Origin of the sequence: Streptomyces sp. NPDC059166, assembly GCF_042755185.1 — a bacterium.
In the GTDB taxonomy this organism is placed as follows: Bacteria; Actinomycetota; Actinomycetes; order Streptomycetales; family Streptomycetaceae; genus Streptomyces.
On the sequence record NZ_JBHZCI010000004.1, the window covers coordinates 1 to 56644 of the forward strand.

Consider the following 56644-nt stretch of genomic DNA (forward strand, 5'->3'; position numbering starts at 1 on the left):
TTACCGTGGGCCTCACCGCTACCAGCGTTCCGGCCGCCCGCCGTCCACACGTGACAGGGATCAGGGTCGGTGCCCTCCGGGAGACGGTTGCTCACCGGCGACTTCCCGGCCTGAGCGGTTGACCCGACACGCGACAGCACCGTTCACACGCGACAGCGGGGCCGGCTCCAGGGGAGCCGGCCCGGCCTCTGCGCATCTTGCCGTGAGGGTCACATGATGCGGTAGCTGTCGTAGTAGCCGCCGACCTGGGCGTGGTAGCCCGGGTCGCCCGCATGCTTGTGCTTGTCGAACTCCGGGGAGTCCTTGATCTGGGCCTTCGTCAGATCGACGTGCACCGTGTGGCTCTCCAGGTCGATCGCCTTGACGGTGCCGGCCGGCAGCAGGACGTCCTTGCCGAAGATCCACACTCCGGTGTCGACGACGAGATAGGCGGAGCCCACTTCGTCGGAGTGCTTGTCGACCTTTCCGATGGTTCCGTCCGTCGCCTCGACCGAGTATCCGGTCAGATCGGCGCCCGCGGTGTGACCGCTGGAAGGCTGATAGCCCCACAGGTTGTCACTCATGAAATGGCTCCTTCCTCGACGGGTTCGATCGGTGCGGCTGTTCTCACCTGACCGTTGGTAATGGGTGGTGAGTGCCGCTCGATATTCGCCTGCCCGCGTAATTCCGGTCCATGCGCGGTGATTCGGCATAGTCGCGGAAAACGCGGGTGGGGCGGGACCCGAAGGTCCCGCCCCACCCGCGTCTGCGCTGGCCGTGTCTGTTTACCAGCGGTACCAACGGCCACGCTTGCCGCCACTCGCCGCCGGCCGGACGAAGAATCCGATGAGCCAGACGACCAGCACGATCACTGCGATCCACCACAGTGCCTTGAGTGCGAAACCGGCACCGAAAAGAATCAGGGCGAGCAGAAGAACGAGAAGCAGGGGAACCATAGTCATCAACCTCCGAGGCATCTGGTGCCCTGCGGTTTTCCGATTACACACACCTTCTTCTCGGAGGTGCCCGCGGTGTGTGCCGGTGTGTGCGTCACAGCGTGCGACGCACCCCCGCCTGCCGTTCCAGGTTGCGCAGTTGTACGGAGAGGTCGCCCTCGACGGCGGTGTGGGCGGGGCCGCTGCGGCCGATGGGGAGTACCTCCTCGCTGCGTACGTCCTCCAGCAGCAGGGCGAACGCCGTGTAGGCGGCCACGATCGCCACCAGGATGCCGAGGCCCCCGGAGGTGTACCGAAGCCAGTCGGCTTCGGTCAGCCCTGAGAGCCCGGTGGCCGCCCAGCGCGGCAGCGACGCCACGATCACGAACCACAGTGCGCGCTTGGGCCGGGTGACGGCTGCCATCAGCGCCCCGAAGCACAGGAGGGCCAGGTTGAAGACGCCGAGCACGCGCGTCCCCCCGGCCGACCCGGTGCCGAGGACGAGGGCGTAGGCCAGCCAGCTGCTCGCGAAGGTTCCCATGAGCGTCGCCGCGATCACGTCCCGGGCGCCGAAGGCCAGGAAGCTCACGAGGAGCTGGAGGAAGAAGGCGGGCAGCACGCACAGGGCGACGGCCTCGCGGTCCGCGGCCTCGAAGACGTCGAGCTGCAGGCAGGCCGTCATCACGGAGGCGATCGCCACGGTGAAGAAGCCCAGCGGCATCGGTGAGGCGATGGGACGCAGATTGATGCGGGTCATCGACCGGAGGTCCGCTTCGAAGCGGCGCCCCGGGAGCGGGCCCGTGGAGTGGTCCGGCTCTGTGCCGGCCGAGGTGGTCATACGAGGCTTTCCCTTGGTCAGTGGAGGAAGCAGGGGTCGAGGAAGGGCGGCGGGGTGTCGGGGGTGAGGCCACGCGCGACACGCCACAGCCGGTGTTCGTCGGACTCGGCGACCGCGTCGGCCATCAGGTCGGCCTGGGCCGCCCCGGCGGAGCGGTAGCCCCCGAAGTGCGCCACCGGGCTCCACAGCGGGCTGACCGGCGGGACGGGCTCGTCGAGCCCGTCGTACTCGGCGGCGGCGTGGACGATCCGGCCGCCGACGACGGTGAGCACCGACTCGATGTCGGGGATGACGGCCTCCGGCACGGTCAGGTAGTCGTCCGAGAGGATCGCCAGGTCGCCGTAGAAGCCCTCGCGGAGGATTCCCTTGACGTCCTGCTCGCCGGTCAGCCGGGCGCCGCCGCGGGTGTAGAGGCCGAGGGCGGTCTCCCGGTCGATCAGGTTCTCCGCCGGGTACAGCGCAGTGCCGCCGACGGTGCGGCCGGTCACCAGCCAGTGGAGCGCGACCCACGGGTTGTACGAGGACACCCGGGTCGCGTCCGTCCCCGCGCCGACGGTCAGCCCCCGGTCCAGCATCGCCCGTACCGGCGGGGCCTGGGCGGCGGCCTCGGCCCCGTACCTGTCCAGGAAGGCGGTGCCCTGGAAGGACATGCGGTTCTGCACGGACAGGGCGCCGCCGAGGGCGGCGATCCGGTCCAGGCTGTGCCCCGAAACCGTCTCCGCGTGGTCGAAGAGCCAGCAGTTGCCGTCGGGGAACAGCCCTTCGGCCGCGAGCTTCTCGAAGACGTCCAGGTCGCGGCGGATCGTCTCGTCGTACGTCGCGTGGAGGCGGAAGCCCCAGCCGTTCTCCATCAGCAGGCGTACCGCCTGTTCGAACTCGGCCTCGTAGTCCGGGGCGAGTTCGGGGCGGGGCTCGGAGAAGTTCTCGAAGTCGGCGGCCGCCCAGGTCAGGTTCTCCCCGGCGCCGTTGAGGCGGAGCCACTCGTCGCCGTCGCCGGGACCGACCATCTCGGTCCAGCGCCTGAGGTCGGCGAGTTCCTGCCCGGCGGTCTGCGGGAACAGGTGGTAGGCGATCCGCAGGGTGAGTTCGCCCGACCGGGCCAGGTCGATGACGGTGGCGTAGTTGTCGGGGAAGTTCTGGAAGCCGCCGGCCGCGTCGACCGCCGAGGTCAGCCCGAAGCGGTTGAGCTCGCGGAGGAAGTGCTGGGTGGACGTCCGCTTGTCCGCCTCGTCCAGGGCGGGTGCCTTGGCCAGGGTGGAGTACAGGATCAGGGCGCTCGGAGCCGCGAGGAGGACCCCGGTGGGCTCTCCGTCCCGGCCTCGCACGATCTGCCCGCCGCGCGGGTCGGGGGTGTCCCGGGTGAACCCCGCGGCCTGTACGGCGGCGCGGTTCATCAGCGCGGACTGGTAGAGGTGCAGGACGAAGACCGGGGTGTCGGGTGCGGCGGCGTTCAGCTCGGCGACCGTCGGCATCCGGCGCTCGGCGAACTGCTCGGCCGTCCACCCTCCGACGACCCGTATCCACTGTCCCTTCGGTGTACGGCCTGCCTGCTCGCGCAGCATGGCCAGGGCCTGGCGGAGGCTGCGCACGCCGTCCCAGCGGAGTTCGAGGACGTAGTTCAGACCACCGCGGATGACGTGCAGGTGGGAGTCGTTGAGCCCCGGGATCACCCGCCGTCCGAGCGCGTCGACGACCTCGGTGTGCGGGCCGACGAGAGCGGCCAGGGTGTGGTCGTCGCCGACGCCGGCCACCAGGCCGTCGCGGATCGCGACGGCCCGTGCCTCGGGGCGGGCGGGATCGCCGGTGAACACCTTGGCGTTGCGGACCAGCAGATCCGCGGGCCGGCCGTCCGGGACCGTGGCGGGGACGACCCCCGCCACGGGCATGCTCGCGGGGCCGGTCACGCGAGGGCTCCGCGCAGGGTCCGCGTCGCCAGGCCGATCGCGAGCTCGGCCCCGGGGGTCCCGCGGAGCGCGTTCAGCATCACGAAGTCGTGGATGACCCCCTGCACCCGCAGGGCCGTCACCGGGACGCCCGCCGCGCGCAGCCGGGCCGCGTAGGCCTCGCCCTCGTCGCGCAGGACGTCGGCCTCGGCGGTGATCACCAGGGCCGGCGGGAGGCCGGTCAGCTGGTCGAGGGAGGCGCGCAGCGGCGAGGCGGTGATCTGCGCCCGCTCGCCCTCGTCGGTCGTGTACTGGTCCCAGAACCAGCGCATGGCGTCGCGGCGCAGGAAGTAGCCCTCGGCGAACTGCTCGTAGGACTCGGTGTCGAACGACGCGTCGGTGACCGGGTAGAAGAGCACCTGGTGGGCGATGCGGACGTCGCCGCGCTCCTTGGCCATGAGGGTGAGGGCGGCGCTCATGTTCCCGCCGACCGAGTCACCCGCGACGGCCAGGCGCTGCCCGTCGAGGTCCTTGGTCCGGCCCTCCGCGACGACCCAGCGGGCGACCGTGTAGTTCTGCTCGATGGCGACCGGGTAGCGGGCCTCGGGGGAGAGGTCGTACTCCGGGAAGACCACGGCCGCCCCGGTCCCCACGGCGAGTTCGCGCACCAGACGGTCGTGGGTGTGGGCGTTGCCGAAGACCCAGCCCGCGCCGTGGATGTAGAGGACCACGGGGAGGGGGCCGGTGACGCCGGCGGGGCGGACGATCCGGGTGCGGACGCCACCGGTGGGGCCGCCCGGGACGGTGATCCACTCCTCGTCCACGGCGGGCAGCGGGACACCCTCGCCGCTCTGGACGTCGTCGACGGCCTTGCGGCCGTCCGCCACGGGGATCTGGTACAGGTACGGGGGCTGGGCGGTGGCCTCGGCGAACGCCTGGGCGGCGGCGTCGAGTACGGGCTGGTCGGGCATGAACGGAGCTCCTTCGGAGGTCGTGGGGCAAGGGGTGCGTGGGCGGGTGGACGCCGCCCGGGGCGGGACAGGGTGGTCACCGCTCCCGGACGGCGGGCGGTGGGCTCAGTCCAGGAAGGCGAGCAGCGCGGCGTTGACCTCGTCGGAGTGCGTCCACAGCAGGCCGTGCGGGCCGCCGGGGATCACCTTCAGTTCGGCGCCGGCGATGCTCTTCGAGAGCGGGATCGCGGTGGCTCCGATCGGCAGGGTGCGGTCGGCGTCGCCGTGGACGATCAGCGTGGGGATGTCGAACGCGGGCAGGTCGTCGCGGAAGTCGGTGAGCCAGGCCTGTACGCAGTCGAGCGTCCCCTTGGCGGAGGCGCCGGCGGCGACGTTCCAACTGGCCTGGACGGCCTGGTCGCTGATGCGGTCGCCGCCCAGGACGTCCACGTTGTAGAAGTCGGCGAGGAAGTCCGTCATGAACGCGAAACGGTCCGCGACGATCGCCTCCTCGATGCCCTTGAAGACGCCTGCGTCCACACCGGTCGGGTTGTCGTCGGTCTTCAGCAGGAACGGCGGGACGACGCCGATCATGACGGCCTTCGCGACGCGCGCGGAGCCGTACCTGCCGAGGTAGCGGGTGACCTCGCCCGTACCCATGGAGAAGCCGACGAGGGTGACGTCGTCCAGGTCGAGGGCTTTCAGGACCTCGTTCAGGTCGGAGGCGAAGGTGTCGTAGTCGTAGCCGTCGGCGGGCTGGTCGGAGCGGCCGAAGCCGCGGCGGTCGTAGGTGATGACCCGGTGGCCCGAGGCGAGCAGGGCCGCGGTCTGCCGCTCCCAGGAGGCGCCGTTCAGCGGCCAGCCGTGGATGAGTACGACCGGGCGGCCGATGCCGTGGTCCTCGTAGTAGAGCTCGACGGGGGCGGAGTTGCCTTCGGCGACCTTGATGTAGGGCATGGGTGACTTCCTTGTTCGGGTTGGTGGGTGCGGGGTGCGGGGTGGGGTGGCGCCGGTCAGGCGCGCACCAGGGGGGTGTCCACGAGGTGTTCGGCCAGGAACCACACCTGGGCCTCGCCGGTGCGGACCACCTGGGAGATCAGCAGGTCGTTGCTGCCCTCGTCGCCTTCGGCGGAGAGGCGGGCAGCGGCGTCGCGGGCGTCGGTGAGGATGCGCTCGTGCGCGTCCAGGAGGCGCGACAGCATCACCGGCACCTGCTCGACGCCGTCGGGAGGCCGGGGTATCGAGGTCAGCTCCGCCACGTGGCGGGGGTCGCCGACCGCGACACCGCCCAGGGACTGGACCCGTTCGGCCAGCGCGTCCACGATCGCCAGCTGCTCGTCGGCGTGCTTGTCCAGCATCAGGTGGAGCGAGTAGAAGGTCGCCCCGCGCATCAGCCAGTGGTGCTTCTTGTAGAGGGAGTACAGGATCTGCGTGTCGGCGAGCAGGTGGTTCAGCCGCTGGCAGGCGTACATCCGGGTGTCGTGCCCGAGGCCGATCGGGAGCTGCTTCAGCGTGCCGAACGGCTGGGTCTCCTCGCCGGTCTGGTGCAGGAGGGGCTGTCCGCCGTCCCGGCGGGGTGTGGTCGTGGGCGCTTGCATCGATGACTCCGATTCGGGTGCTGACGGGTGTCCGGCAGCACGGGGTGCGAGAAGTGGTGGCCCGCCCGCGCGGGCAGGGGAGAGCGCCGGGCGGGCGGGCCGGCTCGGTGCGGTCGCTCAGCGCCGTACGGGCTCCGGGGCGCGGTGGAGCACGAGCCGGGCCAGCAGCCCGCTCCCGGCTCCGGCGGCCAGGACCACGGCCGTCCACCACAGCGGGAACGGCGTGAGGCCGATCGCCGCGTCGACGGACCATTCGCCGGGGCCGGTGGCGGCGAGGGCCACAGCGGCTCCGATCAGGACGAGCGGGTACTCGTAACCGTCGTTCTGCACCCAGAGCCCGTTGCCCCACTTCACGGTGGCGGCGACCGTCATCACCCCGACGGTGCCGGTCGCGGCGAGCGGGGTGAGGAGACCGGCGGCGAGCAGCAGACCCGAACCGATCTGGCCGCCGCCCGCCGCGAGGGCGGTGAGGACACCGCCCCGGAAGCCGTCGGAGCGGAACTCCTCGGTCCCGCCGTCGAGCCCGCGCCCGCCCAGGTGGAAGCTCACCTTCTGGACGCCGTGACCGGCGACGAGCAGGCCCACCAGCAGACGCAGGATCAGAATGCCGGTGTCCACGGAGGTCAGCCCGCCGCGTGCTCGCCGATGACGGACTGCGCGTAGACGACGCCCAGCCCGTAGGCGCCGGCGTGCTCCTTGACGATGTCCATCACGGCGCCGTACGTCTCCTGGCGCGCCCAGTCGCGCTGGAGCTCCAGCAGCACCTGCACCCAGGTCACCGGCACGGCGCCGGCGGCGATCATCCGCTGCAGGGCGTGCTCGTGGGCGGCGGGGCTGACACCACCGGAGGCGTCGGAGACGACGTACACCTCGTACCCCTGCTCCAGGGCGGAGAGCGCGGGCAGCACCAGGCAGACCTCGGTCCACAGCCCGGACAGGACGATCTTCCGGCGGCCGGTCGCCTTGACCGCCGCGACGAGGGCCTCGTCCTCCCAGGCGTTCATGGACGTGCGGTCGATGATGTCGGCCTTCGGGAAGACCTCTGCCAGCTGCGGGAGCAGCGGGCCGGAGAACGACTCGGCGGCGACCGTGGTCAGGACGGTGGGCACGTCGAAGGCGCGGGCGGCCTTGGCCAGCCCCACCGTGCTGTTGATGATCGCGGCACGGTCACCGCTGCCGGTGCCGAAGAACATCTGCGGCTGGTGGTCGACGAAGAGCATGACCGCGTTGTCGGGGGTGATCAGGTCGGCGCTGGGGGCGGCCTGCACCTTGGTGATGTCGAACATGGGGTGTCCTCTCGGAACGGTCGGGAGATGCCACCACTGCCGGGGTCGCGCGGCCGGGGCGTCGGACCTGCCGCGTTCTCGCGGCCGGTCACGCACCGAAACTACGAGCGGACGGGGGCGCCGGTGGTTCTCCCCGTGCACGAGTGCTGGCACGTCAGTGCACTCCCGGTCGGCCGCGTGCGGCGCGAGGCTGTGTCCGCGATGTCCATGAGACAGATCTGCATGCCTCCTTTGAAGTCTTTTATGATCATTCTTCTGAAGCGAGGGCTGGGGGCGTGGCCATGCGTGCGGGAGGAGACAGGGTGAGGAATGGGGGCCAAGGGGCTTTCGGCGCGTTGCTCAGGGAGCTGCGACTTGCCAGATCTCTGACGATCGAGGGGCTGTCGGAGGCCTCGGGCATCAGCGTGCGGGGCATCGGTGACCTGGAACGTGACCGGAGGGCCGCACCGCAGCGACGCACGGTCGCCGCACTCGCGGAGGGGCTGGACCTGAGGGAACCGGAACGTGAGCGGTTGCTGGCCGCCGCGCGTGCGGGCAGGAGCTCGTCCTACCGGCCGGTGGGGGTGCGCTCCTTTCCACGCAGCGTGGACGACTTCACCGGCCGGGAAAGGGAGATGGACCTGCTCACCGCTCTGGCGGGGGAGCCGCGTGCCCGACCGGCCGTGGTGGCCGTCTCGGGGACACCCGGTGCGGGGAAGACGACCTTGGCGCTGCACGCCGCGAGACAGGTGGCCGACGAGTTCCCCGACGGTCAACTGATGGTGGACATGAGGGGCACGCACGACTCCCCGCCCGGACCGGCAGAACTCGTCGTCACCGTGCTGAAGGCCTTGGGGGCGTCGGACCGCGAACTGTCGACGGCCGGGCCACAGGGCCACGCGGCGCTCTACCGGCAGGTGCTGGCGGACCGCCGGATGCTGCTGGTCCTGGACAACGCCGAGGACGAGACGCAGGTGCGCCCCCTGCTGCCGGGCTCGGGGGCGACCCTCACCGTGGTGACGAGCCGGCGGATGCTCACCGGGCTGGAGGGCGTCCACAGGCTGTGGCTGGGGCAGCTGACTCCGGAGGACGCCGGGACCCTGCTGGCCTCCATCGCCGGAACGGAGCGGGCGGAGGCCGAACCACGCGCCCTGGCGGAGGTCGCCGAACGTTGCGGATACCTGCCGCTGGCGCTCCGGGTCGCGGGGAACCTGCTGGCCACTCGGACGGGGTGGACCGTGCGGCGGCTGGCGGACCGACTGGCGCAGGAGGACCGGCGGCTCGACGTGCTGTCCGCGGGCGACGTCCGGGTGGACGCGGCCTTCGACCTCTCCTACCGGCAGCTGACCCCGGGGGCGGCACGCATGTTCCGGCTGCTCACCCTGGTGCCGGGCACGGACACCAGCGCCGCCAGCGCCGCCAGGCTCACCGGGCAGGATCTCTACGACGCCGAGGACACGCTGGAGGAGTTGGTCGAGGCCGGGTTGCTCGGCGCGGAGGGCAGCCGATACCGGCTGCACGATCTCCTTCACCTCTATGCCAGGGTCCGGCTGGGCGAGGACGAGCCCGCCGACGCTGTGGACCGGTCGAGGAACGAGCTGTACCGGTGGCTGCTGGAGACGGCGGTGGTGGCCGGGCGCTGGTACGACCCCGACCACGGTGAACCGCCGGACTCCTGGCGCGGGACCGTCGACCTGTCGGATGCGGAACGCGCCAGGGAATGGCTCCAGGCGGAGGCAGCCAACTGGCTCGTGGCGCTCCGCGCTGCCTCGGAGGAGGGCCGTCACGCCGTCGTGGTGGAGGTCGCGGAGGCGATGCACTGGTTCTCCGACCAGTGGATCTTCTGGGGGCACTGGAGGGAGGTGTTCGACCTGGCGGTGTGTTCGGCCGAGGAGCTCGGGAATCCCGTGGCGGAGGCGACCCAGCTGAACTACCTGGCGTGGGCTGTGCTGTTGTGCGAGGCGCGGCCCAGGGACAGCCTGGCCGTCTCGGCCCGCGCCCTCGAGGTGGCCGTACGAGCGGGAGATCTGACGCAGCAGGCCTGGTCCCACCAGTACAGCGGCTGGGCTCACCGGCTGCTGGACGAGATCGAGGAGGCCTTCCGCCATGTGGACGCGGCGATCGGCCTGTTCACCCGCGCCGACGACGTCAACGGGCTGCCACAGGCCCTGTTGCACCGCGCCATCCTCTTCGATCGCGTGGGGCGGGCGGAGGAGTCCATCGACTCCTGTGAGGAGACCCTGGGCGTTCTCGAAAGGATCCAGGGGCGGATCGCTCCGCACCTGCACGTCTTCACCACTATCGGTACCCGGCAGAGCATCGGCACCGCGCTCTGCACCCTGGGGCGTTGGACGGAGGCCGTGGAGCAGTTCGAGATGGGGCTCAGCCTCTCCCGGGAGATGGGGAACGCGGCGCTGGAGAGCCGCGCACTGGTGAAACTCGGCGACGCCCTGCGGTCCGCGGGCCGTCACGAGGAGGCACGTGACTGCTTCGAGCGATGCGTGAGCCTCGGACCGGATGCCGATCCGCAGCGGGTGAGCACGGCGCGCGAGCGGCTCGCGCAGCTCGACTCCGCCGGGTGATGCCGTCTTTCTGCCTCTCTTCTGCCTGGAGTGTCCCGGCGCCCGCTGGTTCGCTGTCCATGGGTGGGGAAGGGCGGCTCCGATGCCGTCGGGCCAGGGCCGCACGGCAGCGCCGCGCGGCATGGGGGGATCCATGCGTGAGCGGGTGACGACGGCGTCACCCGTATCCGCTCCTGACCAGCCGTGCGCACCACGGCACACAGGCCTCAGCCCAGAGCACCGTGTGGAGATGCAGCCGGGTGAGCCAGATTATGACGGAGACGGTTTCCTGCGACGACGGTCGAAGACGGTGGCGCGCCGCCGTCGAAGGGGTGCTGGGCGCGGTGGGTGTCACCACGGGCGGACGGGGGGACGGCAGCGCGCGGTCCCGTACCACCCAGGTGGGATTCGTGCGGGTGAGTGACCTGGAGGCGGATACCGGCGGTGTCCACCGGACGCGGGCGCACATCGCCGAAGACGCCGAAAGCTTCGCCGTCTTCGGCGTCCAGGAACGCGGCACGGCGGTTCTCACCCAGGCCGGCAGGACGGTCACCGCCGGACCGGGGACGCTGTTCCTGTGGGATGCGAGTGCCCCGTACACCCTGGAACACCCGACGGCGTTCGCGACCCGCATCGTGCGTCTGCCACGTCGCGTCCTGGCGGTCGGGGACACCCGTGCGCAGGCGGGCGGAACCGTCGTACCCGCCACGACCGGGCTCGGTCTCGCCCTGAGAGCCCTCCTGGACACGCTGGTCGCGGCCGAAGGTCCGCGCTCCGCGTCGATCGCCGACCTGTCCGCGGAGGGTGTCGCGAACCTGTTCTGCGCCCTCGTCGCCGAACACGAGGGGATGTCCGGGGCCGGTCGGACGGACACCGCAACCGACGATCCCCGCCGGCAGTTGCTGGCCAGGATCCGCGCCCATATCGACGAGCACCTCGCCGATCCGGAACTCTCGCCGGTCACGGTGGCGCAGGCGCACCACATCTCCGTGCGTTACCTGCACCGGCTCTTCGAGGCGGAGGGCGTCACGGTGGCGCGTTTCATCAGGCAGCGACGGCTGGAACGGTGTGCACGCGAGCTGGCTCGCCGGAGCGTGTCGCCTCCGACCGTTTCCTCGATCGCCCAGCGCTGGGGATTCGTCAGTCCGGCTCACTTCAGCCGGATGTTCCGGGCTGTCCACGGTCACTCGCCCGTGGAGTGGCGCGCCCTTCGCACGGCTGCCTCCCTGGACGCCGCCGCCCTCGGGGACGGGCCCAAGGCCTGAGGCAGGGCCGCCCCTCACGGCCCGCCGGAGCCGTCGGCGCGAGGGCGCCGGAGGCCTTGCCCTCCTCGACGCGCTGCTCGAACTCGGGGGCGATCCGGGCGACGGGTGCCCGGCCTGAGGACAACGGCCCTCCGGGGCGCCCACTTTTTATGATCATTCCTCCGGGATGAGCGATTTCCGGGGATGCACCGGTATCAGGATCAGGGGAGGGCGCGCGTGAGCGGGCAGGTGGCGTTCGGGGCGTTGCTGCGGGAGCTGAGAGTGGCCAGGTCGCTGACGATCGAAGGGCTGTCCGCGGCCTCGGGCGTCAGCATCCGTGGCATCGGTGACCTGGAACGCGAGCGGAGGGCCGCGCCGCAGAGGCGTACGGTCGCCGCGCTCGCGGACGGGCTGGCGCTGGAGGCACCGGAACGGGAACGGCTGCTGGCCGCCGCGCGCGACGGCCGCAGTTCGTCCTACCGGTCGGCGGGCGTGAGCTCCTTCCCGCGCGGGGTCGACGACTTCACCGGCCGGGACCGGGAGGCGGCACTGCTCGCCGAGCTCGCGGAGGAGTCCCGGGACCGGCCGGTCGTGGTGTCCGTCTCAGGTGCTCCTGGTGCGGGGAAGACCACCCTGGCGCTGCACGCCGCGAGACGTCTGGCCGACGATTTCCCGGACGGCCAGCTCCTCGTGGACCTCCGGGGCACGTACGACTCCCCTCCAGGTCCGGCCGAACTGATCGTCACCGTGCTGAAGGCACTGGGCACTCCGGACCGCGAGCTGGCCAAGGCCGGAGCGCACGGGCACACGGCGCTGTACCGGCAGGTGCTCGCGGACCGGCGGCTGCTGCTCGTCCTGGACAACGTGCGCGACGAGGCGCAGGTTCGCCCGCTGCTGCCGGCGACGGGCTCGGTCCTGACCGTGATGACGAGCCGGCGGATGCTCACCGAGCTGGACGGTGTCCACCGGCTGTGGCTCGGGCAACTCGCCGCGGAGGACGCGGGGAAGATGCTGGCCTCCATCGCCGGAACGGAGCGGGCGGAGGCCGAGCCGGCCGCTCTGGCGGAGGTCGCCGAACGTTGCGGATACCTGCCGCTGGCGCTTCGGGTCGCGGGGAATTTGCTGGCCACCCGGACGGGGTGGACCGTGCGGCGGCTGGCGGACCGACTGGCGCAGGAGGACCGGCGGCTCGACGTGCTGTCGGCGGGCGACGTCCGGGTGAAGGCGGCGTTCGACCTGTCGTACCGGCAGCTGACACCCGTGGCGGCCCGGATGTTCCGTTCGCTGACACTGATCCCCGGTCCGGACACCGGCGTCGCCTGCGCTGCCGTGCTGACCGGCCAGGATCCTTTTGACACCGAGGACACCCTGGAGGAGCTGGTCGAGGCGGGGCTGCTCGGCGCGGAGGGCAGCCGCTACCGACTGCACGATCTCCTGCACCTCTACGCCCGCGTCAGGCTGGCGGAGGACGAGCCCGCCGAGTCCGCCGACCGGTCGAGGAACGAGCTGTACCGGTGGCTGCTGGAGACGGCGGTGGTGGCCGGGCGCTGGTACGACCCCGACCACGGCGCACCGCCGGACTCCTGGCGCGGGACCGTCGACCTGTCGGATGCGGAACGCGCCAGGGAATGGCTCCAGACGGAGGGGGCCAACTGGCTCGTGGCGCTCCGCGCTGCCTCGGAGGAGGGCCGTCACGCGGTCGTGGTGGAGGTCGCCGAGGCGCTGCACTGGTTCTCCGACCAGTGGATCTTCTGGGGTCACTGGGGCGAGGTGTTCGGTCTGGCGGTGCGTTCGGCCGAGGCGCTCGGGGACCTGCGTGCCGAGGCGACCCAGCTGAACTACCTGGCGTGGGCTGTGCTGTTGTGCGAGGCGCGCCCCAGGGACAGCCTGGACGTCTCGGCCCGTGCCCGCGAGGTGGCCGTACGAGCGGGTGACCTGACGCAGCAGGCATGGTCCCACCAGTACAGCAGCTGGGCTCACCGGCTGCTGGGTGAGACGGACGGGGCCTTCAGCCACGCCGAAGCCGCGCAGGGCCTCTTCGATCGCGCCGGTGATGTGCACGGCATGCTGCAGGCGTCGTTCAACCTTGCGCTGGTCTTCGAGGACGCGGGGCAGGCAGAGGAGGCGATCGCCGCCTTCCGGACCACCTTGGACGCCGTCGAGGCCTACGGGGACGGCATCGAGCCGCATGTCGCGGCGCTGACCAGGTTCGGGGCGCACCAGGGAACCGGCAGCGCGCTGGGCAGACTGGGGCGCTGGCAGGAGGCGGTGGAGCACTTCGTCACGAGTCTCGCGCTCGCCAGGCAGATGAGGAATGCCGCGGTGGAGAGCCGCATCCTGGTGTTCCTCGGTGACGCGCTGCTGGCCACGGGCCGGCCCGAGGAGGCACGCGGGTACTTCGAGTCCTGCTTGCGCCTGGGTCCCGACGCCGACCCGGAGAGGGTGGCCATGTCGCGGGAGCGGATCGCCGCGCTCGACGGCGGACACCACAGCCGGTGCCCGTCCGCACCCTGATGCCCGGGCTCGCGCGTGGGCCCGGAGGACGGCCGGCCCCTGGATGCCCGTCGCCCGCCCGGTGGTGGCACGGGCGAAGCCCCCGGCGGCACGGTCTCCTGACAGGAGAACCGGCCGCCGGGGGCTTCGCGAACCGTACGGGCTTCCGCCCGTGCCTCAGACCTGTGCGGGTTCCTTGGCCGGGGAGTCACCCGAGCCCGTGGCCGAGCCCGGAGCGGCGCCGCCGCCCGAGGCCGCGACCGTCGAGGCGGCCGGCTCCTGGGAGACGTTGAACTCCGCCAGCAGGGACTTGCTGAAGCCGAAGAAGTACGTGGCGACGAAGCCCGCGACATAGCCGACCAGCAGACCGCCCGCGTAGATCGCGATCGTGGAACCCAGGCCGTGGTTGCCGTCGAGCAGCGGGAACAGGGCCCAGCCGGACGGGCCGATGGCCGTGGAGCCGACGGAGTCGCCGAGCTGGTTGAAGAGGCCGACGAAGCCGCCGCCGAAGGCGCCGCCCACACAGGCGGTGATGAACGGGCGGCCCAGCGGGAGCGAGACACCGTAGATCAGGGGCTCGCCGACACCCAGCAGACCTGCGGGCATGGCGGACTTGATGGTCCGGCGGATCGACTCGTTGCGGGGGAGGCGGAGGTAGACGGCCGCCGCCGCACCGACCTGGCCGGCTCCGGCCATCGCGAGGATGGGGAGGAGGACCGTGAAGCCCTGCTGCTCGATCAGGGTGGTGTGGATCGGGATCAGGGCCTGGTGCAGGCCCAGCATCACCAGCGGCAGGAAGAGCCCGCCCAGCAGGAAGCCCGCGCCCGCGCCGCCCGTGGAGAGCAGCCAGTCGGCGAAGGTACCGATGGCGGAGGAGACCTCACCGGCGACGTACATCAGGCCGAAGATCGTGACCAGGCCCGAGATCAGGACCGTGAGGGTCGGGGTGACCAGCACGTCCAGCGCCTCGGGCACCCAGCGGCGGCACCACTTCTCGACGTACACCGCGAGGACCGCCGCGCCGAGCGCGCCGAGGACACCGCCCTGGCCGGGGGAGAGCTTCTGGCCGAACGCCTCGATGTTCGCGACACCCGGGAAGACGATGATCGCCGCGACCGCGCCGCCGAGGATCGGCGTACCGCCGAACTCCTTCGCCGTGTTGAAGCCGACGAACACCGCGATCAGGGCCATGAAGCCCGACGCCATCGCTGCCAGGGCGGGGGTGACCGACGGCAGCCAGCCGAGGTTCACCAGCAGGCCGTTGAGGCCGGCGATGATGCCGCAGCCGATGAGGGCCGGGATCAGCGGGACGAAGATGTTCGCGATCTTGCGCAGGAACAGCTTGAACGGGGTGGCGTTCTTCGCCTTCTGCTGCGCCTTCAGGGCTGCGCCCTTGTCGGCGAGCTCCTCGGCGGTGTGACCGGGGGCCGGAGCGGCCGGCGCGGGGGCGGTGGCCTTGCCCTCCTCGACGAGCTGCTCGAACTCGGGGGTGACCCGGGCGACGGTGCCCGGTCCGAGGACGATCTGGTAGGTGTCGTCCTCGACCACACCCATCACGGCGGGGACCGCCTTCAGGGCCTCGTCGTCGACGAGGGAACGGTCGTGCAGGCCCAGCCGGAGCCGGGTCATGCAGTGGGCGATCGAGCTGACATTCGCAGCGCCACCGACGAGCGGCAGGATCGCGGCGGCAGTGGCGCGGTTCTTGTCTTCAGTAGCCATGGTGCGTGGTGCCTTGCTGTGCGAGGAGTGGTGCGTCAGGTGGTACGGACGGCCGCGAGGGCGGCGCGGAGGTGGCCCTGGGAGTCGGCCAGGAGCGTGGCGGCCGTGGGGCCGTCGACGCCGCCGAGGATGGTGAGGATGGCGTTCTTCACCTCGCCGTCGGTGGCGGCGAGCGCCGCCTCGATCTCCTCGTCGGAGGCGCCGGTGGCGAGAGAGACGATCCGGCGGGAGCGGGCGCGCAGCTTCTCGTTGGAGGCGCGCACGTCGACCATGAGGTTCCCGTACGTCTTGCCGAGCCGGATCATCGTGATCGTCGACAGCATGTTGAGCACGAGCTTCTGGGCCGTGCCCGCCTTGAGGCGGGTGGAGCCGGTGAGCAGTTCGGGGCCGACGACGATCTCGAGGCCGTGCTCGGCGGCGGCGGCGAGCCCGGAGTCCGCGTTGCAGGAGAGGCCGATGGTGAGAGCACCCCCGGCTCGGGCGTGCTCGACGGCCCCGATGGCGTACGGCGTGCGGCCCGAGGCGGAGATCCCGACCACCGTGTCGTCGGCGGTGAGGTTCAGCGCGTCGAGGTCGGCGGCGGCCAGCTCCTTGCTGTCCTCGGCGCCCTCCACCGCCTTGACCATCGCGGAGGGTCCGCCCGCGATGAGGCCGATGACCTCGGACGGGTCGGTGTTGAAGGTGGGCGGGCACTCGCTGGCGTCGAGCACGCCGAGACGGCCCGCCGTGCCGGCGCCGGCGTAGATCAGCCGGCCGCCGCGCGCCATGCGCTCGGCGGTGGCGTCGATCGCGGCGGCGATCTGCGGCAGCTTGTCGGCCACGGCGGCGGGGACGGTGGTGTCCTCGCCGTTCATGATGCGGGCGATCTCCGCCGTCGGCAGCTGGTCGATCTCTGCCAGCTCGGGGCGGAACGCCTCGGTGGTGAGGGTGGCGAGCTGGGCCTGGAGTTCGCCGTAGCCGCCGGGGGTGGCTGCGTCGGCGTTCGCGTCGGTGGTGGAGGTCATGAACTGCGGCTCTGCTTTCTCGGTCTTGAACTCGTGCGGTGCGGGGGAGCGGCTCAGCGGCCGCGCGGGGTGTGGCGGTGGGCGAGCGCCTCGTACGACGCGGACAGCGCGGGAGCGGCCGTCTCGTACGTCCGCTGGGCGACGCCTATGAAGAGGCAGTCGACGACGAGGAGCTGGCTCGTGCGGCTCGACATGGCCGCCGGCCGCAGCTCGCTCTCGCGGGCCGTCGACGTCGTCAGCACATGGTCGGCGTACTGCGAGACCGGGCCGTCGGGGCGGCCGGTGATCGCGATCGTCGTCGCACCGCGGTCGAAGGCGACGCGGAGCGGCTCGATGACGTCACCCGTGGAACCGGAGTGCGTGATCGCGATGGCCACGTCGCCGGAGCGGAGCTGCACCGCGTTGGTCACCGCGAGGTGCGGGTCCATGTGGGCGTGCGCTATCAGCCCGATCCTGAGCAGCTTCTGCGCCAGGTCCTGGCCGACGAGTGAGGACGCGCCGACGCCGTAGACGTCGATGCGGCGTGCGGTCGCGGCGGCGGCGACCGCCGCACCGAGCTGTACGGTGTCGAGCCCGGCGGCCGTGTCGGCGAGGGTCTGCTGCTCGTCGTAGGCGAGCTTCGCGACGACGTCCGCGATGGGGTCGTCGACCGCGATGTCGGCGGTCACCGCGGGCGCCCGGCCTGACTGCTGGTGGGCGGCGAGCCCGGCGAGTGCGAGGCGCAGGTCCCGGTAGCCGGGGTACCCGAGGAGACGGGCCGTGCGGACGACCGTCGCCTCACTCGTGCCGGTGTGCTCGGCGAGACCCGTGACGGTGAGGGCGGCGCAACCGGCGGGGTCCCCCGCCACCGCCTCGGCGACCCGCTGCATGGACCGGGTCATGGACGGCGAGAGCGTCCGCACCTTGGCCGCGAGAGCCGCGGGAGCGGGAGGCGATTCCCGGTTGAAAATTTCCTTCACGTCATTGGTCACCTTTGAAAGTTATTTCCACTCCTTTCGTCCGTCAAGCCCCTCTTTTGTGGGGCCGGTTACAGAACAACGGATGACATGTCCGGATTTGACGGGCGTGATCTTGGAGGTGGTCCGTCGAAACGGCTGCGGGGGACAATGGGGGGATGGAGCTGAACAGGCTGGAACAGCAGCTGCACACCGCGCGTGCGCTGGTGATGGCCGACCTGGTGGCCGGAGACGTGGCCGAGGCCGGGATCGTCTCGATGGTCGAGGACGCGGTGACCCACCGGCGGTGGTGGGTGGAACAGTGGCCCGAGGGTGTGGCGTTCGTCACCGGGCTCGTCGCCCAGGACGTCCAGGACGCGCTTCTGGAACAGTACGGGCGCTGGCCGCTCTGCCCCGTGTGCACGGGGGAGGAGCCGCACGCCCTCGACGTCGAACCGGAGCTCGGCCCCGACCCTCACTGGGTCTGCACCAAGGCGACCGTGTCGGTCGCCCCGGTGGGAGGGCTCGCCGGAGTACTCGGCCGGTGACCCTCTACATCGACCCGCCGACCTGGCCGGGCCACGGGCTCATGTGGTCCCACCTGGTCAGTGACGTGTCCTTCGAGGAACTCCACGCCTTCGCCGCGGGGATCGGCTGCCCGCCCCGCGCCTTCGAGCGGGACCACTACGACGTGCCCGAGGCGCGCTACGCCGACGCGGTGCGCGCCGGGGCGCGCGAGGTCGGGTCGAAGGAGATCGTGCGCCGCCTCACCGAGGCGGGGCTGCGGAGACCGAAGGGGCGGCCCGCTCCGGGCTGACGGCCCCGCCCGCCACCAGCCGGGACGGCGAGCCGTCACGCAGCCGCAGCGAGACCACCACGGCCGCCAGGCCGACGACCAGCATCGCGGCGCCCGCCCAGGCCGTCGAACGGAACCCGAGGCCCGCGTCGATCACCGTGCCGCCCAGCCACGGGCCTGTGGTGTTGCCCAGGTTGAACGCGGCGGTCGTGGTCGCTCCCGCCAGGGTGGGGGCGGCTCCGGCCACGTTGAACATCCGGGCGTTGAGCGCGGGCGCGGTGTAGAAGGCGGAGAGGCCGAGCAGGAAGGCCAGCGCCACCACCACGACCGGGTGCGACGCGAACAGGGCCATCGCCACCAGGAAGACCGTGGAGGCGCTGATCCCGCTGAGCAGCACACCGAAGAGGTGCGCGTCCGCGACCCGGCCACCGATCGTCGTACCGGCCAGCGCGCCCACACCGAACAGCGCCAGCACCCACGGCACCCAGCCGGACTCCAGGCCGGCCACGTCGGTGAGCAGCGGGGCGAGGTAGCTGAACGCGCAGAAGACACCCCCGGCGGCGAGCGCGGTGACGACGATGGACAGCCACACCTGGCGGTCCCGGTAGATCGACACCTCGCGCCGCAGCTGCGGCTTCTCGTCCGGCAGCGGGATGCGCGGGATGCGGGTGACGACGCCGACGAGGGCGACCGCCGACGCGGCGCCCACCGCCCAGAACGCCGACCGCCAGCCCAGGCTCTCCCCGAGGAAGGCGCCCAGCGGCACGCCCAGCACATTGGCGATGGACAGTCCGCCGATCATCACGGCCATCGCCCTGGCGCGCGCGTTCACCGGCACCATGGCGATGGCGACCGCCGCACCGACCGCCCAGAACCCGGCGCACGCCAGCGCGCTCACCACCCGGGAGACGAACAGCACCTCGTACGTCGGTGCCAGCGCCCCCGCGACCTGGCCCAGCCCGAAGACGGAGATCAGCGCGATCAGGGTCGTACGCCGGGGGAGCCGCAGCGTGGCGACGGCCAGCAGCGGGGCACCGACCACCATGCCGATGGCGAAGGCGGATATGAGGAGCCCCGCCTTCGGGATCGACACATCCATGTCGTCGGCGATCGGCGGCAGCAGCCCGGACAGCATGAACTCACTGGTACCGAGGGCGAAGACCGAGAGGCCCAGGATGTAGACGGCCATCGGCATACGGGGACGGCTGGGAGCGGAGTCAGGCATGACAGTGGGCAACAGCGCCCTCCGCCGTGGAATTCCCCTGTCTCAGTGGGTGAGCAGCCCCAGTTCCGTGGTCAGGTTGTGCCGCGCCCTTGCTTCCCATTCCACCGCGCCGTGCGGTGTGCGGAACAGCCGTGGCAGGTCCAGCAGCTGCCGGAGCACGGCGGCGCGCCCCTCGGTGAAGGCGGCGTCCGGGACGAAGCCGTACTCCTCCCGCACCTGCGCCGCGTACGCCGCGTACTCCTCGGGGGGCGAGGCCAGGATCGCGAGGTCGGCGTCGCACAGCACCTCGCCGTTGGTGTCGCCCGGCGCCGGGTCGTGAGTGACGGTGAGCCGGACCAGCCGGGCGACCTCCGCCGTCGCGCGGTCCGGCAGGCCGGCCTCCGGCAGGGCGCGCTCGGCGAGCGCCGCGCTGCGCTCCTCGTTCTCGGAGCGGTCGGGCCGGTAGACCGCGTCGTGGAACCAGACCGCGAGGCGCACGAGATCCGGGTCGGCGGCGTGCCCGGCCAGGGTGTCGACGCGGTCCAGGACCTGGGTGAGGTGCGCGGTGGTGTGGTAGCGCCGCTGGGGTTCCGCCCACCGCGCGATGAGGGCGTCGGCGTACGGGGCGGGGTCGGGTCCGGAGTCCGCCCCGCCGCGCGCGGCGAGCAGGGCGGCGCGCCAGCGGTCGCGGAGAGGTGCGCCGGGGTGCGGGGCTTCGGTGATGTCGCCGCCGGGGGTGCCTGGTGCGCTGTCGCTCATGTGCCGAGGGTAGGGCGTACGCCCCGTGCGCGTGCCCGCCGCCCGGTTTTCGTAGGCGGCGGGCACGAGTACGGGACGGGACGCGGCGCGCCTCAGTGGCCTGGGGTGGTGTCCAGGGCCAGCACCGCGTAGGTCGCCAGCCAGTGGTCCGAGGAGAAGTCCCCGGACGAAACCGTCGGCAGGCCGCGCGTGAGGTGGGCGTCGGCCGAGGCGAGGAGCGCGGAGCGGGCCGGGCCGTCCGGGAGCGCCCCGGCGATCGAACGCAGCGCCGCCGCCCGGCTCAGGGTGAGGCCGAGCAGATGGCCGATCTGCGGGTCGGTGTGGTCGGAGACCACCGGCGGTTCGAGGAGCGACGAGTCGGGCGCGTCGGAGACCAGCGCGGGCAGGAACCCGGCGAGCCACGTACGGAACTCCGCGGCCGGCAGCACCCGGCGCATCGCGTCCGCCTCGGCCAAGGCGGGGGACAGGAAGTCCTGGCCGGAGGGCTCCCAGTGCGCGGGGGCGTCATGGTCGTCGGTGAACCAGGACCGCAGCCGGCCGGCCGCGGAGTCGAGCACCGGCTCCGGCAGCCCGGCCGTCCTGCCGGCGTCGAGGATCAGACCGAGGCCGAAGGCGCTGTTGTTGTGGACGCCGTGGCGCACCGGGTAGGTGGCCTTGGGCAGCCAGGCGGCCAGCAGGTCGCCGACGGCCGCGACCCCGGGGGCCAGGGCGTCGGCCCAGCGGTCGCCGTCGGGGGTGGCGAGCGCCCGGCACTCCGCCGCGAGGGCGATCAGCCAGGCCCAGCCGTAGGGGCGCTCGAAGTGCGGCCGGCCGCGCAGGTAGTCCGCCTCGACCTCGATGTTCTCGCGGGTCAGATGGGTGTCGAGGACCTCGCGGATCCGGGTGGTGAGCGTGGCCGGGAGGTCGCCGGTGGTGGAGAAGCGGCGCATCAGGCGGACGAGCAGCCAGTGCATGTGCACCGTGGAGTGCCAGTCGTAGCCCCCGTAGAACGCGGGGTGCAGCGTGCGCGGCGGCACGAGTTCCTCGGGCCCGGCGTAGAGGTGCGCGGGTGCGTTGGGGTACTCGCGTACGACGTTGGCGAGGGCCAGTTCGGCGAAGGGGACGGCGTGCGCGGCGGGGAGCGCGGGGGACATCGGGAGACTCCAGAGGGGTGGGGCGCGGGACAGGCGGTGGGGGCCGACGGGCCCGGTCCGGGCGGCGCGGATCAGAAGGCGAAGAGGGCCATGATCGCGGCGTTGCAGACCAGCAGGGCGGCGGCCGTGGGCAGCTGGGCCTTGATCGGGCCGTACGGGTCCTTGAGTTCGAGGAGCGCCGCCGGGACCAGGTTGAAGTTGGCGGCCATCGGCGTGACGAGGGTCCCGCAGAAGCCGCAGAGCATGCCGATCGCGAGGACTGCGGGCGCGTTGCCGTTCATCTGCTCGATGAGCACGGGCCAGCCGATCGCCGCCGTCATCACGGGGAACGCGGCGAAGGCGTTGCCCATGACGATGGTGAACAGCGCCATGCCGCCGCAGTAGACGGCCACGGCCAGGAGCCTCTGCCCGTCCGGCAGTACGGCCTCGGTGATCCTTCCGACCTGCTCCCCGACGCCCGCGGACTGGAAGATCGAGCCGAGCACGGAGAGGAGCTGCGGCAGGATCAGCGCCCAGCCCATCGACTCCAGCATGTTGCGCCCGGCGTGCAGCGGTACGGAGATCCTCCGCTCGCGCAGCAGCACCATGCCCACGACCAGCGCGGCGATGGCGCCGACCCCGAGGCCGAGGATGGTCTCGTAACCGGGCTCCAGGACCGGTTCGCCGCCGATCTTCCAGTTCTTCACCAGCGTCGCGCAGATCATCGCCACGACGGGGATGGTGAGCGCGGGGAGGAACAGCTTGCTGCCGAGGCGGGCGGCCGAGGCTGCCCGCTTCTCGCGGGGAGGGGTGTGCGACTCGCCCTTGCCGGTGAGGCCGAATCCGCCCAGGACGATCAGGACCAGTACGGCCACGCCCAGGGGTTCGGCGGGGAGGGACTTGTCGACGACCCCGGTGGAGTAGAAGAACGCGGAGCCCAGCAGTCCCCAGAAGCCGGCGGAGCCGAAGCGCTTGGGGTTGGTGCGGTCCACGGCCATCTGCCCGGCCATGACGAGGAACACCGCGCCGACCAGCCAGAAGAAGTACTCGGACGTGATCACTTGGCGTCCTCCGTCCGGATCCCGGCGTGTGCCGTGAGGTCGTTCTCCGCGGCGGCGACGGCGAGTTCGCGCTCCAGCTGCCGGTCGAGGTTGAGCAGGCGTGCCCCGTGGATCAGGAAGGCGCAGATCGCGGAGGGGATCGCCCAGAGAGCGAGGTGCAGGGGTTCGAGGTGCTGGTCGTACGTGGAGTTCACGAAACCGGTGATCAGCAGGATCGACCCGATGGCGATGAAGCAGTCCTCACCGAAGAACACCCCGATGGTGTCGGCTCCGGACGCGTGCGAGCGGACCTTCTCGCGCACCTTCTGCGGCAGCGGCCGGCCCGCCTTGGCCTCGGCGGCCGCCTCGGCCATCGGCGCGATCAGGGGCCGCACGCTCTGCGCGGGACCGCCGATGCTGGTGAGCCCGACGGAGGCGGTGAGCTGGCGTATCAGCAGGTAGATCGTCAGGAACCGGCCGGTGGTCAGCTTGCCCAGCTTGCCGATGAGGGTGCGGGCCTGCTCCTGGAGCCCGTAGCGCTCCAGCAGCCCGATGACGGGCAGTGTGATGACGAAGACCGTCACCGAGCGGGCGGAGGCGAAGCTGCTGCCGAAGGAGGCCAGCACCTCCTGGGGCGAGAGCTTGCCGAGCAGTCCCGTGATGATGCCTGCGGCACCCACCACGAGGAGGGGGTTGCGGCGGGTGGCGAATCCGAGGATCACCACGAGCACGCCGAGGAGAACGATCACGCGTCGGCCTTCTTCCGCGCAGGGACGTGGCGGTGCACGGTCCTGGTCAGACGGGGGTGTCAGCCGAGACCCTAGGGTCTTGTTCAACAATCCCACAAGGGTGTGAGCTACATCGATCGTGATCCGCGGCGGCCAGAGGGCGGGTAATGAGTGAACTGTCCGCATAAGGCGGTATTTGCAGTGGAGTCCGGGCGTGCGGGGTCTGCGGATGGGGGCCGGTGATCGTGGAACAAGCTGGGCCGGGGGTGGCGTCCTACCGCTCGGTGAGCCGCTGCGCGTACGCCTCGGCCACCTGGCGCCGGGAGTCCTCCAGGTAGAAGGCGAGCGCCCGCTCCGCACCGGCCGCGTCCCCCGCGGTGAGCCGGTCCGTGATGTCGCGGTTGCGGGTCAGATAGGGCTCGTGGAAGCGGCGGGGGTCGGCCATCACGTGGAACGCGAGCCGCAGCTCGGCGAGTACGTTGCGCATCAGCTCGTCGGTGCGGGGGCTGCCGGCCAGCCCGGCCAGTGCCTGGTGGAACCGGATGTTGGCGGTGGAGCAGGCCGGCCAGTCGTCCCGGAGCGCGGCCTCCTCGCCCGCGGACACCGCCGCCTCGACGGCCGTCAGTCCGTACGGCGGCTCGTCGAGTGTGTGCAGGGCCGCGCACTCGACGAGGAGCCGCACCCGGTAGATGTCGACCACGTCGTCCACCGCCAGGACCCGGACGAAGACGCCGCGGTTGAGCCGGTGTTCCAGCAGGCGTTCATGCGAGAGCAGGCGGAACGCCTCGCGCAGGGTGTTGCGCGACACCGCCAGGGCGCCGCTGATGCTCTCCTCGGAGAGCCGGCTCCCCGGCGGGAAGTAGCCCTCGGTGATCCGGTCCCGCAGGACGGCGGCGACCCGCTCGGCCGTGCCGGACCGCTCCAGGGAGGTGCTGTGCGCGGCCAGTTCGGAGAGGTCCGGTGTGCCACCGGCCGTCCAGCCGCTCTTCGTGCCCGCCATGCCCCGTCCCCTGTCCGTCGTGCCCGCGCGCCGGTCGCGCGGTCGTGCCCGCTGTGCCTGCTGTTGCCGGGGGCAGGGCGTGCCTGGTGTCCCGTCAGGTGTGCGCAGTGCACAGTGAACCGTACGAGTGTCCCAGGTGGTGAGCGGGTCCTTGTCAGATTGTTGAACAATCGCTAGCGTGAGTGTGTGACGGATCTGACGAGTGTGACGCCCCCGGCGCGGCCGATGGACCTCAACGCGGACCTGGGCGAAGGGTTCGGCCGCTGGACCCTCACGGACGACGAGGCGCTGCTGGAGTGTGTCACCAGCGCCAACGTCGCCTGCGGCTTCCACGCGGGGGACGCCTCCACGATGCGGCGGGTCTGCGACGTCGCCGCCTCGCGTGACGTGCGCATCGGGGCCCAGGTCTCCTACCGGGACCTGGCCGGCTTCGGACGGCGCTCCATGGACGTACCCGCCGCCGAGCTGACCGCGGAGATCGCCTACCAGATCGGTGCCCTGCGGGTCTTCGCCGAGTCGGCCGGTTCGGTCGTGTCCTACGTCAAACCGCACGGCGCCCTCTACAACCGGGTGGTCCGGGACGACGACCAAGCGGCGGCCGTCGTCGCCGGGGTACTGCTCGCGGGCGGTCGCCCGGCGGTCCTCGGGCTGCCCGGTTCGAGACTGCTCGCCCACGCGGAGGCGGCGGGGCTGCCCGCCGTCGAGGAGGCCTTCGCCGACCGCGCCTACACCCCACAGGGCACGCTGGTCCCCCGCAGCGAGCCGGGCGCCGTGGTCCACGACGCCGACGAGGTCGTACGCCGCAGTGTCGGCATGGCCGTCGACGGGGCGGTGGACTCGATCGACGGCGGCAGGATCGCCGTGGCGGCCCGTTCCCTGTGCGTCCACGGAGACACCCCGGGCGCCTCGGCCATCGCCCGGAGGGTCAGGTCGGCACTGGAGGAAGCCGGCGTGCACGTAAGGGCGTTCGCGTGAGCGGCGTCAGGGTGCGCACGGCGGGACCGCACGCGCTCCTCGTCGAACTCGGCTCCGGGCAGGAGGCGGAGGCCTTCCACGCCGAACTGCTGCGCCGACGCGACGCCGGCGACCTCCCCGCCGTACGCGAGATCGTCCCCGGCGCGCGCACCGTGCTGCTGGACGGGGTGGAGGACCGTGCGCTCGCCGGGCGGATGCGGTCGTGGGCCGTGCCGCCGCTGAGCAGGGAGGACGGCGACGCCGTCGAGATCCCCGTCGTCTACGACGGCCCGGACCTCACCGATGTCGCCGAGGCGTGGGGGGTCGGCGCCGATGAGGTGCCGCGCATCCACGCGCGTACGGAATTCCGGGTGGCCTTCTGCGGGTTCGCCCCCGGCTTCGGGTATCTCACGGGACTGCCGGAGGACTTGGGCGTGCCGCGCCGTGCCACCCCCAGGACCCGGGTGCCCGCCGGGGCCGTCGCCCTCGCGGGGCCGTACACCGGCGTCTATCCGCGCCCCTCGCCCGGCGGCTGGCAGCTCATCGGCCGGACGCCCGATCCGGGGATCCTCTGGGACCCGGCACGGGAACCGGCCGCGCTGCTGAGCCCCGGGGTCCGGGTGCGGTTCGTACCGGTGGGGGTGGCGGGATGAGCGCGGCCGTCGAAGTGGTGCGGGCCGGCGCGCTCACCACCGTCCAGGACGAGGGCCGCACGGGCTGGGCCCATCTCGGCGTGCCCCGGGCGGGCGCGCTGGACCGTCCCGCGATGCGGCTGGCCAACCGGCTCGTCGGCAACGCCCCCGACGCGGCGGTGCTGGAGACCACGGTCACCGGGGTCGCGGTCCGGGTGACCGGGGACCGGCCGGTGCTCGCGGTCGTCGGCGGGGCCGGGTGCCGGGTCACGGTCGACGGACGTCCGGCCCCCTGGGGCGCGCCCGTGCGCGTACCGGCGGGCGCGGTCCTGGAGGCCGGGCCCGCCCTCCAGGGGCTGCGCGGATACCTGGCGTTCGCCGGTGGCCTGGTGCCCGAGCCGGTGCTCGGCAGCCGGTCCGCCGACCTGCTCTCCGGGCTCGGCCCGCCGGTCCTGCGCACCGGCGACGTGCTGAGGCTCGGCACGCCCGGCGGAGCCCCGTACGCGGACACCGTGCCCTGGCCGGGCGCCCCCGAGGAGCTGGTGCTGCCCCTGCACCTGGGGCCCCGCGACGACTGGTTCACCGAGGCGGCACTGCGCACGCTGACCAGTGCGGTGTACACCGTCTCGGAGCGCAGCAACCGCATCGGTCTGCGCGTCGACGGCCCCGCCCTGGCACGTGCCCGGGAGGGCGAACTGCCCAGCGAGGGCATGGTGCTGGGCGCGGTGCAGGTGCCACCGGACGGACTGCCCGTGGTCTTCCTCAACGACCATCCCACGACGGGGGGTTACCCGGTCGTCGGCGTCGTCGCCGAAGCCGCCCTGGCGGGGGCGGCCCAGGCGGCCCCGGGGGTGCCGGTGAGATTCGTACGGGCGTGACGGGAACCGGGGGGCGGGCATCGGCCAACAGGAGGTGACCGTGCCCGCCTCCCCGAGGGAAGCCGATGATCCCGAGAGCCGACCAGTGACCGCCCCGCCGTGGTGCGGAGCGCTGGAAGTCACCCCCGGCGCGTACGAGTACGCCGAGTCCGACGCGTCGGTCGTGCGGCGCTCCCTGGAGGACCCCGACGCCTTCGCCGCGCTGTTCGACCGGTATGCCGACGACATCCACGGGTACGCCGCCAGGCGCCTCGGCACGGAGGCGGCCGACGACCTGATGGCCGAGACCTTCGTGATCGCCTTCCAGCGGCGGCGCGGCTACGACCTGTCCAAGCCGCACGCACGCCCCTGGCTCTACGGCATCGTCACCAACCTGGTCCGGGGGCACCGGCGCGCCGAGGCCCGGCGGCTGCGGGCGATGGCACGCGCGGCGTACACCTCGCCGGGCGAAGGGGAGCCGCTCGCGGACCGGGTCTCGGCCAGGGTCAGCGCCGAGGGCATCCGAGCCGAACTGGCCGGGGCTCTCGCCGCGTTGCCCGCCCGCTACCGGGACGTGCTGCTGGTGGTGGCCTGGGGTGACCTGGACTACGCGGAGGCGTCGGTAGCGCTGGGCGTACCGGTGGGGACCGTGCGTTCGCGGCTGCACAGGGCGCGGAAGCGGCTCCGCGAGGCACTCGGCGGTGCGGACCCCGCCCGACTTCACGACGACTCCGAGGAGCCAGGTCATGGATGAACTCACTGCGCTGCGCGAACTGGAGCCGGAGGTTTCGTCGCTGACGGATGAGGCACGGGCCGCCGCCCGCTCCCGGCTGGCCGTAGCCATGGCGCGGGAGCGCACGGGCAGCCGTGGTCCGTCGCGGAGGCTGGTGCTGCGTACCGCCTTCACCGCGACGGTGGCCGCGGCGGTGACGGGGGTCGTCGTCGCCACCAAGGACGGGCGGGGCGGTGGCGGGCCGCGCACCCTGAACGCGGCGCAGGTGCTGCACCGGGCGGCGGAACGCACGCGCGCCGAGGACGCGGACATCACGGTGCCGCGCGGCGACCAGTACCTCTACTCGCGGGAGGTCTACACGCGGACCATGATCGTCAGCGGGAGGCGTACGACGCACACGGACGAGTTCTGGATCTCCGAGAACGGCTCCCGGACCTCGCGCTATCTGTACGACGGGCGGATCAAGGACGAGCCCCCGTTGACCGAGCACGAGGTGGCATGGCCGCCGACGGCGTACGCGAAGCTGCGTGAGATGCCCGCAGACCCGGACGGCCTCCTCGTGGCGCTCGGGCACGCCGAGTACCGCCGCACGGAGGATGAGGCGCAGAGCGCGTACATGGACCTCCTGCTGTTGATGCGGGGGCCGCGTGTGCTGCCCCCGGGGCTGCGGGCGGCCGCGTTCGAGGCGTTCGCGAAGCTGCCGGGCATCGTGATCCAGGACGGCGAGGTGGACGCGCTGGGCCGGCGAGGGATCGGGGTCACGCTCGGCGGGCAGTCGTTCGGCCTCGTCTTCGAGCGCGGTACGTGTGCCTACCTGGGGCTCCGTCAGGAGGGCGTACGAGGTGCGCGGCCGGTAGGGAAGGAACTGCGGGGCGGCGAGAAGTACCTGGAGGTGAGAGCCCTCGTGGCGTCCGGAGTCGTTGACGAGATCGGGCAGCGGCCCCGGTAGGCGGGTGGGGCACGCCGGTCGGGGGGCGGGCGTGCCCCGTCCCGTCTTTCCGGCACACCGTCCAGCACGTTACCGAAGCGTAACTTACCGACGAGTTACTTCAGGTAACCCCGCGATGCTAGCTTGCGCTCACCTTCATCGGAGCAGAGCGAGGAGTGAGCCGTGAGTCCGCGCAAGACCACCCGTTCGAGCTCGACCGTGAACACCACCCACCCCCTGGAACCCCGTCGGCCGGGACGCCGTGCGGGGCGCCTGCTGACCCTGTCGGTGGCGTCCGTCGCCGCGGCGGCCTGCCTCGGTGCGGCGGCCGTGCCGGCCTCCGCCGCCGGGGACGCCGGATCGGAGCCGGTGGCGTCCCGGGGGGTCACCATCCCCGCCTTCTACAACCCGCCGGCGCAGCTGCCCTCCGCCGACGGGACCCTCGTGCGCACGGAACCGCTGCCCCTCGGACTGAGCCTCCCGGGGCTCGACGGGCGGCAGATGCCCGGTACGGCGACCCGGCTGATGTACAAGTCCACCGACGCCAACGGGGCGCCCGTCGCCGTCACCGGTGCCTACATCGAGCCGTCGGCCGCCTGGAAGGGCGGCGGCGAACGCCCGCTGGTCGCGCTCGCCTCGGGGACGATGGGGCAGGGGGACCAGTGCGCCCCCTCGCTGTCCCTCCAGCGTCCGCTGGCCATCGGTGAGGGCACGGTCTCCATCGGCTACGACAACATCGCGGTCTACCGCCTCCTCGCCGCCGGTGCGGCCGTCGTCGTCACCGACTACGCCGGCCTCGGGACCACCGACCGGCTCCACACCTACGTCAACCGCCTCGACGAGGGTCACGCCCTGCTGGACGCGGCCCGTGCCGCGCGCTCCGTCGAGGGCGCCTCCGTCACCGCCGCGTCGCGGGTCGGCCTCTACGGCTACAGCCAGGGCGGCGGTGCCAGTGCGTCGGCCGCCGAACTGCAGCCCACGTACGCCCCCGACGTCAACCTGGTGGGCACCTACGCCGGTGCCCCGCCCGCCGACCTCACCGAGGTCATGAAGGGCATCGACGGCAGCGCCCTGGCCGGCGCGCTGGGCTGGTCGATCAACGGGTTCGCCCAGACCGACCCCGAACTGAAGGCCATCGTCGACGCCCACACCAACGACACCGGCAAGGCCGCCCTCAAGGGCACCTCCACCATGTGCGTCGGCGACGCGCTCCTCGGCTACGGCTTCACCAGCAGCAGGAAGTGGACGTCCGACGGCCGCTCCCTCGCCGAGATCATCGCCGACGAGCCGAAGCTGCAGGCGATCCTCGCGAAGCAGCGCATCGGCAACCTCAAGCCGACGACGCCCGTGCGGCTGGTGACCGGCGTGCACGACGACATCGTCGGGCACGGGCAGGCCCGTCAGCTCGCCGTCGACTGGTGCCGCAAGGGCGGCAACGTGACCTACGAGGCCGTCCGGCTCCCCAACCTCGGCGACAAGATCCTCACCAACCACCTCGCCCCCTACCTCACCGACCAGGGCAGCGCCATCTCCTGGATGACCGACCGCCTGTCCGGCAAGAAGGCGTCCTCCAACTGCTGGTCGATGCCGATCCAGCCCTGACGACCGTCCCTCCGCGACCTCCGGGGCCGCGGCACACCCCTCCCGGGCGTGCCGCGGCTCTCGTGCATCCACCCGTACGCGTTCGTGGGGGAGGCTGCGCCCCGGGTGGCCGACCCGTAGTCTGGTTATTGGACTAGACCTGTAGGTCCGTAGCCGCTCCGAGGGAATGGAACACCATGAGCAACCGTGCAGTCCTGGAGGTGATCGCTCTCGACGCGGAGGACGCGGTCGCGGCGCAGGCGGGCGGTGCGGACCGCCTCGAACTGGTCACCGACATGGCGGCCGACGGCCTGACGCCCCCGCTGGCGGTCTTCGAGGAGATCCGCGACGCCGTCGGCATCCCGCTGCGGGTCATGATCAGGGTGGCGGACGGGTTCGCCGCCGGTGACATCGACGTACTCGTGGAGAAGGTCCGGACGCTGCGGGACGCGGGGGCGCGGGAATTCGTGCTCGGCTTCCTCGACGAGGGAGGCCACGCCGACCTGGTCGCCGTGGAGCGGCTCGTCGCGGAGTTCGAGGGCTGCCCGTGGACCTTCCACCGCGCCATCGACCGGGCGTCCGACCGTGACGTCCTGCGCAAGCACCTCGCCGACCTGCCGGGCCTCGACACCTACCTCACGGCCGGCTCCCCGGACGGCGTCGACGCCGGCATGGAGACGCTGCTCGCCGAGGCCTCCCGCTCGGACCAGCCGGGCTACGAGCCGCAGATCATGGTCGGCGGCGGTCTGCGCCTGGAACACCTGCCGCGCCTCCTCGCGGCGGGCGTCGACGCCTTCCACATCGGCGGCGCCGCCAGGCCGGACGGCTGGAGCGGCCCGGTGGACGCGGCTGCGGTACGGGAGTGGCGCGAGGCGCTCGACGGCTGAGCGCCGGGGTGACCGGCAGCGAGGAGCGGAACGGGAGCGTTCGTCACCCGTTCCGCCGCTCCGGCGTGCCCCGGCCGGACGACCGGCCTTGAATGCGGAGTGTCCCAGGTGTCCGGTCCAGCCCCGGAGTTCCCATGTCACGACTGCGGCCACCCAGCCACTCCCGGACGGCCGCGCCACGGGCGGGGGTGCTGCACCGGACCGGATCGTGGTGCGCACGGCACTTCGTCGTCGTCCTCGTGCTGTGGCTCGCCGCGCTCGCCGCACTCCAGGTCCTGCACCACGCGTACGGCGGCGACTACTCCGACGACTTCTCCATCTCCGGCACCCAGTCGCAGGACGGCCTGGACGTGCTGAAGGCCCATTCCCCCTCGGCGGGCGGCTACAGCAGCCAGGTGGTGGTGCACGACGCGGACAAGTCGCTCAGCGGGCTGAGCAGCCAGATGTCCACCGCCGTGGCGGACCTCCAGAAGCTGCCCGAGGTGCTGTCCGTCCAGAACCCGCTCACGGCGCAGAGCGGCAGCAGCGGCGGCGGGCAGAACGTGGGGCCGCTGTCCACCGACGGCCGGACGGCCTACATCACCGTCCGGTTCAGCGTGCAGCCCTCCACCCTCGGCGCCGGTTACCTCGACGGCGTGGACTCGGCGGTGAAGCCGCTGCGCTCGGCGGGCGCCGAGGTGGAGTACGGCGGCCCGCTCGGCGAACTCGCGCGGCCCGCGGCGAACGACCGGGTCAGCGAGGCCATCGGCTTCGGGGTGGCCGTCGTCGTCCTGCTGCTCGGCTTCGGCAGTCTGCTGGCCGCGCTGCTGCCCCTGGTCACCGCGCTGATCTGCGTCGTCTGCGGGCTCGCCCTCCTCGGGCTGCTGGCCGCCGCGACGACCTTCGCCACCGTGTCCCCGACCCTGGCCACGATGATCGGGCTCGGTGTCGGCATCGACTACGCGCTCTTCCTGGTCACCCGGCACCGCCAGAACCTCATGGACGGCCGCGATCCGGTGGCCGCGGCCGGGGCGGCCACGGCCACCAGCGGACGGGCGGTGCTGCTGTCCGGGTGCACGGTGATCATCGCGCTGTGCGGGCTCTGGGTCTCCGGCATCGGCTTCATCGGCAAGCTGGGACTTGCCGCGGCGGTCACCGTGGTCACTGCCGTGCTCGGGGCCCTCACCCTGGTGCCGGCCGTGCTCGGGCTGATCGGGCGGCACATCGACCGGATCCACGTCCGCAGGCCGATCGCCGAGGTCGAGGCCGCCGGGCCGGCCCCGGACGCGGGGGCGGGCGGTCCGGCGGGTGAGGGGCAGGGGGCCGGTGCGCGGAGCCCCCGGAAGGACGGCCAAGAGTCGGCCGGTGACGGCCAGGAGACCGGGCAGGGCACCTGGCACCGGTACGCGCGCCGGGTGGAGCGCCGGCCGTGGTGGTTCCTGACCGGCGGCGTCGTCGCGCTGGCGGTGCTCGCCTTCCCGCTGTTCTTCATCCAGCTCGGGCACATCGGGGACGGCGCCGACCCCAAGTCCTTCACCGACCGGCGGGCGTACGACCTCATGTCCTCGGCGTTCGGCCCCGGCTCGAACGGTCCGCTGACCCTCGTCATCGACCAGACCGAGGTCCCGCAGAGCGACCGTTCGGATCTGGAGAACCAGGCGAAGCAGGTCTTGGCCAAGGTGCCGGACGCCGCTGTGATCACACCGCTGACCGCGACCTCGGACGGGGACGTCCTCACCGCCACCGCGTACTCCGTCGCCGCGCCCCAGGACGAACGGACCACGGACCTGGTCAACCACCTGAAGGACGACGTGCTGCCCGACGCCGTCTCCGGCACCGCGGCGAAGGGCTACGTCACCGGGACTACGGCCGCCCAGGTCGACTTCCTGGACATCGTCTCCAGCCGGCTCCCGCTCATCATCGCCGTGGTCGTCGGGCTCGCCTTCCTCGTCATCCTGGCGGTGTTCCGCGGGGTCCTCGTCGCGCTCAAGGCGGCCGTGCTCAACGTGCTGTCGATCGCCGCCTCGTACGGGGTGGTCGTCGCCGTCTTCCAGTGGGGCTGGGGAGGCCCCGCGCTCGGCGTCTCGGGGGACGTGCCGATCGAGAGCTACGTCCCGATGATGATGTTCGCCATCGTCTTCGGCCTCAGCATGGACTACGAGATCTTCCTGCTGTCCCGCATCCACGAGGCGTGGACGGCCACCCGGGACCCCAGAGGCAGCGTCGCGCACGCCCTGGAGATCACCGCCCGGGTCATCACCTGCGCCGCGCTGATCATGGTCAGCGTCTTCGCGGCCTTCATCATCAGCGACAACATCGTCGTCAAGATGCTGGGCCTGGGCCTCGCCGTCAGCGTGCTCATCGACGCCACCGTGGTCCGGCTGCTGCTGGTGCCCGCCGTGATGACCCTGCTGGGCCGCGCCGCCTGGTGGACCCCCCGGTGGCTGGACCGGATCCTGCCGCACCTCGACCCGGAGGGGCCGGAGGGCCGGGAACCGTCCGCCGCGCCCGTTCGTCACTGAAAGTAGGCGAACGAAGGGGGATCGTGACCGTGTCGGTGACGCTGGGCGAAGAGATCATGCTGCTGTCCCTGGACGACGAGTCCGGAGCGGCGAAGAACAGGCAGGCCGCCGGCTGGGCGGTCGCCGGCGGAATCGTGCTCGAACTCGTCCTGGCGGGACGCCTCTCGGCGGACGGAGGGCGGTTCACGGTGACGGACCGCACCCCCACCGGGACGGGTCTCCTCGACGAGCGGCTCGGGCTGATGGACGCCTGGGCGGCGAGGAAGAGCAAGCCGCCCAAGGTGACGGACTGGCTGACGAAGGACCACGACAAGGCGGTCGGCGCCACGATCGAGAGCCTGCGCGCACGCGGGCTGGTGCACGAGGAGCGGCAGAAGGTTCTGGGGCTCTTCCCGGTGCGCCGCTACCCCGAGGCCGACGGGGCGGCCGAGCGTGAGGTGCGCGAGCGCCTGGACTCGGTGGTGCTGTGCGGCGTGGACCCGGACGACCGCACGGCCGGTCTCATCGCCCTGATACACGCAGCGAAGCTGCACGGTCTCGCCTTCCCCGGCCGTCCGGCACGCGAGGTGAAGCCGCGCATGGAGAAGATCGCGGACGGCCAGTGGGCCGGGGAAGACGTCCGTAGGGCGATCCGCGACATGCAGGCCGCGATGGTCGCGGTCACCGTCGCCACCACCGTGGTGGTCACGGGCTGAACCGTCCGGATCAGGCCGTGCCCGACCCGGACGAAGGTCCTACGCGAGCTGTTCCGGCAGCGGGGCCGCGTGCAGCACCGTGAGGCCGGACACCGCACGGGTGAGCCCCACGTAGAGGCGGCGCAGGCCGGTGCGTTCGTCTGGTTCGCCGTCGACCACGGCCGCCGGCTCGTCGAGCACGACGTAGTCGTACTCCAGGCCCTTCGCGAGGGACGCGGGGACCAGGGTCAGCCGGGAGTCAGCGGTCGTCTCCTCGCCGGGGGAGAGGACCGCGTGGCCCGCCGCCGCGAGGGCGTCGGCCAGGGCGGGGATGCGCGCGTCGGCGGCGATCAGGCCGATCGAGCCCTCGTGCCCGAGCGATTCCTCGCACGCCGCGACGACCGCCGCGTCCATCTCCTCGGCGGAGGCGACCTCGCGTACCGCAAGGGAGCCGGGCGTCTCACGGACGGACTCCACCGGGGCCAGGCCCGGCGAGATCGAAGGCAGCAGCCGCGAGGCGTACGCGATCACCTCGCGCGGCACACGGAAACCGGCCGTGAGCTCCTCCACGACCGCGTCCGCCTTGCCCAGGTGGAACAGCGCCTGCTCCCAGCTCTGCGTCGACCACGGGGTGGTGCCCTGCGCCAGGTCGCCGAGGACGGTCGCCGACCCCGTCGAGCAGCGGCGGCCCACCGCCCGGTACTGCATGGGGGAGAGGTCCTGCGCCTCGTCGATCACCACATGGCCCAGCGAGTGGGTGCGGGCGACCAGGTCGGCGGCCTCGTCGATCAGCACCGCGTCCGCGGCGGTCCACCTCGCCGACTTCACGCTGCGGGCCGGCTTCGCCATGAGGATCCGCTTCTGCTCGTCCTCGTCGAGGACATCCGCGGCGTGCTCGGCCAGGAACTCCGCGTCCGTCAGCAGCCGCAGCACCAGCTTCGCCGGGTCCACCGCAGGCCAGATCGCCTTCACGGCGGCCTTGACCGCGGGATTGCGCGCCACCGAGTTCTGCACCCGGTCGTCCGGGGCCTCACCCGCCTCCTCCATGCGCACGAGCACGGCGTGCGCGATGCGCTGCGGCAGGGCCTCGTGGGCCGCGCCGTACCGCATGTCGCGGGCCAGCAACTCGCCGACCATCTCCTCGACCTCGTACGCGGGGACGCGCCAGCGGCGGGAGCCGCGCACCACGACGACCGGCTCGGTGGGAGGGGTGACGTGCGAGCGGATCGCCCGGCGCAGCACCTCCGCCATCCGGGCGTCGCCCTTGATCACGGCGGCTACCGCCTCGTCCGTGCCCCGCACCTCGACCCGGGCGGCCACCAGGTCCTCGACGGTGGCCTGCTGGACCTCCAGCTCGCCCAGCGCCGGCAGCACCTGCTCGATGTAGTGGAGGAAGGACCGGTTCGGGCCGACGACGAGGGTGCCGGTCCGTGCGAGGCGCTCCCGGTGGGCGTACAGCAGATACGCCACCCGGTGCAGGCCCACCGCCGTCTTACCGGTGCCGGGGCCTCCCTGGACGCAGACCGTGCCGCCCAGCCCGCTTCGGACGATCTCGTCCTGCTCGGGCTGGATCGTCGCGACGATGTCACGCATCGGGCCCACACGGGGCCGCTCGATCTCCGCCTGGAGCAGCCTGCTGGTCTGCTGCGCCTCCGCCGGATCGGTGAGGTCCTCGTCCTCGTACGCGGTCAGCTCGCCCCCGGTGTAGCCGAAGCGGCGGCGGTGGCCGACGTCCAGGGGGTTGTTCCGGGAGGCCTGGTAGAAGGGCTGGGAGACCGGCGCGCGCCAGTCGATGACCATCGGGTCGCCCTGGGCGTCGTGGACGTGACGGCGCCCGATGTAGAAGCGCTCTCCCTCCGCTCCCTCCGCCTTCTCGGCACCGACCACGTGCAGGTAGTCGAGACGGCCGAAGAACAGCGGGGTGTGGGACAGGTCGGCGAGCGCCTTGATGCGGTCGTCGATCTGGGCCTGGAGGACCGCGGCGTTGACCCAGTTCGCGGTGACGTCGCGGATGTCGAGTGCCTGGACGTCCTCGCGCATGGCGCGCAGGGCGGCACGGGACGCGGCGAGGTGCGCCTGTTCCTTGACCAGGGGGTTGCTTGAAACTTCGTGCGCGGGCACGGTGTTGCCTCCGGCTTTTCGACGCAGGACGGCGGACAGGGCTCACCGCCCTGCCCGCTCGGGGACTTTCACACACGCGGATGCGCACGCGAGTGTGCGCGTGCGGCTGGTGTCGGCCGGTTTCCGTCCGGTCGGCGGCGCTCCCCCGGCTGCCGGCCGCTCGGAGACGGGCCGGTACCTCGGTGCGGGAGGCGGGCAGAGCGGAGATTGTATAGACCGGCGTCCCCCGACGCGAACGAATTACGGGCGGATCCCGGTACCCCCGCGCATCAGGGGTGTGCCGGGACCCGGGTACCGCGCGTCCCTCCCGTAGGGGAGTGCATACGACTCCAGGCCGACCCGCGCCCCCGCACGCTTCGGTCCGCAGGCCGATTCCGGGGGACGGGCGGGCGGAGCACCATGGAATGTATGAGCACCGCAGTCACCAACCCGCGCAGGACCGGCCCCGCGCACGGCGCCACGGCGGCGACCGGTCACCCGAGGAACAACCGCATGGGGAACGCGGTACGCGCCGTATCGGTCTTCGCACGCACCGCGTTCGGTGTGGCCGTCCTCGGTGAGTACGCGGAGGAGGCGGGCCTGGTCCGCCGCCACCGCTGAACCCGCACCCGTCGTCCCCGTCAGCTCTCCGACAGCAGCTCGTCCGCGTCGACGATCCGGTACGCGTACCCCTGCTCGGCCAGGAACCGCTGGCGGTGCGCCGCGAAGTCCTGGTCGATGGTGTCGCGGGCGACGACCGAGTAGAAGCGGGCCTCGTGCCCGTCGGCCTTCGGCCGCAGCACCCGGCCGAGCCGCTGCGCCTCCTCCTGGCGCGATCCGAAGGTCCCCGACACCTGGATGGCGACCGTCGCCTCCGGAAGGTCGATCGAGAAGTTCGCGACCTTCGACACGACCAGCACGTTGATCTCGCCCTGCCGGAACGCGTCGAAGAGCTTCTCGCGCTGCGCGTTGCTGGTCTCGCCCTTGATCACCGGGGCGTCCAGGTGCTCACCGAGCTCGTCGAGCTGGTCGATGTACTGACCGATGACGAGGGTCTGCTCGCCCCGGTGCTTGCGCACCAGCGCCTCGGTGACCTTCCGCTTCGTCGCGGTCGTCGCGCAGAACCGGTACTTCTCCTCGGCCTCGGCCGTCGCGTAGGCGAGGCGTTCGGAGTCCGTGAGGTTCACCCGGACCTCGACGCAGTCGGCGGGCGCGATGTAGCCCTGCGCCTCGATCTCCTTCCACGGGGCGTCGAACCTCTTGGGCCCGATCAGCGAGAAGACGTCCGACTCACGGCCGTCCTCACGCACCAGCGTCGCGGTGAGACCCAGGCGGCGGCGGGCCTGGAGGTCGGCGGTGAACTTGAAGACGGGCGCGGGCAGCAGGTGCACCTCGTCGTAGATCACCAGGCCCCAGTCGCGGGAGTCGAACAGCTCCAGGTGCGGGTAGATCCCCTTACGGCGGGTGGTCAGCACCTGGTACGTCGCGATGGTGACGGGCCGGATCTCCTTGCGCGTACCGCTGTACTCGCCGATCTCGTCCTCGGTCAGCGAGGTCCGCTTCACCAGCTCGTGCTTCCACTGCCGGGCGGAGACGGTGTTGGTCACCAGGATCAGCGTGGTCGCCTTGGCCTCGGCCATCGCACCGGCGCCGACCAGCGTCTTGCCCGCGCCGCAGGGGAGCACGACGACACCCGAGCCGCCGTGCCAGAACCCGTCGACTGCCTGCTTCTGGTACGGGCGGAGCGCCCAGCCGTCCTGGTCGAGATCGATCGGGTGCGCCTCGCCGTCGACGTATCCGGCGAGGTCCTCGGCGGGCCATCCCAGCTTCAGCAGCGTCTGCTTGATCTGCCCGCGCTCGGAGGGGTGCACGGCCACGGTGTCCGGGTCGATACGTGTCCCGACGAGCGGCTGGACCTTCTTGGAGCGGAGGATCTCCTCCAGCACGGGACGGTCGTTGGTGGTCAGCACCAGACCGTGGACCGGGTGCTTGGACAGGGTGAGGCGGCCGTACCGCGCCATCGTCTCGGCGATGTCGACGAGCAGGGCGTGCGGCACGGGGTAGCGCGAGTGCTCCACGAGCGCGTCGACGACCTGCTCCGCGTCATGGCCCGCGGCGCGGGCGTTCCACAGGCCGAGCGGGGTCACCCGGTAGGTGTGGATGTGCTCGGGGGCACGCTCCAGCTCCGCGAAGGGCGCGATGGCACGGCGGCAGGCCTCGGCCTGGTCGTGGTCGACCTCGAGGAGGAGTGTCTTGTCGCTCTGGACGATGAGGGGTCCTGACACGCGGCGCCCTTTCCGGCGTGGGGTGACCGCCCGGGTGCGAACGGTCAAACGTCCAGTGTGCCGCATCGGGCGCGCAAGGGGCGGGGGAGAGCCTGTACGGGACCGGAGGGCTTCGCTCAGGCCCCGGCGGCCGAACCGCCGGCGGAGTCGCTCCGGGCCGTCCACGCCGGGGCGGCCCCGACCAGGGAGTCGAGGCGTTCCAGCCGCTGGGCGGTGGGATCGTCGGCGGGCGTCATGACGATGATCCGCTCGCCGCGCGCCCGGTCCAGCCACAGGCTCTGGAACTGGACGTCGAGGGTGCCGACACGCGGCGACACGTACCGGCGCCGCTGGGTGCTGTCACCCACCACCTCGTACGACTCCCAGTACCGCACGAAGTCCGGCGACTCCTGGCGCAGCCGGTCGATCAGCGCGTTCCACCGGGGGTCGTCGCGGTGCTCCGGCTGCCGGTTGCGGAGCCTCGCGGTGATCTCGCGGAGGACGGTGTCCTCGTCGACCAGGCTGTCGCGCCAGCTCGGTTCGGTGAACATCAGCCAGGCGCAGTTGCGTTCCTCGACCGGGTACGTGTCCAGGTCGGCGAAGAGGTACCGGTAGGCGCGGTTGGCCGCGACCAGGTCGTAGCAGTCGGTCTGCACGGCGGCCGGGTACGGCAGCAGCTTGGCCAGGACGGCGGTGTGCTCCGGGCGCAGGTCCATGGGCGGCCCGGGCTCGGGGGCCGGGCCCCGGCCCGCGAGCACCATCAGGTGCCGGTGCTCGGCGGCGTCCAGGCGCAGGACGCGAGCCACCGCCTCCAGCACCTGGTCGGACGCGTTCCTGGCGCGGCCCTGTTCCAGCCACGTGTACCAGGTGACCCCGACGCCGGCGAGCTGCGCGACCTCCTCGCGCCGCAGACCGGGTGTGCGGCGCCGGCCGCTCGTGGGCAGGCCCACGTCACCGGGGGTCACACGGGCGCGGCGGGCGCGCAGGAAGGCGCCGAGGGCGCTGCGGTCGGATGCCGAAGTGGTCACCACCCCAGTGTCGTGCCCCGGGGCCGGTGGATCCAGGTAGTGCCGGTACCCGTATCACCAGGCTCCTGGTACCAGGATGGCGGCAGGCGGAGGGTCGCGGTCATGACCACGCAAACCCTTCCCACCGTGGACCCCGTGGCGCCGGTCCCGGCGCGCGCCCTCACGGGCGCCGGCCTCGCCGTCCTGCTCGTCGCGTACCTGCCCGTGAACATGACGTTCGGATCGGTCAACCTGCTCGAACCCGCGATCACCGAGGACCTCGGGGTGACCGCGTCGGGCGGGCAGCTGGTGCTGTCCGCCTACACCACGGCGTTCGCCGCGACCCTGGTCGTCGCGGGGCGGCTGGGGGACCGGTTCGGGCGGCGCCGGCTGCTCGCGGCCGGTGTCGGCGCGTTCGGTGTGGCCTCCGTCCTCGCCGCACTCGCGCCCGACCTGGTCACGCTCGTGGCGCTGCGCGCCGTACTCGGCCTCGCCGCGGGCCTGTTCACCCCGCAGGTCCTGTCCACCATCCAGTCCACGGCGCCCGGGAGGCTGCGCGCGCTGGGCGTCACCCTGTTCGCCGCCGTCAGCGGCATCGCGACCGTCACCGGTCAGCTCCTCGCGGGCGCCGTCGCCCAGGCCGCCGGTGACCACTGGGGCTGGCGGCTCGTCCAGATGCTCACCGGGGCGATAGGTGCGGCGGCGCTGCTCGCCCTGCGGACCGTGCCCGAGTCCCGTTCGGCGGCACCGCTCGCGCTCGACCTGCGCGGGGCCGTGCTCCTCGGCGCGGGTCTGCTCCTCGTCGTCGTACCGCTGACGCTCGGCACCTCCGCGGGCGGAGCCGCCCCGGTGCTCGCCATGCTGGCCGCGGGCGGCGCGGTCCTCGCCCTCTTCGCCCGCTCGCAACGCGCCGCCGAACGCCGGGGCGAACTGCCCGTCGTGCCGCCGAGCCTGCTGCGCACCCCGGTCGTACGCCAGGGGCTGATCATGACGCTGCTGTTCTTCACCAGTTACGGGGCGTTCCTGTTCGAGTTCTCGGCACTCTCCCAGGGCGCGTTCGGCGTGGACGCCTGGGGAGCGGTGGTGATGCTGCTCGGCTTCGGTGCGGCGTTCGTCGTCACCGCGCTCGCCCTGCCGGCCGTGGAACGCCGCACCGGACGCTGGACGATGACGGGTGCCGCGGTCGGGCAGGCGGCGGTGCTGCTGGCTCTCGCGCTCACGGTGAACGGTGCCCGCGGAGGGGCCCCGGCGGCCGTGCAGCCGCTGCTGATCCTGCTCGGTGTCAGCCAGGCCCTGATGTACGGCCCGGTCCTGCGTACGGTCCTGTCCCGCACACCGACCTGGGCGGCGGGCGTCGCCGGCGGACTCTTCACCACCCTTCAGCAGCTCGGCCTGGGCCTCGGCGTGGCTCTCCTGGGCGGTGTCTTCCATGCCGTGGCCGGCGCGACGGCGGGCGGCCCCGCCGCCGGACTCCCCCACGGGTTCGCGGTGGCCGTGGCCGTACAGGCGGTCCTCGCGGTGGCGTTCGCCCTGCTGGCCACCCGTGTCGCCCGGGCCGGAGAGGACGGCCGGAGGTGATCCGGACGCGCCCCGTGCCCGGAACCCGCCGCGTGCCGGACCACGCCACCCGCGACCGCGCCTCCGTCGTCGGCCGGGCGTACGAGGGCCGTCCCGTAGCGTGGAGGAGTGGACGGGACGGAGTCTGCCGGGACGGTGCCGGGCCCCGACGACCGGGCCTTCCCGGCGCACCATGCGCCGGGGTGCGCCGGTCTCGGGGAGCTGGACGCGCTCGTGACGCGGTGCCGCGCCTGTCCCCGGCTGGTCGCCTGGCGGGAGGAGACCGCCGAGGTGAAGCGCGCGGCCTTCCAGGACGAGGAGTACTGGGGGCGCCCGGTGCCCGGATTCGGGCCCCCGGACGCGACGGTGGCCGTGGTCGGGCTGGCGCCCGCCGCCCACGGGGGCAACAGGACCGGCCGGATGTTCACGGGCGACGCGGCCGGTGACTTCCTCTTCGCCGCGCTGCACTCCGTGGGCCTCGCCTCGCAGCCGTCGTCCGTCCGCCCCGGCGACGGTCTGACGCTGCGCGGCGTACGGCTCACCTCGCCGGTGCACTGCGCGCCCCCGGCCAACAGGCCCACACCGGGGGAACGCGACACCTGCCGGGCGTGGCTCTCGGCCGAGCTGGACCTGCTGAGCCCGGGGCTGCGGGCCGTGGTCGTCCTCGGCGGCTTCGGCTGGCAGGCCCTGTTCACGGTGCTGGCCGACGCCGGGTGGCGGGTGCCCCGCCCGCGCCCCGCCTTCGGCCACGGCGCCCATGTGGTGCTGCCCGCCACCGCGAGAAGGCAGGAGCTCCATCTGCTGGGCAGTTACCACCCGAGTCAGCGCAACACGTTCACCGGCCGGCTCACCATGCCGATGCTCGTCGGAGTGCTCAGGGAGGCCGCCGGCCTCGGCGGACTGCCGGCTCCCTGAGCCGTCGGGCCGTCCGTCCGTAGCCGTCGGGCCGTCCGTCCGTAGCCATCGCGCCGTCCGGCGGTCGCCCGGCTTTCGCGACGTCAGTTCGTCTGCTCGTCGGCGAGTTCGGCGACGCCCGTGATCCGGTGCAGGGGGTAGGTGCGGACCTCGTCGGCCGTGTGGTCGTACCCCGTCACGAAGCCGCCCTCGACCTTGACCGGGGCGATGACCCGCTGGCTGGCCGCGCCGTCCGCGTTGACGTACCCGATCCAGACCGCGGACCCCGTCATCGCCGCGGCCTGCACGGTCGCCAGGGTGTCCGCGGGCGTGGTGCGGGGGAGCGAACCCGCTGCTGCGGCGGGGGAGTCCTGGTCGTCCCGCTGGACGGCCCTCGCCGCGCTGTCCCCGGCCCGGACCGCGCGCACCGCGGCGGCGAGAAGGGTGGCGTCCGGGACCGGGGGCCCCTCGGGGACGGGGACGGGGGGCGTGCGGGGAGGGGTGCGCCGGGCGCCGGCGCGGGTGATCAGCACATCCCCCTCGGCGGATTCGGCGGCCGGGGCGTAGCCCATCTCGCGCAGCCCGTCGAGCAGTGAGGCGGGGTCGGTCTGCGCGGCCAGGACCGTCGGGGCGAGCCGGCGCAGCCGCAGGGCGGCCGAACGCTTGTCGGCCAGGATCTCGTTGAGCACCGCCTCGTCGTCGCAGCGTACGTACGCGGAGGCCGCGCCGATCCGCAGATGACCGTGGCGGCGGGCCACGTCGTCGATGAGGTAGCTCAGCGGCTGCGGCACCGGCGTACGGCTGTGGGTGGCCAGGAAGGAGTGCAGGTCGGCGGCGGCCTGCCCGGCGTCGAGGGCCCGGCGTACGGAGCCCGGGGTGAAGCGGTAGACCGTCGCCCCGCCCTTGGACTCGACGTCGGCGAGGACCGACAGCATGCCGGCGAGGGGGCGTTCCAGCGGTCCGGGGGCGACCGCCGTCAGATCGGCCTGGAGCAGTACGTGGTCCAGGGGTTCGGGGATCAGCGGGGCGAGGAGGGAGGCGGCCTCGGCGGGGCCGTCGTCCAGCAGGGCGCGGGCCTGGGACGAGAGGGCGCCGCGGCCGGTGACGCCCAGCAGTTCCGCCTCGTTGACCGTCCACAGGGCGATCCGGGAGCGGAGGTCGGTGGCCTCGCCCTGGCCGGAGGCCCCGCCCGGTGCGGTGCCGCGCAGCGGGCGTTCCCAGCGGAGCCGGGCGAGCAGGGTCTGCGGGTCGGGCGCGGTGCCCGGCGGGAGGGTGGCGAACAGCGCGAGGACACGGCGGCGTACCTCGGGCGCGGGGGACCGGTCCAGGTCCGGGCCGAGCGCGGAGAGCGCCCGCCCCTTGGCGTCCTGACCGCCGATCAGGCCCGCCGTCCGGGTGGCGGCCAGCCAGGCTGTGGCCAGATGGGTCCAGCGGTCCTGGGCGGCCAGGTCCAGCCACTCGTCGGACGCGGGCGTCGGCGCGTACCGCTCGTCGGTCTCGCCGTCGGAGGCCAGCAGACCGGCGGCGTAGGCGAGTTCGATCCAGAAGGCGGCGACGGGCTCGGTGACGTCCAGCGAGGTGGCGGTGCGCTTCAGCTCGCGCACGCTCAGGCCGCCGGCGCGCAGGATGGCGGGGCCGCCGTCGTCCCAGAGCTTCAGCAGCTCCTCGACGGTGGACAGGGCCATGAATCCCTGGCCGGCGGCGGCTCTGTCCACAGCCTGGGGATCGCGCTCGGCCATCGCCACGAGCGCGGGTGGTACCGGCTCGGGCAGCCGGTGGGCGCGGCCCGCCCGCAGATGGAGCGCGGCCTCGCGGGGCAGGACGACGGTGCGCGTCGACACGGGAAGCAGCAGCCCGCGGTCGCGCAGCCACTGGACGGGAGGGGCCGGGTTCGGGGTGACCTCCCCGTACGGAGGTCCCCACACCAGCCGGTCGAGCACGGACAGCGCCTCGACCGGCGCGGTGTCCAGCAGTTCCGCCATCCTCGTGCGGTCCGTGAAGAGTTCGGCGAGCGCGCCGACCGCTGACACCGGGTCATGGGTCGGGGGGAGCCCGGCGGCCGCCAGGATCTCCTGAAGCCTCCCGGGTGACATCCCGGCGGTGGCCTCGGCGACGGTGGGCCCCAGGCCGGTGGGGGAGGGGTGCTGGGGAGAGGGGGACAGCAACTCGCGCGCGGTGCGCACGAGGTGCAGACGGGCGTCCTCGCCCCAGACCAGGGCCTGTTCGCGCAGGGTCGCCAACGCGCCCGGAAGGGCGGCGGTGATCGAGGCGCCCGCGCCGTCGCGCCCCGCGCCGTCCTCCTGGCCGTCCCCGGTGAGGAGGGCCAGCAGCGTGTCGTACGGGGCCGGGTCCGGTGCGACGGCGAGCGCCTCCGCCGTCTGCAGGGCGAAGCGGTCGAGGTGCTCCAGTGCCCGGACGACGGAGGCCCGGGTGCCCGCCCGTGTGGCCAGCTGTGTGATGTCGTTCGGCACGGGACTGAGCAGGTCGGGGCGGGCGCGCAGCAGCCCGGCCAGCGATTCGTCGCCCCGGGCGCGCAGGGCTTCGGCGAGCGTGCGCGGTGGTGTGGTCGTCCCCATCCGTCCCACGGTAGCGGCTGGAACGCTACCGTCGGGGCAGGGCGGGTGGAGGAGGACCATCGCGTGGGGATCGAGAGCGACCAGCTTGTCTACGACTACCTCAGCCGGGTCGGTGACCTGGCGCAGCGGCAACAGCTGTCCTCGGGCGACCGGATGAGACTCGTCGCGACGCTGCGGGGCGAGATCGACCGGCAGCGCGGCACGGACGGTTCGGACTCTCCCGCCGTGGTCCGGCGCATCCTCGGCCGGCTCGGAGCGCCCGGCGAAGTCGTGGCCGCGGCGGCCGGGTCGGGCGACGGAGGAGCGCGGTTGCCCGGGCCGCGTACGGCCTCGCCGGCGGCGGACGAGGGTGCCCCGGAGGTGCCGGGGGCCCGGCGCGGGATGTTCCGCAAGGACGTGCCGCGCAAGGGCGCGTCGCCGGAGGCCGGGGGGAGGGGCGACGGGGACGGGGGCTCCGGGGGGCCGGATTCCGGGACTCCTGTTCCGGGCTGGCCGTCGGAGTCGGCCCCGCACATGGCCGGGCTGGGCCAGGCTCCGCCGGAGGGCGAACCCGAGTGGTGGCGCGTCGAGCCGGGACCCTTCGGCGCGGACGGGCACGGCGGGCACGGGGCGATGGGGCCGGGCGTGGCGGGACCGGGCACGGCGGTGCCCGGTTTCGTGGGCGGCCTGGAGCGACCGGAGCTGTTCGGCGCGCCGAGCGCGCCGAAGCCCCCGGGGCCGCGCGCGCCGGGAGACCCGGCGGAGCCCGAACCGGGAGCCGACGGGAAGGGAGCCGACGGGACAGCGGCGGAGGCCGAACGCGCGGCGCCCGCCCCCCGGGCGATGCCGGGGCTGCGCCGCCGCCGAGCGAAGGCCGTCGCCGGAGCGGAGGTGGCCGCACGGCCCCGCCTCTCGAATCCGCTGCTCCTGCTGGCCGCCGCACTGCTGGTGGCGGGCGCGGTGCTCGGCTCGTGGCTGGCGCTCGCGGGCGGCTGGCTGCTGGCGTACAGCTCGCGCAAGTTCTCGCGCGCGGAGGCGAAGTGGGTCGCGCTCGGTCTGCCGGGCGTCGTCGTCGGCGGGGCCTTCGTCTGGCTCTGGGGCCGGATGGAGGGCCGCTGGGGCGAACCGCTCGCCGAGGGCGCCATGGGGGACGCGATGACCGAGGCCTGGCCGGTGGTGGTGCGCGTCGCGGCTATCTCCTCGGCCCTCTACCTGGCGTGGCGGTCCCGCAGACTGCCGGGCTGAGCGCGCCGTCGAGGAGACGCGCGCTCGTGGAAGGGGAGGCAGGGGAGTGTACGTCCGTACCCTCTGAGTGTACGATCGTACGCATGTCGACGGACCACTTCGCGGGCGATCCGCGCACGAACCTGGAGCGCATGCTCGCGGGTGACCTCTACATCGCCGACGACCCGGAGATCGCGGAGAGGCAGCAGCGGGCCATGCGCCTCGCCGCCCGCTTCCAGGCCGCCTACACCGAGGACGCCGACGCCGCCAAGGCGCTCCTGGCCGAGCTCCTGGACTCCGTGGGCGAGGGCGTCGACCTGCGCCCGCCCCTCTTCGTCGACTACGGCAGCAACATCACCATCGGCGCCCGGACGTTCGTCAACTACCACCTCACCGCGCTGGACGTCGCCCGCATCACCATCGGCGAGGACTGCCAGATCGGTCCCAACGTCCAGCTGCTCACCCCCACCCACCCCGTCGAGCCCGGCCCCCGCAGAGACAAGCTGGAGGCCGCGCTGCCCATCACCATCGGCGACAACGTCTGGCTCGGCGGCGGAGTCGTCGTGTGCCCGGGGGTGACCATCGGCGACAACTCGGTGATCGGCGCGGGCGCCGTCGTCACCAGGGACATCCCCGCGGACGTCGTCGCCGTGGGCAACCCCGCCCGCGTCATCCGCTCCCTCTGAACAGGCACGGCACCATGGCCACCGGACGCACCGACCCGCAGCGCCGCGAGCGCATCCTCGCCGCCACCCTCGACCAGATCGCCGAGGAGGGGGTCGTCGGCGTCTCGCACCGCAAGGTCGCCGCCCGCGCGGACGTCCCGCTGGGGTCGATGACGTACCACTTCGACGGCATCGACGAGCTGCTGCGCGAGGCCTTCACCCGCTTCGCCGACCGGATCGTCGCCGTCTTCGAGGACCACCTGGGCCGGGCCGGCACCCCCGAGGAGGCGCGGGAGGCGGTCACCGACCTCATCCACATCCTCTCCGAGGGCCCCCGGCGCGACCTCGTCCTTACCCAGGAGCTCTACACGCTGGCCGCCCGCCGCGACGAGTACCGCGAGCTCACCCACGCGTGGATGAACCGCAGCCGCCGGCTGCTGGAGCGGTTCTTCGACCCGGACACGGCCCGTCAGCTCGACGCCCTCATCGAAGGGCTGGCCCTCCACCGGGCCCTCGACACCGAACCGTCCAGCCGCGAACTGACGCGGCAGGCGGTTCAGCGGCTGACCTCGGGCGGCCGCTGACCCCAAGACCGCCTGCGGGGCACGGACCTGACCCCGTGCCCCGCAGGCCGTGCGCCTCCCGCACGTCTCCGACGAGCGCGGGGACACACGGCGAACGGCGACACAAGATGTCCGGTTTCCACGACAGCATGGTGCCGACCGGCGCACCGAACCGTGCCGGGACGGCGCACGGATCTGGAGGCCACGGATGGCAACGGCACTGCGGGAGAAGGTGGCCCTGGTCGCCGGGGCGACGCGGGGAGCGGGCAGGGGGATCGCGGTGGAGCTCGGCGCGGCCGGGGCCACCGTGTACGTCACCGGACGCAGCACCCGGGCCCGGAGATCGGAGTACGACCGGCCCGAGACCATCGAGGACACCGCCGACCTGGTGACGGCGGCGGGAGGCCACGGCATCGCCGTCCCCACCGACCACCTGGTCCCCGAGCAGGTCCGCGCGCTGGTGGAGAGGATCACCGCCGAGCAGGGCCGGCTGGACGTGCTCGTCAACGACATCTGGGGCGGTGAGCACCTCTTCGCCTGGGACACCCCCGTGTGGGAGCACGACCTGGACAAAGGGCTGAGGCTGCTGCGGCTGGCCGTGGAGACGCACGCGATCACCAGCCACCACGCGCTCCCCCTCCTGCTGCGGAACCCCGGCGGGCTGGTGGTCGAGGTCACCGACGGCACGGCCGAGTACAACCGCGACCGGTACCGGAACTCCTTCTTCTACGACCTCGCCAAGACCGCCGTACTGCGGATGGGGTTCTCGCTCGGGCACGAGCTCGGCCCCCGGGGCGCCACGGCGGTGGCGCTGACCCCGGGATGGATGCGCTCGGAGATCATGCTCGAACACTTCGGGGTGACCGAGGACACCTGGCGGGACGCCCTGGAGTCCGTACCGCACTTCTGCGTCTCCGAGTCGCCCTCCTACACCGGGCGGGCCGTCGCCGCACTCGCCGCGGACCCGGAGGTGAGCCGGTGGAACGGGCAGTCGCTCTCCAGCGGCGGGCTGGCGCGGGAGTACGGGTTCACCGACCTCGACGGCAGCAGGCCCGACGCCTGGCGCTACCTCGTCGAGGTCCAGGAGCCGGGGCTGCCCGCCGACGCGAGCGGCTACCGCTGACCGCCGGCGGACGCCCCGCCGCCCCGCCCGGGGCACTCGGCACAATGGGTCCATGCCTTCACACACCCTGACGGTCGGCTTCGACCTCGACATGACGCTCATCGACTCCCGGCCGGGCATCAAGGCGGCCTACGAGCAGCTCGCCGCCGAGACGGGCGTGTACATAGACACCGACCTGGTGGTCAGCAGGCTGGGCCCGCCGCTCGAACAGGAGATGGCCAACTGGTTCCCCGCCGGCGAGGTCGCCGCGGCCGGTGACCGGTACCGGGCGATCTACCCGGACACGGCGATCGCGCCGACGACCGCGATGCCCGGCGCCCGGGAGGCCGTGGACGCCGTTCAGGCGCTCGGCGGGCGGGCCATGGTCGTCACCGCCAAGTACGAGCCGAACGCCAAACTCCACCTCGCCCACCTCTCCATCGGGGCGGACCTGCTGATCGGCGGGCTCTGGGCCGAGGGCAAGGCCGAGGCACTGCTCGAACACGGCGCCCGGATCTACGTCGGTGACCACACCGGCGACGTGCGCGGCGCGCGTGCCGCAGGGGCCCTGTCGGTCGCCGTCCCGACCGGTCCGTGCGACGAGGCGGAGCTGCGCGCGGCGGGCGCCGACGTGGTCCTGCCGGACCTCACCGCGTTCCCGGAGTGGCTGCGGGGACACCTGGCCGGGTGACGCGCGCGGCGGACTGCCCCTCCGGCCCTCGGAGCCGGGGGCCGGACGCCCTCCCCGGGCGCATCCCGGAACCCGCCGCCCTCCCCGGGCGCATCCCCGGAATCCGCCGCCCTTCCCGGAACCCGCCGCCTCCCCGCACCCCCTGAGGCATCAGGGGAGCCGCCGCCGGAACCGTGCGGCACGGCATCAGGCGTTCGGGCGCCGTGAGGGTGCTGCCCTCCCGCGCTGCTGTTAATTTCGCCCTTATGTCCCTTACATACCTGCGTAACCCGATCGGCGGGTGAGCCGGGGTGGGTGTTCTCCGTGACAATCCCGCCCTCTCCCTGTTCCTCTGCCTGGCCGTCGGCTACCTCGTCGGCAAGCTGCGGTTCGGCCCCATCGCCCTCGGCGGCATCTGCGGCACGCTGATCGTGTCGCTGCTGCTCGGAGCCCAGCACGTCAGCGTCGACGACGACGTCAAGGACGTCTTCTTCGCGCTGTTCATCTTCTCGCTGGGCTACATGGCCGGCCCGCAGTTCTTCGCCAACCTCAACCGTGGCAGTCTGCGCTTCTTCACGCTCTGCTTCATCGAGCTGGTCTGCGTGCTCGGTATCGCCTACGGCCTGGCCAAGGCCTTCGACCTGGACGTCGGCACGGCGTCCGGCATCCTCGCGGGAGCGGCCACCGAGTCCGCCGTCGTGGGTACGGCGACGGAGGCCATCGGCAAGCTCGGCGACCTGACGGCCGACCAGGTCAACGAGTACCAGGGGCACGTGGCCACCGCGTACACGGTCTGCTACCTCTTCGGGCTGATCACCATCGTGCTGTACACCAGCCAGATCATGCCGATGATCCTCCGCATCAACCTGGCCGACGCCTCGCGTCAGCTCTGGGAGAAGATGCGCGGCGGCTCGTCCGGGCTGGAGTCCGACGAGCGCGAGGCCCTTCCGGGCATGGTCGGCCGCACCTATCTCGTGACCCTCGCGGACGGGCGGAGCGTGGGCGACCTGGAGGCGGCCTACGGCGGACGGATCACCGTCGAGGGCGTCAAGCGGGGCAGCAAGCTGCTCACCCCGGACCCCGGGCTCGAGCTGACGCTCAGCGACCTCGTCCAGGTCGTCGGCCTGCGGTCGGCGATCATCGACGCCGGCCGGGACATCGGGCCCGAGACGCCTGCCGTTCCGGGACTGGACACCCCACTGGCCACCAGTCAGGTCGCCGTCACCGAGAAGGAGACGATCGGCGCCACCATCGACCGGCTGCAGAAGCGCCACCCGGAGTTCCGCAAGGACGGCGTCTACGTCACCGACGTCCTGCGCAACGAGCAGCACCTGCCCGCCAGCGGGGAGACGGTCCTCGCACGCGGCGACGTCCTCACCCTGGTCGGCGCCCGTGGCGGGCTCAACCGGCTGGTCAAGAAGCTCGGCGCGGTCGTGAAGAACGACTCCACCGACTTCGTCTACATCGGGTTCGGCATCGTCGCGGGCTCCCTGCTCGGCCAGATCGTCGTCAACGCCGGGGACGTCCCCCTCTCCCTCGGCACCGGTGGCGGCTGCCTGATCTCCGGTCTGCTCTTCGGCTGGTTCCGCTCCCGCTCCCAGACCTTCGGGGCGTTCCCGCCGCAGGCCGCGAGCACCCTCAAGGACATGGGGCTGGCCGTCTTCATCGCCTGCACCGGGCTGGCGGCCGGACCCCAGGCATGGCCGCTGCTCAAGGAGTACGGGGCGCTGCTGCCGTTCGCCGGCATCGCGATGGTCCTCGTCCCGGCGACGATCTCGCTGATCGTCGGGCGCAAGTTCCTGAAGATCGAGAAGCCGCTCCTCATCGGCGCGATCGCCGGTCAGCAGTGCTCCACCCCGGCGATCACCTCCGTCACGCAGGTGGCCCAGAGTTCCGTGCCGCTGCTCGGCTACACGATCACGTACACCCTCTCCAACTTCCTGCTGCCGCTCACCGGTCCGATCCTCGTCGGGGTACTGGGGGCCTGAATGATCGACTTCCTGAACCGCAACATCTTCCAGCCGCACCCCGAGCTGCTCGTCTTCGTCGTGATCGCGCTGGGGTTCCTGCTCGGCAAGGTCCGCTACCGGACGATCGCCCTGGGCGCGGTCACCGGGTGCCTGGTCGTCGGGCTCGTGCTCGGCGCGCAGTTCGAGGTGGAGATCGACGACACGGTGAAGAACCTGTTCTTCATCATGTTCCTGTTCGCCCTCGGGTACCGCGTCGGCCCGCAGTTCTTCCGGGGACTGAAGAAGGACGGACTGCCCCAGGTGGTCAACGCGGTCGTGGTCTGCGTGACCGGGCTGCTGGTCTCCTGGCTGTTCGCGGAACTCCTCGGATACGGGCCCGGCCTCGGCGCCGGGCTCATGAGCGGGGCGCTCACCCAGTCGGCCGCGATCGGCGTCGCCCAGGACGCCATCGGGACCCTGCCCGGACTGTCGTCCGCCGAGGCGAAGTCCGAGCAGAACCTGGTGGCCGTCGGCTACGCGGTGACGTACCCGCTCGGCACCATCCTGTGCGCGATGCTGCTGGCGAACGTCCTGCCCAAGCTCTACCGCCGGGACCTGGCGAAGGAGAGCGCCGAGCTCGCCGCCGAGATGGACGCCCCGGACGTGAGCCCGGACGAGGGCGAGGGCTACTACGAGGTGGTGCTGCGCGCCTACCGCGTGGAGCGGCCCGACCTGGTGGGCCGGTCCGTCGCGGACATCGAGGACCAGCAGAAGCAACTGGGCCGCCGCGTCTACCTCACGGGCGTCCGCCGCGAGGGCACCGTCCTGGAGCCCGACCAGTCCCGCACGATCCGGCAGGGCGACATCGTCGCGGTCAGCGCGATCAGGGGCGACCTGGTCGCGTTCGACGCGCGTACGCACATCGGCGCGGAGACCGACGACGTCGAGCTGCTGGGCTACCGCACCGAGACGCTGCACGTGGTCGCCTCGGAGAAGGCGCAGCTCGGCCGGACCATCGACGAACTGCGCCGGGAGCCCTTCATGGTCGGGGTGTACGTCGACAAGCTCTACCGGTCCGGATCGGAGTTCCCCTACCGGCTCTCCACCCGCCTGGAGCGCGGCGACACCGTCATCCTCACGGGGCCGGAGCGGCTGGTCGGCCCGGCGGCGAAGGAACTCGGCAAACCGGTGCCCACGAGCTTCGCCACCGACATGGTCTGGGTGGGGCTCGGCATCTTCCTCGGCGGCTGCATCGGCATCCCCGCACTGACCGCGGGCGGGGTGCCGATCTCCCTGTCCACGTCGGGCGGCGGGCTGATCATGGGCCTGGTCTTCGGCTGGATCCGCGGGCGCTACCCGACGTACGGAAACGTTCCGCCCGGGGCCCAGTGGTTCATGGACACGCTGGGCCTCTGCGTCTTCGTCGCCGTGGTCGGCATCAACGCGGGGCCGAGCTTCACCAGCGGTCTCTCCTCGGCGGGCTGGGGACTCCTGGTCCTCGGTGCCGTCGCCACGGTCGTCCCGCTGATCGTGGGATTCCTGGTCGGGCACCACGTGCAGAAGATCCGGTTCCCGGTGCTGATGGGCGTCCTGGCGGGCGGTCAGACCACCACGGCGGCGATCGGCGCCGTCAACGAGACCTCGAGATCCCAGATCCCCACCCTCGGTTACACGATCCCGTACGCCGTCGGCAACGTCCTGCTGACGGTGTGGGGCGCCGTGATCGTCATCCTCAACCACTGACCCGACACGACCAGCACGGGAGCGGAGACCACCATGCCGAAGACGAGACTCAGCCGTGAGGAGATCCGGTCCTTCGCCCAGCTCTCCCCCTTCGAGCTGAAGGACAAGTTCATCCAGATCGCCACCGAGGCGCAGAGCGACAAGGCGGGCCAGAAGGGCATGGCCGCCCAGGCGATGCTCAACGCCGGCCGGGGGAACCCGAACTGGGTGGCGACCGGCCCCCGCGAGGCGTACCACGCGCTCGGCTACTTCGCGCTCAGCGAGTCCCGGCGGGTGTGGACCGCCGACAACCTGGGAGGCATGCCGGAGGAGTCGGGCTGCGCGGAACGCTTCGAGCGGTTCGTCCGTACGAACCCGTCCCTGCCGGGCATCGAGCTGCTGAAGGCGTGCGTCGACCTGGCGGTGCGGCGCTTCGGCTTCGTGCCCGACGCCTTCGTGCACGAGCTGGCGGACGCCTCGATCGGGGACAACTACCCCGTGCCGGACCGCATCCTGCGCCACACCGAACTGATCGTGCGGGGGTACCTGGCCGACGAGATGTTCGACCACCGGCCGCCCGAGGGGCAGACGATGAGCCTGTTCGCCACCGAGGGCGGGACGGCGGCCATGTGCTACATCTTCGACTCGCTGATGAAGAACGGGATCCTGGAGAAGGGCGACCGCATCGCCCTGATGGTCCCGGTGTTCACCCCGTACCTGGAGATCCCGGAGCTGGACACCTACGGCTTCGACGTGGTGCACGTGGAGGCCAGTCTCTTCACCGAGACCGGGGTGCGGCAGTGGCGCTACCCGACGGAGGAGATCGAGAAGCTCGCCGACCCGTCCGTGAAGATGGTCTGCTGCGTCAACCCCAGCAACCCGCCCTCGCTGGCGCTCTCCACCAGGGTCACCGAGCAGATCGTCTCCATCGTCGGCGAACGCAACCCGAATCTGCTGATCGTCACCGACGACGTGTACGGGACCTTCGTGGAGGGCTTCCGCTCACTCGCCGCCGACCTGCCGCGCAACACCCTGCTCGTCTACTCGTACTCGAAGCACTACGGGGCGACCGGCTGGCGGCTCGGTGTGATCGGGCTGCACGACGACAACGTGATCGACGCGATGCTGGACGCGCAGTCCCCGGAGCAGAAGGCGAGGCTGGAGAAGCGGTACGGGACGCTGACGCTGGATCCCGGGAAGCTCCGCTTCATCGACCGGCTCGTCGCGGACTCCCGGCAGGTGGCGCTCAACCACACCGCGGGGCTCTCCCTGCCCCAGCAGGTGATGATGTCGCTCTTCTCGCTCTTCGACATGCTGGACGAGGGCCAGGACTACAAGCACCGGATTCGCGCCATTGTGCGCCAGCGGCTCGACCTCCTCCTGGAGGGCGTCCACATGAAGATCTCGGACGACTCGAAGCGCGCCGCGTACTACATCGAGCTCGATCTGCTGGCCGAGGCCGAACGCGTCCACGGCAAGGAGTTCGCCGACTTCCTCCAGCGCAACTACGAGCCCGTCGACCCGCTCTTCCGGCTCGCCGAGCAGACCTCCGTGGTGCTGCTCAACGGCGGGGGCTTCGACGGGCCGGAGTGGTCGGTGCGGGTGTCGCTCGCCAACCTGGACGACCTCGACTACCTGAAGATCGGCCACCACCTGCGCGTCATCTTCGACGACTACGCACAGGAGTGGCGGACGGCGTGACGCCCGCGGCGGGCCGCTACCTCGTCGCGGCCCGCTTCGGGGAGTCCTTCCACACGGAGCGCACCACCCCGGCGCCCGCGATCAGGAAGCCCACCCCCATCAGCATGCACACCGCGTAGGCGACGGGCGGGAACGGGTCGGTGCCCAGGAACAGGGGGGCCACGGTGACCAGTGTGGCCAGCGCGCCGATGAAGAAGACGACGGCGCCGACCTGTACGAGGCGGTCGCCCGAGCCTGAAGGAGTAGTACTCACCCGGCCAGGGTAGTTCCCAGCTCGGTGGAACAAACCGGTGACGTCTTGTCTCCGGCCCCCTGCCCATTAGCCTGGGACCTGGCGGGTCACGGACCCGCTGTACTGCTATCCGGAGCCCTTTCACGGCTCACCCGCACACCGACGAGTACGAGGACGAGGACAGACGTGCCCACGGGTAAGGTCAAATGGTTCAATTCGGAGAAGGGCTTCGGCTTCCTTTCGCGGGACGACGGCGCCGACGTCTTCGTCCACTCCTCGGTGCTCCCGGCCGGCGTCGACGCGCTCAAGCCCGGACAGCGGGTCGAATTCGGTGTGGTCGCGGGCCAGCGCGGTGACCAGGCCCTGTCCGTCGTGATCCTCGACCCCACGCCCTCGGTCGCCGCCGCGCAGCGGCGCAGGCCGGACGAGCTGGCCTCGATCGTCCAGGACCTCACGACGGTCCTGGAGAACATCACGCCCATGCTGGAGCGTGGCCGCTACCCGGACAAGGCCGCCGGGGCGAAGATCGCGGGGCTGCTGAGGGCGGTCGCGGACCAGCTCGACGTCTGACGGACGGACCGGGGCGGGTCCGGACGGTCCGGCCTCCGGCGCGGCTCGTGGCCCCGCACGCTTCCGCCGTACGACGACCGCTCCGATCCGGCCGGACCGGGACCGGGACACGACAGGCCGGGTACCCACCGCACGCGGTGGGTACCCGGCCTTCTCCGTGCGCCCGGCCCCGGTGGACCCTCCTCGGCCTCGGGGGGAGAGGCGGCGGATAGGCGGGGAGTAGCGGCTCCGGTCCGGACGGATAGCGACGCGCGGAAGAGTGTTTTCCGCCAGCAGGCGTCGACCGAATCGTGAGGCTTTCCGATGATGACCGAATCCCGAGTCCGCCCCTCAGCGGGAGGAGGTGCGCCGGAGGACGTCGCCTTGCTCGGCACGGTCGTCAAGCGCTTCTCCAACGCCAAGGGCGAGGACTTCACCGCAGTCGACGGGCTGGATCTGCGCATCCGGCGCGGTGAGATCGTGGCCTTCCTCGGCCCGAACGGCGCCGGGAAGTCGACGACCATCGACATGCTCCTCGGCCTGACCCGGCCCGACTCCGGCACCGTGGAACTCTTCGGGCAGGAGCCGCGGAACGCGGTGCGCTCCGGCCGGGTCGCCGCCGTCATGCAGTCGGGCGGGCTGCTTCCCGACCTGACCGTCGGGGCCACCGTGCACATGCTCGGTTCGCTGTACCCCGGTGCCGACCCCGAGCGGTGCATGAGCCGGGCCGGCGTCACGGAGCTGCGGGACCGCAAGGTCTCCGCCTGCTCCGGCGGGGAGCAGCAGCGGCTGCGGTTCGCGGTCGCCCTCCTCTCCGACCCCGAGTTCCTCGTGCTGGACGAGCCGACGGCGGGGATGGACGTGGCGGCCCGCAGGGAGTTCTGGGCGGCCGTCCGGGAGGACGCCGGGCGGGGCATGACCGTCATGTTCGCCACGCACTACATGGAGGAGGCGGACCAGTTCGCCGACCGGGTGGTGATGATCGACCACGGTGCGGTCGTGGCCGACGGCTCGGCCTCGTCGGTGCGCGCGGCGACCAGCGGGCGCACGGTATCCGCGGTGATCACGCCGCAGGACGCCCGGACGGTGGCCTCCGCGCCAGGTGTCCGTTCCTGCACGGTGCGCGGTGACCGTCACTTCTTCGACTGCTCCGACTCGGACGCCGTGCTGCGGCTGCTCGTCGCGCAGACGCGGGCGAGCGAGATCGAAGTGACCCCGCGCAGCCTCGAAGAGGCGTTCATGGCCATCACCCAGCAGGACCGCGGCGCCCGGGAGGGACTGTGACCACCACGCTCGCACAGACGGAGACGGGCTCCCGCGCCTCGGTGTTCGGCGGGGTCAACGCCACGTTCATCGGCTACGAACTGCGCCGGCGCTTCAACCGGCAGACGACGATCTTCACCCTGCTGCTGCCGGCGGTGCTCTACCTCGCCCTGTTCCGGACGGGCCCGGACGACGCCACGCTCCCGCACGGCAACTTCGCCGCGTGGATGATGTGCGGTCTGGCCGTGTACGGCGCCGGGACGGCCGCCATCAGCTCGGCGGCCACGATCTCGGTCGAGCGGTCCGTGGGGTGGATGCGCACCATCGCGCTGAGCCCGCTGACCCCGCCGGGCTATCTGCTCGTCAAGGTGCTGTGCTCGGTGCTGATGGCCGGGGTCCCGGTGATCATCGTCGGCGCGCTGGGGCTCGCCACCGGGGCGCGGGCCGATGTGAAGGTCTGGGTGACGGCCCTGCTCGTCGCCTGGCTGGGAGCGGCGGTCTTCGCCGCGCTCGGTATCGCGATGGGGCTGGCCATGAAGCCCGACGTGGTCATGCATATGCCCGGCCTGACCATGACCGCGCTCGCGTTCCTCGGAGACCTGTTCATCCCGCTCAGCGGGATCATGCTGGAGATCTCGCGCTACACCCCGATGTACGGGGTGGCGACCCTCGCCCGGTACGCCCTCACCGACGGCTACTCCTTCAGCGGCGAGCACTCCAGCCTCACCGGCGCCGTGATCAACGTCGTCGCCTGGTTCGCGGCCTTCTCCTTCATGGCGGTCCGCAGGTTCGCCAGGAGCACCGGCCGCCAGTAGGGGCGTCCGTACGACGGCAGCG

General features: G+C 72.3%; 51 protein-coding genes. 28 read left to right on the plus strand and 23 right to left on the minus strand.

Features of this window, described 5'->3' with window-relative positions; translation table 11 throughout:
• Nucleotides 1–209: 209 nt before the first annotated feature.
• From ACFXOA_RS04025 to ACFXOA_RS04065, 9 genes are all read right to left on the minus strand, one after another.
• Complete coding sequence (locus ACFXOA_RS04025) at nt 210–563, minus strand: PRC-barrel domain containing protein (RefSeq protein WP_385022113.1); 354 nt, start codon at nt 561–563, stop codon at nt 210–212.
• A gap of 201 nt (nt 564–764) precedes the next feature.
• Entirely contained in the window at nt 765–935 is a 171-nt protein-coding gene (locus ACFXOA_RS04030) for a hydrophobic protein (RefSeq protein WP_104787922.1), read from the minus strand.
• A gap of 94 nt (nt 936–1029) precedes the next feature.
• Nucleotides 1030–1752, minus strand: a complete 723-nt coding sequence (locus ACFXOA_RS04035) for a hypothetical protein (protein WP_385022116.1) — start codon at nt 1750–1752, stop codon at nt 1030–1032.
• Between the two features lie 17 nt (nt 1753–1769).
• Nucleotides 1770–3638 carry an amidohydrolase gene (locus ACFXOA_RS04040; protein WP_385022684.1) on the minus strand — a complete coding sequence of 623 codons (1869 nt, stop codon included), beginning with the start codon at nt 3636–3638 and terminating at the stop codon, nt 1770–1772.
• 14 nt (nt 3639–3652) lie between these two features.
• On the minus strand, nt 3653–4606 hold the full coding sequence (locus ACFXOA_RS04045; RefSeq protein ID WP_385022119.1) for an alpha/beta hydrolase: 954 nt from the start codon (nt 4604–4606) through the stop codon (nt 3653–3655).
• 105 nt (nt 4607–4711) lie between these two features.
• Nucleotides 4712–5542: an alpha/beta fold hydrolase gene (locus ACFXOA_RS04050; RefSeq protein ID WP_385022122.1), complete on the minus strand. Its 831-nt coding sequence runs from the start codon at nt 5540–5542 to the stop codon at nt 4712–4714.
• A gap of 56 nt (nt 5543–5598) precedes the next feature.
• Nucleotides 5599–6183, minus strand: a complete 585-nt coding sequence (locus tag ACFXOA_RS04055) for a Dps family protein (RefSeq protein ID WP_385022125.1) — start codon at nt 6181–6183, stop codon at nt 5599–5601.
• Nucleotides 6184–6300: 117 nt separating this feature from the next.
• A complete protein-coding gene (locus ACFXOA_RS04060) occupies nt 6301–6801 on the minus strand; it encodes a DoxX family protein (protein ID WP_385022129.1) in 501 nt (166 codons plus the stop codon).
• 5 nt (nt 6802–6806) lie between these two features.
• The gene (locus ACFXOA_RS04065; protein ID WP_362541459.1) at nt 6807–7469 is read right to left on the minus strand and encodes a hydrolase; all 663 of its coding nucleotides are present in this window, start codon (nt 7467–7469) and stop codon (nt 6807–6809) included.
• Between the two features lie 302 nt (nt 7470–7771).
• Here ACFXOA_RS04065 and ACFXOA_RS04070 point away from each other — a divergent pair, with 302 nt between their 5' ends.
• The 3 genes from ACFXOA_RS04070 (at nt 7772) to ACFXOA_RS04080 (ending at nt 13767) form a co-directional block, all read left to right on the plus strand.
• Nucleotides 7772–10030, plus strand: coding sequence for an ATP-binding protein (locus ACFXOA_RS04070; protein WP_385022133.1), 2259 nt, complete (start codon nt 7772–7774; stop codon nt 10028–10030).
• A 251-nt stretch (nt 10031–10281) separates the two neighbouring features.
• Nucleotides 10282–11274: a helix-turn-helix domain-containing protein gene (locus ACFXOA_RS04075; protein ID WP_385022137.1), complete on the plus strand. Its 993-nt coding sequence runs from the start codon at nt 10282–10284 to the stop codon at nt 11272–11274.
• A gap of 216 nt (nt 11275–11490) precedes the next feature.
• Complete coding sequence (locus ACFXOA_RS04080) at nt 11491–13767, plus strand: ATP-binding protein (protein ID WP_385022140.1); 2277 nt, start codon at nt 11491–11493, stop codon at nt 13765–13767.
• Between the two features lie 156 nt (nt 13768–13923).
• Here ACFXOA_RS04080 and ACFXOA_RS04085 read toward each other — a convergent pair whose 3' ends face one another.
• The 3 genes from ACFXOA_RS04085 to ACFXOA_RS04095 are packed head-to-tail and all read right to left on the minus strand — an operon-like array spanning nt 13924 to nt 17440.
• Entirely contained in the window at nt 13924–15465 is a 1542-nt protein-coding gene (locus ACFXOA_RS04085) for a PTS transporter subunit EIIC (protein ID WP_385022143.1), read from the minus strand.
• 35 nt (nt 15466–15500) lie between these two features.
• Nucleotides 15501–16469: an N-acetylmuramic acid 6-phosphate etherase gene (gene murQ, locus ACFXOA_RS04090; RefSeq protein ID WP_385022146.1), complete on the minus strand. Its 969-nt coding sequence runs from the start codon at nt 16467–16469 to the stop codon at nt 15501–15503.
• Nucleotides 16470–16522: 53 nt separating this feature from the next.
• A complete protein-coding gene (locus tag ACFXOA_RS04095) occupies nt 16523–17440 on the minus strand; it encodes a MurR/RpiR family transcriptional regulator (RefSeq protein ID WP_385022149.1) in 918 nt (305 codons plus the stop codon).
• Between the two features lie 143 nt (nt 17441–17583).
• On the opposite strand from ACFXOA_RS04095, the gene ACFXOA_RS04100 reads away from it, so the two are divergent.
• The gene (locus ACFXOA_RS04100; RefSeq protein ID WP_385022152.1) at nt 17584–17952 is read left to right on the plus strand and encodes a hypothetical protein; all 369 of its coding nucleotides are present in this window, start codon (nt 17584–17586) and stop codon (nt 17950–17952) included.
• Nucleotides 17949–18221 (plus strand): DUF4031 domain-containing protein, encoded by a 273-nt coding sequence (locus ACFXOA_RS04105; RefSeq protein WP_385022155.1) that lies wholly within the window; start codon nt 17949–17951, stop codon nt 18219–18221. The genes ACFXOA_RS04100 and ACFXOA_RS04105 overlap by 4 nt, the downstream gene beginning before the upstream one ends.
• On the opposite strand, the gene ACFXOA_RS04110 is transcribed toward ACFXOA_RS04105, so the two are convergent.
• The 6 genes from ACFXOA_RS04110 to ACFXOA_RS04135 all read right to left on the minus strand — a co-directional run bounded on the left by ACFXOA_RS04110 (nt 18172) and on the right by ACFXOA_RS04135 (nt 24043).
• Nucleotides 18172–19395 carry a Cmx/CmrA family chloramphenicol efflux MFS transporter gene (locus tag ACFXOA_RS04110; RefSeq protein ID WP_385022687.1) on the minus strand — a complete coding sequence of 408 codons (1224 nt, stop codon included), beginning with the start codon at nt 19393–19395 and terminating at the stop codon, nt 18172–18174. The genes ACFXOA_RS04105 and ACFXOA_RS04110 overlap by 50 nt on opposite strands.
• Nucleotides 19396–19467: 72 nt before the next feature.
• A complete protein-coding gene (locus ACFXOA_RS04115; RefSeq protein ID WP_385022157.1) occupies nt 19468–20163 on the minus strand; it encodes a hypothetical protein in 696 nt (231 codons plus the stop codon).
• Between the two features lie 92 nt (nt 20164–20255).
• Nucleotides 20256–21296, minus strand: a complete 1041-nt coding sequence (locus tag ACFXOA_RS04120) for a DUF2891 domain-containing protein (RefSeq protein WP_385022160.1) — start codon at nt 21294–21296, stop codon at nt 20256–20258.
• A 71-nt stretch (nt 21297–21367) separates the two neighbouring features.
• Nucleotides 21368–22336: a DUF979 domain-containing protein gene (locus ACFXOA_RS04125; RefSeq protein WP_385022163.1), complete on the minus strand. Its 969-nt coding sequence runs from the start codon at nt 22334–22336 to the stop codon at nt 21368–21370.
• Nucleotides 22333–23064: a DUF969 domain-containing protein gene (locus tag ACFXOA_RS04130; protein WP_385022166.1), complete on the minus strand. Its 732-nt coding sequence runs from the start codon at nt 23062–23064 to the stop codon at nt 22333–22335. Before ACFXOA_RS04130 ends, ACFXOA_RS04125 begins: the two co-directional genes overlap by 4 nt.
• A gap of 253 nt (nt 23065–23317) precedes the next feature.
• Nucleotides 23318–24043, minus strand: a complete 726-nt coding sequence (locus ACFXOA_RS04135; RefSeq protein WP_385022169.1) for a GntR family transcriptional regulator — start codon at nt 24041–24043, stop codon at nt 23318–23320.
• A gap of 225 nt (nt 24044–24268) precedes the next feature.
• On the opposite strand from ACFXOA_RS04135, the gene ACFXOA_RS04140 reads away from it, so the two are divergent.
• The 9 genes from ACFXOA_RS04140 to ACFXOA_RS04180 all read left to right on the plus strand — a co-directional run bounded on the left by ACFXOA_RS04140 (nt 24269) and on the right by ACFXOA_RS04180 (nt 33811).
• The gene (locus ACFXOA_RS04140; protein WP_385022690.1) at nt 24269–25018 is read left to right on the plus strand and encodes a LamB/YcsF family protein; all 750 of its coding nucleotides are present in this window, start codon (nt 24269–24271) and stop codon (nt 25016–25018) included.
• Nucleotides 25015–25650, plus strand: coding sequence for an allophanate hydrolase subunit 1 (locus ACFXOA_RS04145; protein WP_385022172.1), 636 nt, complete (start codon nt 25015–25017; stop codon nt 25648–25650). Before ACFXOA_RS04140 ends, ACFXOA_RS04145 begins: the two co-directional genes overlap by 4 nt.
• Nucleotides 25647–26507, plus strand: coding sequence for a biotin-dependent carboxyltransferase family protein (locus tag ACFXOA_RS04150; RefSeq protein ID WP_385022175.1), 861 nt, complete (start codon nt 25647–25649; stop codon nt 26505–26507). Before ACFXOA_RS04145 ends, ACFXOA_RS04150 begins: the two co-directional genes overlap by 4 nt.
• Nucleotides 26508–26619: 112 nt before the next feature.
• Complete coding sequence (locus tag ACFXOA_RS04155; RefSeq protein ID WP_385022693.1) at nt 26620–27240, plus strand: RNA polymerase sigma factor; 621 nt, start codon at nt 26620–26622, stop codon at nt 27238–27240.
• A complete protein-coding gene (locus ACFXOA_RS04160) occupies nt 27233–28168 on the plus strand; it encodes a CU044_5270 family protein (protein ID WP_385022178.1) in 936 nt (311 codons plus the stop codon). Before ACFXOA_RS04155 ends, ACFXOA_RS04160 begins: the two co-directional genes overlap by 8 nt.
• A gap of 162 nt (nt 28169–28330) precedes the next feature.
• Nucleotides 28331–29749 carry a lipase family protein gene (locus tag ACFXOA_RS04165; protein WP_385022180.1) on the plus strand — a complete coding sequence of 473 codons (1419 nt, stop codon included), beginning with the start codon at nt 28331–28333 and terminating at the stop codon, nt 29747–29749.
• Nucleotides 29750–29925: 176 nt separating this feature from the next.
• On the plus strand, nt 29926–30615 hold the full coding sequence (locus ACFXOA_RS04170) for a copper homeostasis protein CutC (protein ID WP_385022183.1): 690 nt from the start codon (nt 29926–29928) through the stop codon (nt 30613–30615).
• 134 nt (nt 30616–30749) lie between these two features.
• Nucleotides 30750–33116, plus strand: a complete 2367-nt coding sequence (locus ACFXOA_RS04175; protein ID WP_385022186.1) for an MMPL family transporter — start codon at nt 30750–30752, stop codon at nt 33114–33116.
• Between the two features lie 29 nt (nt 33117–33145).
• Nucleotides 33146–33811, plus strand: a complete 666-nt coding sequence (locus tag ACFXOA_RS04180) for a GPP34 family phosphoprotein (RefSeq protein ID WP_385022696.1) — start codon at nt 33146–33148, stop codon at nt 33809–33811.
• A gap of 39 nt (nt 33812–33850) precedes the next feature.
• On the opposite strand, the gene ACFXOA_RS04185 is transcribed toward ACFXOA_RS04180, so the two are convergent.
• On the minus strand, nt 33851–35911 hold the full coding sequence (locus tag ACFXOA_RS04185; RefSeq protein ID WP_385022189.1) for a HelD family protein: 2061 nt from the start codon (nt 35909–35911) through the stop codon (nt 33851–33853).
• 408 nt (nt 35912–36319) lie between these two features.
• Between ACFXOA_RS04185 and ACFXOA_RS04190 the strand changes: the two genes are divergently transcribed.
• Nucleotides 36320–36511 (plus strand): hypothetical protein, encoded by a 192-nt coding sequence (locus ACFXOA_RS04190; RefSeq protein ID WP_362541396.1) that lies wholly within the window; start codon nt 36320–36322, stop codon nt 36509–36511.
• Between the two features lie 20 nt (nt 36512–36531).
• On the opposite strand, the gene ACFXOA_RS04195 is transcribed toward ACFXOA_RS04190, so the two are convergent.
• Nucleotides 36532–38175: a DNA repair helicase XPB gene (locus tag ACFXOA_RS04195; RefSeq protein WP_385022192.1), complete on the minus strand. Its 1644-nt coding sequence runs from the start codon at nt 38173–38175 to the stop codon at nt 36532–36534.
• Between the two features lie 116 nt (nt 38176–38291).
• Entirely contained in the window at nt 38292–39182 is an 891-nt protein-coding gene (locus tag ACFXOA_RS04200; protein ID WP_385022195.1) for a helix-turn-helix transcriptional regulator, read from the minus strand.
• A 102-nt stretch (nt 39183–39284) separates the two neighbouring features.
• Here ACFXOA_RS04200 and ACFXOA_RS04205 point away from each other — a divergent pair, with 102 nt between their 5' ends.
• Nucleotides 39285–40739 carry an MFS transporter gene (locus ACFXOA_RS04205; protein ID WP_385022198.1) on the plus strand — a complete coding sequence of 485 codons (1455 nt, stop codon included), beginning with the start codon at nt 39285–39287 and terminating at the stop codon, nt 40737–40739.
• A 108-nt stretch (nt 40740–40847) separates the two neighbouring features.
• Nucleotides 40848–41633: a uracil-DNA glycosylase gene (locus tag ACFXOA_RS04210; RefSeq protein WP_385022201.1), complete on the plus strand. Its 786-nt coding sequence runs from the start codon at nt 40848–40850 to the stop codon at nt 41631–41633.
• Between the two features lie 83 nt (nt 41634–41716).
• Here the strand turns inward: ACFXOA_RS04210 and ACFXOA_RS04215 are convergent, their stop codons facing one another.
• Nucleotides 41717–44188, minus strand: a complete 2472-nt coding sequence (locus ACFXOA_RS04215; protein ID WP_385022204.1) for a helicase C-terminal domain-containing protein — start codon at nt 44186–44188, stop codon at nt 41717–41719.
• Between the two features lie 63 nt (nt 44189–44251).
• On the opposite strand from ACFXOA_RS04215, the gene ACFXOA_RS04220 reads away from it, so the two are divergent.
• From ACFXOA_RS04220 to ACFXOA_RS04255, 8 genes are all read left to right on the plus strand, one after another.
• Nucleotides 44252–45412 carry a hypothetical protein gene (locus tag ACFXOA_RS04220; RefSeq protein ID WP_385022207.1) on the plus strand — a complete coding sequence of 387 codons (1161 nt, stop codon included), beginning with the start codon at nt 44252–44254 and terminating at the stop codon, nt 45410–45412.
• Nucleotides 45413–45495: 83 nt separating this feature from the next.
• Entirely contained in the window at nt 45496–46077 is a 582-nt protein-coding gene (locus ACFXOA_RS04225) for a sugar O-acetyltransferase (protein WP_385022209.1), read from the plus strand.
• 14 nt (nt 46078–46091) lie between these two features.
• Nucleotides 46092–46640, plus strand: coding sequence for a TetR/AcrR family transcriptional regulator (locus ACFXOA_RS04230; RefSeq protein ID WP_385022212.1), 549 nt, complete (start codon nt 46092–46094; stop codon nt 46638–46640).
• A gap of 187 nt (nt 46641–46827) precedes the next feature.
• The gene (locus ACFXOA_RS04235; RefSeq protein ID WP_385022215.1) at nt 46828–47742 is read left to right on the plus strand and encodes an SDR family oxidoreductase; all 915 of its coding nucleotides are present in this window, start codon (nt 46828–46830) and stop codon (nt 47740–47742) included.
• A gap of 52 nt (nt 47743–47794) precedes the next feature.
• Nucleotides 47795–48412: an HAD family hydrolase gene (locus ACFXOA_RS04240; protein WP_385022218.1), complete on the plus strand. Its 618-nt coding sequence runs from the start codon at nt 47795–47797 to the stop codon at nt 48410–48412.
• 290 nt (nt 48413–48702) lie between these two features.
• Nucleotides 48703–50379 (plus strand): aspartate-alanine antiporter, encoded by a 1677-nt coding sequence (gene aspT / locus ACFXOA_RS04245; RefSeq protein WP_385022221.1) that lies wholly within the window; start codon nt 48703–48705, stop codon nt 50377–50379.
• Nucleotides 50380–52083: an aspartate-alanine antiporter gene (gene aspT, locus ACFXOA_RS04250; protein ID WP_385022224.1), complete on the plus strand. Its 1704-nt coding sequence runs from the start codon at nt 50380–50382 to the stop codon at nt 52081–52083. It abuts the gene before it with no gap.
• 33 nt (nt 52084–52116) lie between these two features.
• The gene (locus ACFXOA_RS04255) at nt 52117–53763 is read left to right on the plus strand and encodes a bifunctional aspartate transaminase/aspartate 4-decarboxylase (RefSeq protein WP_385022227.1); all 1647 of its coding nucleotides are present in this window, start codon (nt 52117–52119) and stop codon (nt 53761–53763) included.
• Between the two features lie 16 nt (nt 53764–53779).
• Here the strand turns inward: ACFXOA_RS04255 and ACFXOA_RS04260 are convergent, their stop codons facing one another.
• Complete coding sequence (locus ACFXOA_RS04260; protein WP_385022230.1) at nt 53780–54016, minus strand: hypothetical protein; 237 nt, start codon at nt 54014–54016, stop codon at nt 53780–53782.
• Between the two features lie 165 nt (nt 54017–54181).
• Here ACFXOA_RS04260 and ACFXOA_RS04265 point away from each other — a divergent pair, with 165 nt between their 5' ends.
• The 3 genes from ACFXOA_RS04265 (at nt 54182) to ACFXOA_RS04275 (ending at nt 56622) form a co-directional block, all read left to right on the plus strand.
• A complete protein-coding gene (locus tag ACFXOA_RS04265) occupies nt 54182–54565 on the plus strand; it encodes a cold-shock protein (protein WP_073743882.1) in 384 nt (127 codons plus the stop codon).
• A gap of 363 nt (nt 54566–54928) precedes the next feature.
• Nucleotides 54929–55828, plus strand: coding sequence for an ABC transporter ATP-binding protein (locus ACFXOA_RS04270; protein ID WP_385022233.1), 900 nt, complete (start codon nt 54929–54931; stop codon nt 55826–55828).
• Nucleotides 55825–56622, plus strand: coding sequence for an ABC transporter permease (locus ACFXOA_RS04275; protein ID WP_385022236.1), 798 nt, complete (start codon nt 55825–55827; stop codon nt 56620–56622). Before ACFXOA_RS04270 ends, ACFXOA_RS04275 begins: the two co-directional genes overlap by 4 nt.
• Nucleotides 56623–56644: the final 22 nt, after the last annotated feature.

What these genes read in the sequence shown, in the direction of transcription:
- ACFXOA_RS04050 (WP_385022122.1), bottom strand. Translation starts at nt 5,542, where the DNA reads ATGCCCTACATCAAGGTCGCCGAAGGCAACTCCGCCCCCGTCGAGCTC.
- ACFXOA_RS04235 (WP_385022215.1), top strand. Translation starts at nt 46,828, where the DNA reads ATGGCAACGGCACTGCGGGAGAAGGTGGCCCTGGTCGCCGGGGCGACG.
- ACFXOA_RS04160 (WP_385022178.1), top strand. Translation starts at nt 27,233, where the DNA reads ATGGATGAACTCACTGCGCTGCGCGAACTGGAGCCGGAGGTTTCGTCG.
- ACFXOA_RS04065 (WP_362541459.1), bottom strand. Translation starts at nt 7,469, where the DNA reads ATGTTCGACATCACCAAGGTGCAGGCCGCCCCCAGCGCCGACCTGATC.
- ACFXOA_RS04205 (WP_385022198.1), top strand. Translation starts at nt 39,285, where the DNA reads ATGACCACGCAAACCCTTCCCACCGTGGACCCCGTGGCGCCGGTCCCG.
- murQ (WP_385022146.1), bottom strand. Translation starts at nt 16,469, where the DNA reads ATGACCTCCACCACCGACGCGAACGCCGACGCAGCCACCCCCGGCGGC.
- ACFXOA_RS04230 (WP_385022212.1), top strand. Translation starts at nt 46,092, where the DNA reads ATGGCCACCGGACGCACCGACCCGCAGCGCCGCGAGCGCATCCTCGCC.
- ACFXOA_RS04170 (WP_385022183.1), top strand. Translation starts at nt 29,926, where the DNA reads ATGAGCAACCGTGCAGTCCTGGAGGTGATCGCTCTCGACGCGGAGGAC.
- aspT (WP_385022224.1), top strand. Translation starts at nt 50,380, where the DNA reads ATGATCGACTTCCTGAACCGCAACATCTTCCAGCCGCACCCCGAGCTG.
- ACFXOA_RS04100 (WP_385022152.1), top strand. Translation starts at nt 17,584, where the DNA reads ATGGAGCTGAACAGGCTGGAACAGCAGCTGCACACCGCGCGTGCGCTG.
- ACFXOA_RS04240 (WP_385022218.1), top strand. Translation starts at nt 47,795, where the DNA reads ATGCCTTCACACACCCTGACGGTCGGCTTCGACCTCGACATGACGCTC.
- ACFXOA_RS04075 (WP_385022137.1), top strand. Translation starts at nt 10,282, where the DNA reads ATGACGGAGACGGTTTCCTGCGACGACGGTCGAAGACGGTGGCGCGCC.
- ACFXOA_RS04025 (WP_385022113.1), bottom strand. Translation starts at nt 563, where the DNA reads ATGAGTGACAACCTGTGGGGCTATCAGCCTTCCAGCGGTCACACCGCG.
- ACFXOA_RS04030 (WP_104787922.1), bottom strand. Translation starts at nt 935, where the DNA reads ATGGTTCCCCTGCTTCTCGTTCTTCTGCTCGCCCTGATTCTTTTCGGT.
- ACFXOA_RS04120 (WP_385022160.1), bottom strand. Translation starts at nt 21,296, where the DNA reads ATGTCCCCCGCGCTCCCCGCCGCGCACGCCGTCCCCTTCGCCGAACTG.
- ACFXOA_RS04225 (WP_385022209.1), top strand. Translation starts at nt 45,496, where the DNA reads ATGTCGACGGACCACTTCGCGGGCGATCCGCGCACGAACCTGGAGCGC.
- ACFXOA_RS04110 (WP_385022687.1), bottom strand. Translation starts at nt 19,395, where the DNA reads ATGCCGATGGCCGTCTACATCCTGGGCCTCTCGGTCTTCGCCCTCGGT.
- ACFXOA_RS04140 (WP_385022690.1), top strand. Translation starts at nt 24,269, where the DNA reads ATGGACCTCAACGCGGACCTGGGCGAAGGGTTCGGCCGCTGGACCCTC.
- ACFXOA_RS04085 (WP_385022143.1), bottom strand. Translation starts at nt 15,465, where the DNA reads ATGGCTACTGAAGACAAGAACCGCGCCACTGCCGCCGCGATCCTGCCG.
- ACFXOA_RS04040 (WP_385022684.1), bottom strand. Translation starts at nt 3,638, where the DNA reads ATGCCCGTGGCGGGGGTCGTCCCCGCCACGGTCCCGGACGGCCGGCCC.
- ACFXOA_RS04255 (WP_385022227.1), top strand. Translation starts at nt 52,117, where the DNA reads ATGCCGAAGACGAGACTCAGCCGTGAGGAGATCCGGTCCTTCGCCCAG.
- ACFXOA_RS04150 (WP_385022175.1), top strand. Translation starts at nt 25,647, where the DNA reads ATGAGCGCGGCCGTCGAAGTGGTGCGGGCCGGCGCGCTCACCACCGTC.
- ACFXOA_RS04215 (WP_385022204.1), bottom strand. Translation starts at nt 44,188, where the DNA reads ATGGGGACGACCACACCACCGCGCACGCTCGCCGAAGCCCTGCGCGCC.
- ACFXOA_RS04190 (WP_362541396.1), top strand. Translation starts at nt 36,320, where the DNA reads ATGAGCACCGCAGTCACCAACCCGCGCAGGACCGGCCCCGCGCACGGC.
- ACFXOA_RS04135 (WP_385022169.1), bottom strand. Translation starts at nt 24,043, where the DNA reads ATGGCGGGCACGAAGAGCGGCTGGACGGCCGGTGGCACACCGGACCTC.
- ACFXOA_RS04035 (WP_385022116.1), bottom strand. Translation starts at nt 1,752, where the DNA reads ATGACCACCTCGGCCGGCACAGAGCCGGACCACTCCACGGGCCCGCTC.
- ACFXOA_RS04045 (WP_385022119.1), bottom strand. Translation starts at nt 4,606, where the DNA reads ATGCCCGACCAGCCCGTACTCGACGCCGCCGCCCAGGCGTTCGCCGAG.
- ACFXOA_RS04055 (WP_385022125.1), bottom strand. Translation starts at nt 6,183, where the DNA reads ATGCAAGCGCCCACGACCACACCCCGCCGGGACGGCGGACAGCCCCTC.
- ACFXOA_RS04115 (WP_385022157.1), bottom strand. Translation starts at nt 20,163, where the DNA reads ATGAGCGACAGCGCACCAGGCACCCCCGGCGGCGACATCACCGAAGCC.
- ACFXOA_RS04175 (WP_385022186.1), top strand. Translation starts at nt 30,750, where the DNA reads ATGTCACGACTGCGGCCACCCAGCCACTCCCGGACGGCCGCGCCACGG.